Source organism: Cellulosimicrobium cellulans (assembly GCF_016921195.1).
GTDB lineage: Bacteria > Actinomycetota > Actinomycetes > Actinomycetales > Cellulomonadaceae > Cellulosimicrobium > Cellulosimicrobium cellulans_F.
In genome coordinates, this window is record NZ_JAFGYF010000002.1 from 567,904 (window position 1) to 625,425 (window position 57,522).

At 74.1% G+C, this 57,522-nt stretch carries 52 protein-coding genes (2 of these 52 cut by a window edge); 14 read left to right on the top strand and 38 right to left on the bottom strand.

Annotated elements, in window-relative coordinates; translation table 11 throughout:
- On the top strand, positions 1-604 hold the 3' end of the coding sequence (locus JN535_RS07600) for a 3-hydroxyacyl-CoA dehydrogenase NAD-binding domain-containing protein (RefSeq protein WP_205204452.1). 1,559 nt of this gene lie to the left of the window's left edge; only the last 604 of its 2,163 coding nucleotides appear in the window; the start codon falls outside the window, past its left edge; its stop codon occupies positions 602-604.
- 212 nt (positions 605-816) lie between these two features.
- The gene (locus JN535_RS07605; RefSeq protein ID WP_205204454.1) at positions 817-1,389 is read left to right on the top strand and encodes a hypothetical protein; all 573 of its coding nucleotides are present in this window, start codon (positions 817-819) and stop codon (positions 1,387-1,389) included.
- A gap of 1 nt (position 1,390) precedes the next feature.
- Here JN535_RS07605 and JN535_RS07610 read toward each other — a convergent pair whose 3' ends face one another.
- The 7 genes from JN535_RS07610 to pflB all read right to left on the bottom strand — a co-directional run bounded on the left by JN535_RS07610 (position 1,391) and on the right by pflB (position 9,185).
- The gene (locus JN535_RS07610) at positions 1,391-2,146 is read right to left on the bottom strand and encodes a PIG-L deacetylase family protein (RefSeq protein ID WP_205204455.1); all 756 of its coding nucleotides are present in this window, start codon (positions 2,144-2,146) and stop codon (positions 1,391-1,393) included.
- Between the two features lie 59 nt (positions 2,147-2,205).
- A complete protein-coding gene (locus JN535_RS21520) occupies positions 2,206-4,449 on the bottom strand; it encodes a DEAD/DEAH box helicase (RefSeq protein WP_205204457.1) in 2,244 nt (747 codons plus the stop codon).
- Positions 4,446-4,835 (bottom strand): type II toxin-antitoxin system death-on-curing family toxin, encoded by a 390-nt coding sequence (locus JN535_RS07620; RefSeq protein WP_307868372.1) that lies wholly within the window; start codon positions 4,833-4,835, stop codon positions 4,446-4,448. The genes JN535_RS21520 and JN535_RS07620 overlap by 4 nt, the downstream gene beginning before the upstream one ends.
- A gap of 1 nt (position 4,836) precedes the next feature.
- Positions 4,837-5,040, bottom strand: coding sequence for a ribbon-helix-helix protein, CopG family (locus JN535_RS07625; protein ID WP_085388029.1), 204 nt, complete (start codon positions 5,038-5,040; stop codon positions 4,837-4,839).
- Between the two features lie 64 nt (positions 5,041-5,104).
- Complete coding sequence (locus tag JN535_RS07630; protein WP_205204459.1) at positions 5,105-5,725, bottom strand: GrpB family protein; 621 nt, start codon at positions 5,723-5,725, stop codon at positions 5,105-5,107.
- Positions 5,726-5,856: 131 nt separating this feature from the next.
- On the bottom strand, positions 5,857-6,849 hold the full coding sequence (gene pflA, locus JN535_RS07635) for a pyruvate formate-lyase-activating protein (RefSeq protein ID WP_205204461.1): 993 nt from the start codon (positions 6,847-6,849) through the stop codon (positions 5,857-5,859).
- A gap of 20 nt (positions 6,850-6,869) precedes the next feature.
- Positions 6,870-9,185, bottom strand: a complete 2,316-nt coding sequence (gene pflB, locus JN535_RS07640; RefSeq protein WP_205204463.1) for a formate C-acetyltransferase — start codon at positions 9,183-9,185, stop codon at positions 6,870-6,872.
- A 389-nt stretch (positions 9,186-9,574) separates the two neighbouring features.
- Here pflB and JN535_RS07645 point away from each other — a divergent pair, with 389 nt between their 5' ends.
- Positions 9,575-10,672, top strand: coding sequence for a carboxylate-amine ligase (locus JN535_RS07645; RefSeq protein ID WP_307868373.1), 1,098 nt, complete (start codon positions 9,575-9,577; stop codon positions 10,670-10,672).
- A gap of 47 nt (positions 10,673-10,719) precedes the next feature.
- Here the strand turns inward: JN535_RS07645 and JN535_RS07650 are convergent, their stop codons facing one another.
- Together JN535_RS07650 and dxs are read right to left on the bottom strand one after the other, a co-directional pair.
- The gene (locus JN535_RS07650) at positions 10,720-11,373 is read right to left on the bottom strand and encodes an HAD family hydrolase (protein WP_205204467.1); all 654 of its coding nucleotides are present in this window, start codon (positions 11,371-11,373) and stop codon (positions 10,720-10,722) included.
- Between the two features lie 101 nt (positions 11,374-11,474).
- Positions 11,475-13,388, bottom strand: coding sequence for a 1-deoxy-D-xylulose-5-phosphate synthase (gene dxs, locus JN535_RS07655; RefSeq protein WP_205204469.1), 1,914 nt, complete (start codon positions 13,386-13,388; stop codon positions 11,475-11,477).
- Positions 13,389-13,591: 203 nt separating this feature from the next.
- On the opposite strand from dxs, the gene JN535_RS07660 reads away from it, so the two are divergent.
- Entirely contained in the window at positions 13,592-15,043 is a 1,452-nt protein-coding gene (locus JN535_RS07660; RefSeq protein WP_205204471.1) for a GuaB1 family IMP dehydrogenase-related protein, read from the top strand.
- Complete coding sequence (locus JN535_RS07665) at positions 15,037-15,747, top strand: NUDIX hydrolase (protein ID WP_205204753.1); 711 nt, start codon at positions 15,037-15,039, stop codon at positions 15,745-15,747. Before JN535_RS07660 ends, JN535_RS07665 begins: the two co-directional genes overlap by 7 nt.
- Before the next feature lie 18 nt (positions 15,748-15,765).
- On the opposite strand, the gene JN535_RS07670 is transcribed toward JN535_RS07665, so the two are convergent.
- The 5 genes from JN535_RS07670 to JN535_RS07690 form a co-directional block, all read right to left on the bottom strand.
- Positions 15,766-16,227 (bottom strand): DUF1801 domain-containing protein, encoded by a 462-nt coding sequence (locus JN535_RS07670; protein WP_205204473.1) that lies wholly within the window; start codon positions 16,225-16,227, stop codon positions 15,766-15,768.
- Positions 16,228-16,442: 215 nt separating this feature from the next.
- A complete protein-coding gene (locus tag JN535_RS07675; protein WP_205204475.1) occupies positions 16,443-19,262 on the bottom strand; it encodes an aconitate hydratase in 2,820 nt (939 codons plus the stop codon).
- Between the two features lie 237 nt (positions 19,263-19,499).
- Positions 19,500-19,724 carry a hypothetical protein gene (locus JN535_RS07680; RefSeq protein ID WP_240200681.1) on the bottom strand — a complete coding sequence of 75 codons (225 nt, stop codon included), beginning with the start codon at positions 19,722-19,724 and terminating at the stop codon, positions 19,500-19,502.
- 100 nt (positions 19,725-19,824) lie between these two features.
- Positions 19,825-21,213 carry a class I SAM-dependent RNA methyltransferase gene (locus JN535_RS07685; RefSeq protein ID WP_205204477.1) on the bottom strand — a complete coding sequence of 463 codons (1,389 nt, stop codon included), beginning with the start codon at positions 21,211-21,213 and terminating at the stop codon, positions 19,825-19,827.
- Between the two features lie 105 nt (positions 21,214-21,318).
- A complete protein-coding gene (locus tag JN535_RS07690; RefSeq protein WP_205204479.1) occupies positions 21,319-23,322 on the bottom strand; it encodes an APC family permease in 2,004 nt (667 codons plus the stop codon).
- Between the two features lie 94 nt (positions 23,323-23,416).
- On the opposite strand from JN535_RS07690, the gene JN535_RS07695 reads away from it, so the two are divergent.
- A complete protein-coding gene (locus tag JN535_RS07695; RefSeq protein WP_205204758.1) occupies positions 23,417-24,070 on the top strand; it encodes a potassium channel family protein in 654 nt (217 codons plus the stop codon).
- Positions 24,070-24,798 carry a potassium channel family protein gene (locus tag JN535_RS07700; protein WP_205204481.1) on the top strand — a complete coding sequence of 243 codons (729 nt, stop codon included), beginning with the start codon at positions 24,070-24,072 and terminating at the stop codon, positions 24,796-24,798. Before JN535_RS07695 ends, JN535_RS07700 begins: the two co-directional genes overlap by 1 nt.
- 42 nt (positions 24,799-24,840) lie before the next feature.
- Here JN535_RS07700 and JN535_RS07705 read toward each other — a convergent pair whose 3' ends face one another.
- From JN535_RS07705 to dut, 4 genes are all read right to left on the bottom strand, one after another.
- Entirely contained in the window at positions 24,841-25,770 is a 930-nt protein-coding gene (locus tag JN535_RS07705; RefSeq protein ID WP_205204483.1) for a DUF3159 domain-containing protein, read from the bottom strand.
- Between the two features lie 118 nt (positions 25,771-25,888).
- A complete protein-coding gene (locus JN535_RS07710) occupies positions 25,889-26,263 on the bottom strand; it encodes an OB-fold nucleic acid binding domain-containing protein (RefSeq protein WP_205204484.1) in 375 nt (124 codons plus the stop codon).
- A 1-nt stretch (position 26,264) separates the two neighbouring features.
- A complete protein-coding gene (locus tag JN535_RS07715; RefSeq protein WP_205204486.1) occupies positions 26,265-27,005 on the bottom strand; it encodes a DUF3710 domain-containing protein in 741 nt (246 codons plus the stop codon).
- A gap of 162 nt (positions 27,006-27,167) precedes the next feature.
- On the bottom strand, positions 27,168-27,644 hold the full coding sequence (dut, locus tag JN535_RS07720) for a dUTP diphosphatase (protein ID WP_307868377.1): 477 nt from the start codon (positions 27,642-27,644) through the stop codon (positions 27,168-27,170).
- Positions 27,645-27,720: 76 nt separating this feature from the next.
- Here dut and JN535_RS07725 point away from each other — a divergent pair, with 76 nt between their 5' ends.
- Positions 27,721-28,236: a DUF3093 domain-containing protein gene (locus tag JN535_RS07725; RefSeq protein WP_205204490.1), complete on the top strand. Its 516-nt coding sequence runs from the start codon at positions 27,721-27,723 to the stop codon at positions 28,234-28,236.
- 68 nt (positions 28,237-28,304) lie between these two features.
- Here JN535_RS07725 and JN535_RS07730 read toward each other — a convergent pair whose 3' ends face one another.
- The 3 genes from JN535_RS07730 to JN535_RS07740 form a co-directional block, all read right to left on the bottom strand.
- Entirely contained in the window at positions 28,305-28,604 is a 300-nt protein-coding gene (locus JN535_RS07730; protein WP_047234722.1) for a DUF4193 domain-containing protein, read from the bottom strand.
- 323 nt (positions 28,605-28,927) lie between these two features.
- Entirely contained in the window at positions 28,928-29,779 is an 852-nt protein-coding gene (locus tag JN535_RS07735; RefSeq protein WP_307868378.1) for an inositol monophosphatase family protein, read from the bottom strand.
- A 3-nt stretch (positions 29,780-29,782) separates the two neighbouring features.
- The gene (locus tag JN535_RS07740; RefSeq protein ID WP_307868381.1) at positions 29,783-30,436 is read right to left on the bottom strand and encodes a trimeric intracellular cation channel family protein; all 654 of its coding nucleotides are present in this window, start codon (positions 30,434-30,436) and stop codon (positions 29,783-29,785) included.
- 253 nt (positions 30,437-30,689) lie between these two features.
- Between JN535_RS07740 and sepH the strand changes: the two genes are divergently transcribed.
- Positions 30,690-31,832: a septation protein SepH gene (gene sepH, locus JN535_RS07745; RefSeq protein WP_205204495.1), complete on the top strand. Its 1,143-nt coding sequence runs from the start codon at positions 30,690-30,692 to the stop codon at positions 31,830-31,832.
- Between the two features lie 29 nt (positions 31,833-31,861).
- Here the strand turns inward: sepH and JN535_RS07750 are convergent, their stop codons facing one another.
- From JN535_RS07750 to JN535_RS07765, 4 genes are all read right to left on the bottom strand, one after another.
- Positions 31,862-32,503, bottom strand: coding sequence for a thymidine kinase (locus tag JN535_RS07750; RefSeq protein ID WP_205204496.1), 642 nt, complete (start codon positions 32,501-32,503; stop codon positions 31,862-31,864).
- An 86-nt stretch (positions 32,504-32,589) separates the two neighbouring features.
- Positions 32,590-33,786 (bottom strand): alkaline phosphatase family protein, encoded by a 1,197-nt coding sequence (locus JN535_RS07755; RefSeq protein ID WP_205204498.1) that lies wholly within the window; start codon positions 33,784-33,786, stop codon positions 32,590-32,592.
- Positions 33,783-34,376: a DUF5998 family protein gene (locus JN535_RS07760; RefSeq protein WP_205204500.1), complete on the bottom strand. Its 594-nt coding sequence runs from the start codon at positions 34,374-34,376 to the stop codon at positions 33,783-33,785. Before JN535_RS07760 ends, JN535_RS07755 begins: the two co-directional genes overlap by 4 nt.
- An 83-nt stretch (positions 34,377-34,459) precedes the next feature.
- Positions 34,460-37,279, bottom strand: coding sequence for a bifunctional acetate--CoA ligase family protein/GNAT family N-acetyltransferase (locus JN535_RS07765; RefSeq protein ID WP_205204510.1), 2,820 nt, complete (start codon positions 37,277-37,279; stop codon positions 34,460-34,462).
- Positions 37,280-37,490: 211 nt separating this feature from the next.
- Here JN535_RS07765 and JN535_RS07770 point away from each other — a divergent pair, with 211 nt between their 5' ends.
- Both JN535_RS07770 and JN535_RS07775 read left to right on the top strand, forming a co-directional pair.
- Positions 37,491-39,941 (top strand): DNA gyrase/topoisomerase IV subunit A, encoded by a 2,451-nt coding sequence (locus tag JN535_RS07770; protein WP_205204512.1) that lies wholly within the window; start codon positions 37,491-37,493, stop codon positions 39,939-39,941.
- A 97-nt stretch (positions 39,942-40,038) separates the two neighbouring features.
- Entirely contained in the window at positions 40,039-41,388 is a 1,350-nt protein-coding gene (locus tag JN535_RS07775; RefSeq protein WP_205204514.1) for a PP2C family protein-serine/threonine phosphatase, read from the top strand.
- Positions 41,389-41,520: 132 nt separating this feature from the next.
- On the opposite strand, the gene JN535_RS07780 is transcribed toward JN535_RS07775, so the two are convergent.
- From JN535_RS07780 to JN535_RS07825, 10 genes are all read right to left on the bottom strand, one after another.
- Positions 41,521-42,261: a lysoplasmalogenase gene (locus tag JN535_RS07780; protein WP_205204516.1), complete on the bottom strand. Its 741-nt coding sequence runs from the start codon at positions 42,259-42,261 to the stop codon at positions 41,521-41,523.
- Between the two features lie 267 nt (positions 42,262-42,528).
- Positions 42,529-43,959: a helix-turn-helix domain-containing protein gene (locus JN535_RS21525; protein WP_205204518.1), complete on the bottom strand. Its 1,431-nt coding sequence runs from the start codon at positions 43,957-43,959 to the stop codon at positions 42,529-42,531.
- 206 nt (positions 43,960-44,165) lie between these two features.
- The gene (locus JN535_RS07790; RefSeq protein ID WP_024839505.1) at positions 44,166-44,519 is read right to left on the bottom strand and encodes a metal-sulfur cluster assembly factor; all 354 of its coding nucleotides are present in this window, start codon (positions 44,517-44,519) and stop codon (positions 44,166-44,168) included.
- Positions 44,516-45,052, bottom strand: coding sequence for a Fe-S cluster assembly sulfur transfer protein SufU (gene sufU / locus JN535_RS07795; protein ID WP_205204520.1), 537 nt, complete (start codon positions 45,050-45,052; stop codon positions 44,516-44,518). The genes JN535_RS07790 and sufU overlap by 4 nt, the downstream gene beginning before the upstream one ends.
- Positions 45,053-45,063: 11 nt before the next feature.
- Entirely contained in the window at positions 45,064-46,359 is a 1,296-nt protein-coding gene (locus JN535_RS07800) for a cysteine desulfurase (RefSeq protein WP_205204522.1), read from the bottom strand.
- 29 nt (positions 46,360-46,388) lie between these two features.
- On the bottom strand, positions 46,389-47,171 hold the full coding sequence (gene sufC / locus JN535_RS07805) for a Fe-S cluster assembly ATPase SufC (protein WP_047234341.1): 783 nt from the start codon (positions 47,169-47,171) through the stop codon (positions 46,389-46,391).
- A gap of 95 nt (positions 47,172-47,266) precedes the next feature.
- The gene (locus tag JN535_RS07810) at positions 47,267-47,611 is read right to left on the bottom strand and encodes a non-heme iron oxygenase ferredoxin subunit (RefSeq protein ID WP_047234320.1); all 345 of its coding nucleotides are present in this window, start codon (positions 47,609-47,611) and stop codon (positions 47,267-47,269) included.
- Entirely contained in the window at positions 47,608-48,861 is a 1,254-nt protein-coding gene (gene sufD / locus JN535_RS07815; protein ID WP_205204524.1) for a Fe-S cluster assembly protein SufD, read from the bottom strand. The genes JN535_RS07810 and sufD overlap by 4 nt, the downstream gene beginning before the upstream one ends.
- A 1-nt stretch (position 48,862) precedes the next feature.
- Complete coding sequence (gene sufB, locus JN535_RS07820) at positions 48,863-50,323, bottom strand: Fe-S cluster assembly protein SufB (protein ID WP_240200682.1); 1,461 nt, start codon at positions 50,321-50,323, stop codon at positions 48,863-48,865.
- A 99-nt stretch (positions 50,324-50,422) separates the two neighbouring features.
- Complete coding sequence (locus JN535_RS07825) at positions 50,423-51,448, bottom strand: helix-turn-helix transcriptional regulator (RefSeq protein WP_275892187.1); 1,026 nt, start codon at positions 51,446-51,448, stop codon at positions 50,423-50,425.
- A gap of 22 nt (positions 51,449-51,470) precedes the next feature.
- Here JN535_RS07825 and JN535_RS07830 point away from each other — a divergent pair, with 22 nt between their 5' ends.
- The 3 genes from JN535_RS07830 (at position 51,471) to JN535_RS07840 (ending at position 54,272) form a co-directional block, all read left to right on the top strand.
- The gene (locus JN535_RS07830) at positions 51,471-52,433 is read left to right on the top strand and encodes an ABC transporter ATP-binding protein (RefSeq protein WP_205204528.1); all 963 of its coding nucleotides are present in this window, start codon (positions 51,471-51,473) and stop codon (positions 52,431-52,433) included.
- The gene (locus JN535_RS07835; RefSeq protein ID WP_205204530.1) at positions 52,430-53,242 is read left to right on the top strand and encodes an ABC transporter permease; all 813 of its coding nucleotides are present in this window, start codon (positions 52,430-52,432) and stop codon (positions 53,240-53,242) included. The genes JN535_RS07830 and JN535_RS07835 overlap by 4 nt, the downstream gene beginning before the upstream one ends.
- A 64-nt stretch (positions 53,243-53,306) precedes the next feature.
- On the top strand, positions 53,307-54,272 hold the full coding sequence (locus tag JN535_RS07840) for a COX15/CtaA family protein (RefSeq protein WP_205204533.1): 966 nt from the start codon (positions 53,307-53,309) through the stop codon (positions 54,270-54,272).
- Between the two features lie 44 nt (positions 54,273-54,316).
- Here JN535_RS07840 and JN535_RS07845 read toward each other — a convergent pair whose 3' ends face one another.
- From JN535_RS07845 to JN535_RS07855, 3 genes are all read right to left on the bottom strand, one after another.
- The gene (locus JN535_RS07845; RefSeq protein WP_240200683.1) at positions 54,317-55,288 is read right to left on the bottom strand and encodes a patatin-like phospholipase family protein; all 972 of its coding nucleotides are present in this window, start codon (positions 55,286-55,288) and stop codon (positions 54,317-54,319) included.
- Positions 55,289-55,558: 270 nt separating this feature from the next.
- Positions 55,559-56,215, bottom strand: a complete 657-nt coding sequence (locus JN535_RS07850) for an NUDIX hydrolase (RefSeq protein ID WP_307868387.1) — start codon at positions 56,213-56,215, stop codon at positions 55,559-55,561.
- Positions 56,216-57,522, bottom strand: partial view of a CTP synthase gene (locus JN535_RS07855; RefSeq protein WP_205204542.1) — the 3' portion only. Its footprint extends 379 nt past the window's final position; only the last 1,307 of its 1,686 coding nucleotides appear in the window; the start codon falls outside the window, past its right edge; its stop codon occupies positions 56,216-56,218.

Here is a 57,522-nt window from a genome sequence, read left to right on the forward strand (position 1 = left end):
CGCCGACCGTCCCGGCTTCGTCGTCAACCGCCTGCTCATCCTGCTCATGGGCAAGATCGTCGAGGCGGTCGAGAACGGCACGTCCGTCGAGGTCGCGGACCGCGCGGTCGCACCGCTCGGCCTGCCGATGCCGCCGTTCGCGCTGTTCGACCTCGTCGGCCCGGCCGTCGGCCTGCACGTCCTCACGTCGCTCCGCGAGGACCTGGGCGACCGGTTCCCCGAGTCACCCGGGCTCCAGCGCATCGTCGACGAGCAGATCCCCGTGGTGCTCGACGCGCCCAAGGGCCTGCCCAAGCCCGTCGACCCGGCGATCCAGCGCGTGTTCGGCACCGGCGAGGCCGGCGGCCCGGGTGCGCTCGACGAGGCGGGCGTCCTCGACTCGGTCCTCACCGCGCTCACGCAGGAGATCGGGCTCATGCTCGACGAGGGCGTGGTCGCGAGCCCGTCGCAGATCGACCTGTGCATGATCCTCGGCGCCGGGTGGGGCTTCCACCTGGGCGGCATCACGCCGTACCTCGACCGCACGGGGTACAGCGAGAAGGTCCTGGGCCGCCGGTTCCTGCCCGACGGCGCAGCAAACGTCCCGGCAGCACCACACACCTGATCACCACCCTCCGCCGAGCATGCGGTTGTCGCCCGTCCCGAGTGCGGGACGGGCGACAACCGCATGCTCGGCGGTCGACAAGGTCATCCTCGGTCGGCGACCTGGGATGGAGCCTTTCCTCTGGTCGCCCGTCCGTGGTCGTACGACGACCGCGCGGAGGTTCCGCTCGCGGCCCGATCCGCCGCCGTCGCGCGCTCCGTAGCGTCGTGGGCATGACGAACCGCACCCCCGCCCAGCCCGCCACCGACCTCCCCCTGACCACGACCCCGCGCGGCACGACCGAGCGCCGAATGCTCGGCGCCCTCACGCTCGCCGCCGGTGCCGCCCTCCTCCTGTCCGCGTGCGGGAGCATCGGCGAGGCGGTCGCCGAGAACCGCGCCGGCCACACGACGACGTACGAGTTCGCGACCGGGAAGGCAGGCAAGGCCGACGCGGTGCTTCCTGACTGGGTCCCCGACTCCGCCACCGACGTGCGCGAGGTGGTCCGCACGACGGGCGACGAGCGGATCCTCACGATGACGGCCGATCTCGGCGCGCTGCCCGAGAGCTGCACCCCCGTCTCGGCGCAGCACCCCCTGGAGCCGCGGCCCGAGCGCGGCGAGCTGACCGCCGCCGACTACCGGACGGCGGCGACGCTCGAGGCGTCGTGGTGGGAGGAGGGCACCGAGCAGTCCGCGACCGCGATGTGCGGGACGTGGTGGGTCGGCTCGCGCGACGGCGCGCTGTTCGGGTTCACGCCCGAGCTGAAGATCGTCGAGATCGAGGACCAGCCCGACCGAGGCTGAGTCAGTCCTCCCAGCCCATGCGCAGGACCTCGAACGCGACCGCGTGCGTGACGCCCATGCGCTCGCCCGTGGGCGCGCTCATGGACGCGAGGAACGCGGCCGGGTCGAAGTCCGCCCAGCCGAGGCCGTCGAGATAGGCCGCGTGCGCGCGCAGCGACGCGACCCCCGCGTCGAACGTCGCGCTCACGTCCACGCCGTGCGCGGCGTCGGGCGAGGCCGCGACCCAGACCTGGCGCACGCCGCCCCAGGGCTCGATCCCGTCCGACTCGACCTGCTCGCGGAACACCCACCGGTTCCCCGCGTCGCGCACGGCGTCGACGACGGCGCGCCCGGTCGCGATGTGGTCCGCCTGGTTGAGCATCCCGCCCGGGAACGTCTCGCGGTAGTTCCCCGTGATCACGACGTCGGGCCGGTGGCGCCGGATCGCTCCGGCGATCGCCCTCCGGAGCGGCAGCCCGTACTCGAGCACGCCGTCCGGCAGCCCGAGGAACTCGACCTCCTCGACACCGACGATCCGCGCGGACTCGATCTCCTCGGCCTCGCGCACGCGGCGCGCCTCGTCGGGGTCCATGCCGTCGATGCCGGCCTCGCCGCTCGTCACCATGCAGTAGACGACCCGCTTGCCCTGACCCGTCCACCGCGCGACCGCCGCCGCGGCACCGAACTCCATGTCGTCGGGATGGGCGACGACGGCCAGCGCCGTGGACCAGTCCTCGGGCAGCGGGGTGAGCGGGGGCAGGGCGTCCGTCGCGGTCATGACGCCACGCTATGCCGTGCCGCACCGGCGGGCGCGTCGACCGGGTGCACGGCACCGCGTCAGCGCTCGACCGGTTCGTCCTCCACGACGGCGCCGACGAAGGGCGCGTCCTCGACGGACGTGACGGCCGGGTCGACGAACAGCCGGGCGCGCTCGGCGTCGACCACGGCGCGCGCGAGCGAGGCCTCGGAGACGTCGACCGCGCCCGCGACCTCCTCGGCGAGCGCGCTGCGGCGTGCATAGGCGTCGAACAGCCGGGCCTTCGTCCCGAGGAGGCGCACGAGGTGCTCGTCGACGCTGTCGACGGTGAGCAAGCGGTGCACCTGGACGGTCTCGACCTGCCCCATGCGGTGGGCGCGCGCGACGGCCTGCGCCTCGGTCGTGGGCTTGGTCTGCGGCTCGCACAGGACCACCACGGACGCCGCCTGGAGGTTGAGACCCACTCCCCCGACGTCGATCTGGCTGACGAGCACGCGCGGGTCCTCGGCCGCGGTGAAGTCGTCGACGATCGTCTGGCGCGTAGGGGCGGGTACGGAGCCGGTGAGGGGCGGGAGGGCGAGGTCGCCGAGCGCGCGCACGACCACGTCCACGACGTCCCGGAAGTACGAGAACACCACGACCTTGCGCCCGTTGTCGGACGCCTCGCGCGCGATCTCGACGAGCCGGCGCAGCTTCGCCGAGTCCTCGGGGTGCTCGACGGCGAACGCGGCCCGCCGCATCGCCATGAACGACCCTGCCGCGACGGCCTCCCGGTACGCGGCGCCGTCGACCGCGCCGAGCCGCTCCCACTCGTCGACCTGCACGAGCTCGGGCAGCTCCTCGAGCACGTCCTCGGCGTTGCGGCGCAGGTAGGCGGGCGCGACGGCGTGGCGGAACGCGTCGGGGCCGGCGGCGCCGTGCGCGGCGTCGAGCCGTGCCGCGAGCTCGGGCTGGAGGTAGCCCAGCAGGGTGCGGAACTCCTCGACCCGGTTCTCCATGGGGGTGCCGGTGAGCAGGAGCACGTGCTCGGTCGTCCGCGCGAGGGCCGCGACGGCCACGGACCGCTTGGCGAGCGGGTTCTTCACGTAGTGCGCCTCGTCCACGACGAGCACCGCCGGCGCCGCCGCCGCGAACGCCTCGGTCCCCGCGCGCCGCAGGCCCGCGAAGGTCACGACCGCGACGCCGCCCCCGGCGCGCCACGCCGCGGCCGCCTCCTCCCGGTCCTCGCCGTGGACGGCGTGCACCGGGAGGCTCGCGTGCGCGCGCAGCTCGCGCACCCAGTTCTCCAGCACGCTCGCCGGGCACACGACCAGCGCGTGCGTCGCGCCGTGCGCGAGGAGGTGCGCGACGACCGCGATCGCCTGGACGGTCTTGCCGAGCCCCATCTCGTCGCCCAGGACGACGCGCCGCTGCGCGAGCGCGAAGCGCGCCCCGAACGCCTGGTAGCCGCGCAGCGAGACCCCCAGCAGCGACTCGTCGAGAGCCTGCGTCTGCACGCGGTCCACGAGCTCGGTGGGCAGGTGCCCGGCCGCGGCGGCGACGTCGCGGCCCGTCGGGGCGACGCCGTCGAGCAGCGCGTAGTACGCCGCGGACCGGCGGCGGAAGTCCTCCCAGACGTCGTAGGGGCGCGCGGGCTCGGCCAGGAGCTCGACGACGCGACGCGCCTCCTCGGCGAGTCCCGTCGCTCGCGCCCGCTCGGCGACCGCGGCGAGCACGGTGACCGCTGCGGACGCCCGACGCCGCCGCTCGCCCCAGGCGAGCAGGCGGCGCGGTCCGCTCGCGGCGACCAGCGCGTCGGCGCGCACGTGCTCGTGCTCCGCGAGCGCGGCCCGCACCTGGTCGCCGTAGCGCGCGACGGCGGCGTCGGCCTGGTCGAGCGTGTGCAGCGCCTGGACGAGCGCGGTCGCGACCGGGTCCGTCGGCGTGAGGTCGATCCGGAAGCGCAGGCTCTCGCGCACGGCGCGCGCCACCTGCTCGGCGGCGGCGAGCAGGTGCGTCGCCGTCTGCGGGCCGATCTCGGGGAGCTTCTCCAGCCCGCCGCGACCGAGCCGCGCGACCTCGCCGACCGTCCGCACGCCCGCGTCCGCGAGCGCCCCGAGCCGCAGGCGCTCACGCGTGACGTCGCGCAGCGACGCGACGTCGACGGTGTCGAGGCGCGCCAGGACCTTCGCCTCGCGGCTGTCGCCGAACGCGGCGCGCACCTGCTCGCGCGCCGTCCAGGGCGCGGCGGAGAGCGCCGCGAGCAGCACGGCCAGGGCGTCCGCGTCCGCGACGACCGCCCGAGCGGTGGCGACGTCGGGCAGCGCCGCGCGCGGCGCGGTCACGCGTGCCAGCGAGCGAGGCACTCGGCGACGTACGTCACGTCGTGCGTCGAGCCGTCGGCGATCGACATCGTCAGCTCGTACACGTCGTCGTGAGGAGCACGCAGCGCGACACCGTTCATGCCGTAGAACACGACGACGGCGACGAGACCGAGCCGCTTGTTGCCGTCGACGAGCGCGTGGTTCTGGACGACGGAGAGCATCAGCGCGGCCGCCTTCAGGTCGAGCGACGGGTACGCCTCCTCACCGAACATCGAGGCGCGAGGACGATGCACGGCCGAGTCGAGCGCACCCCAGTCGCGGACGACCGGTTCCGCCCGGAGCAGCGCGCGCGCCGCCGCGAGCAGGTCCCCCACCTCGAGGTACTCGACCTCTCGCGACTCGACCACCTCAGGCGAGCTTGTCGAGCACGGGTCCGTACTCGCGGATCGCGTCGGCGATCAGTCGATCACGGAGGGCGTCGCGCTCTGCGCCGTACCGTCGTACGGCCTCACGGACGATCTCGTTCTGCGAGCGCCCCTCGCGCTCCGCAGCCGCCTCGAGGACGCGCTTCTCGTCCTCGGTGAACCGCACGACCATCTGGTTGCCGCTCATCCCGCACCTCCCGACGTGGTATCACCACAGTATCGCCCCCGGCCGCAGGTACGCTCCGGCACCCTCACGACGACGTGCCGACCTCCGCCGACCAGCGCTCCATCCGGGACTGCGCCGCGTCGAGGAACGCCGTCTTGTCGCGCGTGTAGTCGTCGTAGTCGTCGGCGTCCGCGTGGCGCTCGGCGAGGCTGCGCTTCGTCGCCTCGTACGCCGCGGCCTCGGCGGGGACGGCGCGCAGCCAGTCGCGGAACGCGACGACGTACGCCGCGAACGGGGAGTCGAGACGCCGGACGTGCAGGATCACGGGCGGCTCGTCGTCGTCACCCGGGCGGGTGAGCAGGCGCTTGGCGTAGAGCTCGGGGGCGGGGTCGGCGCCCGGACGCGGGACGTCCCGGTACACGCCGGGCGAGTCGGGGCGCGCCCCGCGCTCGATCGAGAACCCGAGCGGCCCGAGCGCGGCGGCGAGCTCCGCCTCGGAGGGCAGCGGCGCGACGCGCACCTGGAGGTCGATGATCGGCTTCGCCGCGAGCCCGGGGACGGCCGTCGACCCGATGTGCTCGACGACGACCGGACCCGTGCCGTCGAGGCTCGCGAGGTCGGCGAGCGCGGCGGCGACGCGTTCCGTCCAGCGCCTCCCGGCGTCGGTCCATCGGGGGTCGTGGGCGTCGACGGTCGCTGCAGGCACCCGCGCACCCTACGGCCCGACCCCGCCCCGGGGAGCGCGTACCCGCCGAGACGTGAGAAGCGGCCCGGGAGCACGGCGGTCGGGGGCCACTTCTCACGTCTCGGCGAGCGGGCGCTCGTCGGCGGGTCGGGTCAGTACGTCGTCAGGCCGTGGGCGCGGAACTGGTCGCGCACGCGCTCGGTGAGCTCGGCCGAGGGCGCGGGCGTGTCGTCGAGCTCGTAGGTGCGCCCGAGCGCGTCCCACTTGTCGCGGCCCATCTGGTGGAAGGGCAGCACCTCGACGCGCGTCACCGTGCCGGGCCGGATCGCGTTGAGCGACGCCGCGTACGCGGCGACCTTCTCGACGTTGTCCGGGTCGTCGGTGAGGCCCGGGACGAGCACGAAGCGCACCCAGACCACGGGCGCGTGGCCGGTGAGCCCGCGCTCGGCGATCCGCCGCCCGAACCGCAGGGTCGGCTCGAGGTCGCGGCTCGTCACCTTCTTGTAGGTGTCCGGGTCGCCGGACTTCACGTCGAGCAGCACGAGGTCGGTGTCGTCGAGCATCGCGTCGGTCGCGTTCGCGCCGAGGAAGCCGGACGTGTCGAGCGCGGTGTGCACGCCCATCGCCTTCGCGCCGCGCAGGACGCGCGCCGCGAACGCGGGCTGCATGAGCACCTCGCCGCCCGAGAGCGTGACCCCTCCGTGCGTGGCCCGGAAGACGGGCAGGTAGCGCCGGACGCGCCCGAGGAGCTCGTCCGCCGTGACGGGCCTGCCGTCCTTCATCGCGAACGTGTCGGGGTTGTGGCAGTACAGGCACCGCAGCGGGCACCCGTTGAGGAACACCGTGAGGCGGGTCCCCGGCCCGTCCACGGCGGTGACGAGCTCCCAGGAGTGGACCGAGCCGAGCTCGCCCGCGCGCATCGCCGCGAGCTTGTCGGCCCGGTCCACGTCCGCGACCGTCAGCCCGTCCAGGCCCGCGCCGGCCCGGCGCGCGTGGCCCACGGGCGTGACCGACGCCGCGGGCTCGGCCGCGGAGGCCGGGGTGCCCGGGACGTCGAGGCGCGTGGCGTCGTCGGGCAGGGTGCCCCCGGCGACGCCGCACCCGCGCGACGGGCGAACGGCGGGGCCGGGAAGGGTGACGGTCATGGCCGGCTCCTCGGCGCTCGTCAGAGCGCGCCGTGGAAGGTGCGCGAGAGCACGTCCAGCTGCTGCTCACGCGTGAGGCGGACGAAGTTCACCGCGTACCCGGACACGCGGATCGTCAGCTGGGGGTAGTTCTCCGGGTGGTCCATGGCGTCCAGGAGCGTCTCGCGGTTCAGCACGTTGACGTTCATGTGGTAGCCCTCGGACCCGATGTAGGCGTCCAGGAGGCCGGCGAGGTTGGTGACCTGCTCCTCCGTGGTGCGACCGAGGCCGCTCGGCACGACGGTGTTGGTCAGCGAGATGCCGTCCTGCGCCTCGTCGTACGGCAGCTTGGCCACCGACAGCGCCGAGGCGAGCATGCCGTGCGTGTCGCGCCCGTTCATCGGGTTGGCGCCCGGGGCGAACGGCTCGCCGGCGCGGCGGCCGTCGGGCGTGTTCCCCGTCGCCTTCCCGTACACGACGTTCGACGTGATCGTCAGCACCGACTGCGTCGGCACGGCGTCACGGTATGTCGGGTGCGAGCGCACCTTCGCCATGAACCGCTCGACGAGGTCGACGGCGATGGCGTCGGCCCGGTCGTCGTCGTTGCCGTACGTGGGGTACTCGCCCTCGGTCACGTAGTCGACGACGAGACCGCGCTCGTCGCGGACGACGGAGACCTTCGCGTGCTTGATCGCCGAGAGCGAGTCCGCCGCGACGGACAGGCCCGCGATGCCGCACGCCATCGTCCGCAGCACGTCCTTGTCGTGCAGCGCCATCTCGATGCGCTCGTACGCGTACTTGTCGTGCGACCAGTGGATGCAGTTGAGCGCCTCGACGTACGTCTCGGCGAGCCAGTCCATCGTCGCGTCGAACTTCGCCATGACGTCGTCGAAGTCGAGCACGTCGCCCTCGACGGGCGCCGCCACGGGCGACACCTGCTTGCCCGAGATCTCGTCGCGCCCGCCGTTGATCGCGTAGAGCAGCGTCTTGGCGAGGTTCACGCGGGCGCCGAAGAACTGCATCTGCTTGCCGACCCGCATCGGGGACACGCAGCACGCGATCGCCGCGTCGTCGCCCCAGTGCCGGCGGATGAGCTCGTCCGACTCGTACTGGACGGCCGACGTGTCGATCGAGACCTGCGCGCAGTAGTCCTTGAAGCCCTGCGGCAGCTCCGGGCTCCAGAAGACCGTCATGTTCGGCTCCGGGGCCGGGCCGAGGTTGTAGAGCGTCTGGAGGAACCGGAACGAGTTCTTCGTGACGAGCGGGCGCCCGTCCTCGCCCATGCCGCCGATGGTCTCGGTGACCCACGTCGGGTCGCCGGAGAACAGGGCGTCGTACTCGGGTGTGCGCAGGAACCGCACGATGCGCAGCTTGATGACGAAGTCGTCGATGATCTCCTGCGCCTCGGACTCCGTGATGCGGCCGGCCTCGAGGTCGCGGTCGATGAACACGTCGAGGAACGTCGACGTGCGACCGAGCGACATGGCGGCGCCGTTCTGCTCCTTCACCGCGGCGAGGTAGGCGAAGTACAGCCACTGCACGGCCTCCCGGGCGGTGGTCGCCGGACCCGAGATGTCGTAGCCGTACCCGGCCGCCATCTCCTTGAGCTCGCCCAGCGCGCGGATCTGCTCCGCGTGCTCCTCGCGCTCGCGCACGACCTGCTCGCTGAACGGCTGCGTGTCGAGGCCGAGCTTGTCGAGCTTCTTCGCGGCGATCAGGGCGTCGACGCCGTAGAGCGCGACGCGGCGGTAGTCGCCGATGATCCGGCCGCGGCCGTAGGCGTCGGGCAGCCCGGTGATGATGTGCGAGCTGCGCGCGGCGCGCACGTTCGGAGGGTAGACGTCGAACACGCCCTGGTTGTGCGTCTTGCGGTACTCGGTGAAGACCTTCTTCAGGGTCTCGTCGACCTCGTAGCCGTAGGTCTGGAGCGCGCCCTCGACCATGCGCCAGCCGCCGTTCGGCATGATCGCCCGCTTGAGGGGCGCGTCGGTCTGGAGGCCGACGATCACCTCGTGCGCCTTGTCGATGTAGCCGGGCGCGTGCGCCGTGATCCCCGCGGGCGTGTGGGGGTCGACGTCGTAGATCCCCATCTCCCGCTCCTCGGGGAACATGGCGGAGAGCGTCTGCCAGATGCCCGTCGTGCGCTCCGTGGGGCCGGCGAGGAACGACGCGTCGCCCGTGTAGGGACGGTAGTTGCGCTGGATGAAGTCGCGCACGTCGACCGTGTCGCGCCACGGGCCGTCGGAGAAGCCCTCCCAGGCGGGGACGTGCGCGGTGTCGTGCTGCGGGTCGACGGTTCCCGCCTCGGCCGCGCGGCCGCCGCTCGTCGTGCCGGGTGCCTCGGAAACGCTGGTCATCTGGACCTCCCTCGTGCCTGACGCGCGGGTCCGCGCGCCGGCCGGACCCGCCGGTCCCGCGGGGCCCCGGGTGGAGGCCCTCGGTCGAGGTTCCGACGGGCTCCTTCGCCACCTCCAGGCTAGGTTCGCGACGCTCCTCCCGGAGGGGTTTCGGGGCCCCTGGGGACCTAGGTCCCGACCCGGGCGAGGCCCGGCGCGATCAGCCAAGAACCGCGGTATTCTGCGGTTCTCGAGGGTGGGCACCGGTCCGGCGCCAGCTTCTTGTGATGACCTTCACAAGCCCTCCCCGCCCTCGGCCACCACGTGTCCGGGGCCGTCGTGACGCACGACACGGACGCACGTCACACGCTCGCCCGACGAGGCGACGGCTTCCGTGTGAGACTGCCCGGGTGAAGCGCACCGTAGGGGTCGAGGAAGAGTTCCTGCTCGTCGGCGACGACGGGCACCCGGTCGCCCGGGCCGCGGAGGCCCTGGAGGCGTCGGGCACCGACGAGAAGGGCGGCGGGACCGGCTCGCTCGAGTCGGAGTTCATGGAGGAGCAGCTCGAGACCGCGACGCACCCGCGTCGCGAGCTCGACGACCTCGCGACGGAGATCCGCGAGGGCCGTCGGCGCGCCCAGGAGGCCGCGGACCGCGTCGGCGCCCGGGTCGCCGCGCTCTCCACCTCACCGCTGCCCTTCGAGGGCACGACCGTCTCCCGCCTGCGCTACCTGGAGGCCCGCGCCGCGTTCGGGCTCACGGCGCGCGAGCAGCTCACGAGCGGGTGCCACGTGCACGTCGCCGTCGCGGACGACACCGAGGGCGTCGCCGTCCTCGACCGCATCGGGCCCTGGCTGTCCACGCTCCTCGCCCTGAGCACCAACTCCCCGTTCTGGCAGGGCCAGGACAGCGGATACGCGAGCTTCCGGTCCCAGGTCTGGTCCCGCTGGCCGACCTCGGGCCCGACGCGCGCGTTCGGTACGCCCGAGGCCTACCGGGAGGCGGTCGACGGGCTCGTCGCGACCGGGACGATCCTCGACGAGAACATGGTCTACTTCGACGCCCGGCTGTCGTCGCGCTACCCGACGGTCGAGATCCGCGTCGCCGACGTGTGCCTCGACCCCGACACGGCGACGCTCCTCGCGGCCCTCAGCCGCGGCCTCGTCGAGACGGCGGCACGCGCCGCCGCGGACGGCACCGCTCCCCCGGAGCTGCGCCCCGAGATCCTTCGGACCGCGTCGTGGCGCGCCGGGCGCTCGGGCCTCGAGGAGGACCTCGTCTCGCCTCTCACGTGGCGCCCCGCCCCGGCGCACGACGTCGTCGGCCAGCTCGTCGCGCACGTGCGCGACGCGCTCGTCGACGCGGGCGACCTCGACACCGTGACCGAGCTGCTCGGCCGGCTCTGGTCCGGCGGCAACGGTGCCCAGCGCCAACGGGCGTGGCACGCGGCGTCCGGCGGGGACCTGCGCGCCGTCGTCGAGGAGGCCGTGAAGGTCACGCACTCCTGAGCGACCGCGAGGCGGCCGGTTGCGCTGCGTGGTGCGCCGGCCGGGCGTCAGACGGTGACCGCCGTGCAGGCCGCGAGCGCCCCGAGGGTCGTGGTCGCCACGACGTCGGGCGCGGCGCCGCCCTTCCAGGCCCGGCCGTGCGACACCCACGCGGTCCGCACGCCCGCCGCCTGCCCCGCCGCGACGTCGAGGTGGGCCGCGTCGCCGACCATCCACACCCCGGCGCGCTCGACGTCCTGCGCTCCGACGCGGTCGAGCGCGATCTCGAGCAGGCGTGGGTCGGGCTTGGCGACGCCCTCCTCGTCGGAGACGACGATCGCGTCGACGTGGGGCTCGACCGCGCAGCGGGCGATCTTGCCGCGTTGCTGCGCGGACGTGCCGTTCGTGACGACGACGACCCGGTCGCCGCGGTCGCGCAGGGCGTCGAGGGCGTCGAGCACGCCGGCGTAGGCGCGCACGTGCTCGAGGATGCCGCGGCGGAAGCGGGCCACCACGGCGTCCAGGTCCGCCTCGCCGCCCAGCCGGTCGAGGATGACGCGCGCCACGGCGCGCTTGGGCGCGTGGCCGCCCTGGTCGGCAGCGACGATCGCCGCGAGGTCGGAGGCGTCGCGACCCGCGTGCGCGACTGCCTCGGCCGCCCAGGCGGCGAAGGCGTCGTCGCGCCCGACGAGCGTGTTGTCGAGGTCCAGGAGCCAGATCACGCGCCGGACCCTAGCGCGCCGCGCCGGTGCGCCGCCCCCGCGTCCGCGCCGCGACCACGGCGCCCCGAGGCCGCCGTCGGGCCGATCGCGATCCGCGGCGCTCAGCCGCGCGCGAGGGCCGCGAGCGCGTCCAGCACGTCGCGCGCGACGTCGGCCGCGGTGAGCCGGTACGCCGACGCCACCTGGTCGCGGGTCGCGTGGTCGAGGAACTGCGCAGGCAGCCCGAGCGCGTGCACCGGGGTGCGCACGCCGGCCTCGAGCGAGCGCTGCGCGAGGAGCGCGCCCACGCCGCCGTCCGCGACGCCGTCCTCCACGCTCACGACGAGGTCGTGCTCGCCCGCGAGCTTGACGAGCGCGCTCGGCATCGGCAGGACCCACGTCGGCGAGGCGACGGTCACGTCGACGCCGTGCGCCGTGAGGGACTCCGCCGCGTCGAGCGCGACGCGCGCCATGGACCCGGGCCCGACGAGCAGGACCCGAGCGCGGGGAGCCGCACCCTGCGGAGCGGTCTTCGGCGCCTCGCCCGGCGCGGCGAGCAGGTCCACGCCGTCCACGGTGTCGACGGCGGGGAGCGGGTCCCCGAGCGCTCCCTTGGGATAGCGCACGACCGTGGGCGCGTCGTCGACGTCCACGGCTTCGCGCAGCGCCGTCCGCAGCGTGTCCTCGTCGCGCGGCGCGGCGAGCCGCAGGCCGGGCACGATGCGCAGCATCGCCATGTCCCACATGCCGTTGTGGCTCGCGCCGTCGTCGCCCGTGATGCCCGCGCGGTCGAGGACGAACGTCACCCCCGCCTTGTGCAGCGCGACGTCCATGAGGACCTGGTCGAACGCGCGGTTGAGGAACGTCGCGTACACGGCGACGACGGGGTGCAGCCCTGCGAACGCCATGCCCGCGGCGGACGTGGCGGCGTGCTGCTCGGCGATGCCGACGTCGAACGTGCGCTCCGGGAACGCCTGCGCGAACGGCTTGAGGCCCACGGGCTCGAGCATGGCCGCGGTGATCGCGACGACGTCGGACCGGCGGCGGCCGATCTGGACGATCTCGTCCGCGAAGACGCTCGTCCAGCCGAAGCGCGACGGCGCGACGGGCAGGCCGGTCTCGGGGTGGATCTTGCCGACGGCGTGGAAGCGGTCGGCGACGTCCTGCTCGGCGGGCGTGTAGCCGCGCCCCTTCTCGGTGATCGCGTGCACGATCACGGGCGCCCCGTACGCCTTGGCCCGGCGCAGCGCGTGCTCCATGGCCTCGACGTCATGGCCGTCGACGGGACCGACGTACTTGATGCCGAGGTCCTCGAACATGCCCTGCGGCGCGACGACGTCCTTGAGGCCCTTCTTCAGGCCGTGCAGCCACTCGTACGCGAACCTGCCGGGCGCGCCGGACCGGTTGAGCGTGCGCTTGCCCCACTGCAGGAAGCTCTCGTAGCCGTGCGTCGTGCGCAGCGTGGACAGGTGGTGCGCGAGCCCGCCGATCGTGGGCGAGTAGGAGCGCCCGTTGTCGTTGACGACGACCACGAGCCGCCGGTCCTGGCTCTCCGCGATGTTGTTGAGCGCCTCCCAGGCCATGCCGCCGGTGAGCGCGCCGTCGCCGATCACCGCGACGACGTGTCGGTCGGTGAGGCCGCGCACGACGTTCGCCTTGGCGATGCCGTCGCCCCACGAGAGCGCGGTGGACGCGTGCGAGTTCTCGACGACGTCGTGCTCCGACTCGGCGCGCGACGGGTACCCGGACAGCCCGCCCTGCTTGCGCAGCGCCGAGAAGTCCTGGCGCCCCGTGAGGAGCTTGTGGACGTAGGACTGGTGGCCCGTGTCGAACACGAACGTGTCCGTGGGCGAGGAGAACACGCGGTGCATCGCGATCGTGAGCTCCACGACCCCGAGGTTGGGACCGAGGTGGCCGCCCGTACGGGAGACGGAGTCGACGAGGAACGCCCGGATCTCCGCGGCGAGCTCGCGAGCCTGCCCCGGGGTCAGCCGTTGCACGTCCTCGGGCGAGGTGATCGTGCCAAGCAGGCTCATGCAGATGCTCCGTTCCGTTCCCGTGCGACCAGCCCGACAACTCTAGGCCGTCCGGGCTGATGACCTGCGCAGCGGTGCGCGGGGCGACGGGACCTTCACGCCATTGACCCACACTCCGGCGCCCCACGCACGGACCGCACCCCAGTGGAAGATCACTTCCGCAGTGCGGACACCGGCGGGTGCCGACCTCGTAGGATGAGGGCATGCGCTTCCTGCCCGGCCAGTCCCCCGCGACCGACCTCACGTACGGCGACGTCTTCCTCGTCCCGTCGCGCTCCGAGGTCGCCTCGCGCTTCGACGTGGACCTCTCCTCCGCCGACGGGACGGGGACGACGATCCCGGTCGTCGTCGCGAACATGACCGCCGTCGCGGGCCGCCGCATGGCCGAGACGGTCGCGCGCCGCGGTGGCGTCGCGATCATCCCGCAGGACGTGCCGACCGACGTCGTCGCGGACGTCGTCGCCGACGTGAAGTCCAAGGACCCGGTCATCGAGACGCCCGTGGTCGTCGGCTCGCACGACACCGTCCACACGGCCCTCACGCTCATCGGCAAGCGCTCGCACGGCGCCGCGGTGGTCGTGGACGGCAGGCGCCCGGTCGGCGTGGTCACGGAGGCCGACTGCGCCGACGTCGACCGCTTCACCCAGGTCCACCAGGTCATGACCACCGACCCTCTGGTCCTCGACGCCTCCGTCCTCGACGGCGGTCGCGCCGGGCTCGAGGCGGCCTACGACCAGCTCCACACGGCGCGGCTCAAGGTCGCGCCCGTGACGCGCGACGGGGCGCTCGTCGGCGTCCTCACGCGCAAGGGCGCGCTGCGCTCGTCCGTCTACGCACCGGCGCTCGACGGCCAAGGACGCCTGCGCGTCGGCGCCGCCGTCGGGATCAACGGCGACGTCGCCGCCAAGGCCAAGGAGCTCCTCGCGGCCGGCGTCGACGTGCTCGTGGTCGACACGGCGCACGGCCACCAGGCGAAGATGCTCCAGGCGCTCGACGCCGTGCGTTCCGTCGGCCCGGACGTCCCCGTGGTCGCGGGCAACGTCGTCACGGCCGACGGCGTGCGCGACCTCGTCGCCGCCGGCGCGGACATCGTCAAGGTCGGCGTGGGACCAGGCGCCATGTGCACCACGCGCATGATGACGGCCGTCGGTCGCCCCCAGTTCTCCGCCGTCCTCGAGTGCGCCGCCGCGGCGCGCGAGCTCGGCAAGCACGTGTGGGCCGACGGCGGCGTGCGCCACCCGCGCGACGTCGCCCTCGCGCTCGCCGCGGGAGCCTCGCAGGTGATGATCGGCTCGTGGTTCGCCGGCACGTACGAGTCGCCCGGCGACCTGCACGACGACGGCACCGGCCGTCTCTACAAGGAGAGCTTCGGCATGGCGTCGGCACGCGCCGTGGCCGCGCGCACCGCGGGCGGCTCGCCGTTCGACCGCGCGCGCAAGGCCCTCTACGAGGAGGGCATCAGCTCGGGCCGCATGTTCCTCGACCCGCAGCGCCCGGGCGTCGAGGACCTGCTCGACCAGATCACGTCGGGGCTGCGCAGCTCCGCGACCTACGCCGGCGCGTCGAGCCTCGCGGAGTTCGCCGACCGCGCGCTCGTGGGCATCCAGTCGGCCGCGGGCTACGAGGAGGGCCGCCCGCTCCCGGTGAGCTGGTGACCACCGCCCCAAAGGGCTCGCGCCCGTCCGCGCGCGACCAGCTCGCCGCGCTCGCGCGTGACGGCGGCGCGTGGCCCGAGCCGTGGCGCCACGCCGTCGGCGCCCTGCGCGACGACGCCCGCGGCGCCGCCGTGCTCCTGCTGTTCGGCGCGCTCGACCGCGTCCCGGCGGAGCACGCCGCGGCGTCGGTGCCGCGGGACCTCGACGTGCTCCTGCTCGCGCGCGCCGCGACGCTCGGCCACCACCCCGGCCAGGTCGCCTTCCCCGGAGGTCGGCTCGAGCCCGACGACGACGGCCCGGTCGGCGCGGCGCTGCGCGAGGCCGAGGAGGAGACGGGGCTCGAGCCCGACGGCGTCGACGTGCTCGGCACGCTCGGCGAGCTGCCCGTGCCGGTGAGCAACCACCTCGTGACGCCGGTCCTCGCGTGGTGGTCGCGCCCCACGCCGGTCCGCGCGGTCGACGCGGCGGAGTCCGCGCACGTGTTCCGCGTCCCGGTCGCCGACCTCCTCGACCCCGAGCGGCGTCGCACGGTGACCGTCCGCCGCGAGCGCCGGGTGCACAAGAGCCCCGGGTTCCTCGTCGAGGCGGACGGGCGCGAGCACCTCGTCTGGGGGTTCACGGGCGGCATCCTCGACGCCCTCTTCGACCGGCTCGGCTGGACGGAGCCCTGGGACCGCAAGCGCACGCTCGATGCCCCGCTCTGACCCGGCGGCGCGCTCGCGTCAGGAGGGCTCGTGCGCCGACGGGCCGGAGAGCCGGCGGCCGAACCCGGGGTCGTCCGTGAGGGTCGCGTACGAGCGGCGCACGACCTCCTCCAGGACGCCGAGGTCGACGGCGTCGAGGTCCTTCACGTAGACGCAGCCCTTGCCCACGGTGTGCGGACCGAGGCGCTCCAGGAGCGCGGCGTGGGCGTCGACGCCGTCCATGAGGTACACGGTCGTCGCGGCCTTGCGCGGCGAGAATCCCGCCGCCGCCATGTCACCCTCGCGTCCGCTGGCGTAGCGGTAGTGGTACGTGCCGAACCCGACGATCGACGGACCCCACATCCGCGGCGGCTCCCCCGTGACCCGACCCATGAGCTCGACGAGCCGGAGCGCGTCGCGGCGCCGCACGGGATGGTCCACGGACCCGAGGAACTCCTCGACGTCGGCGCCGGTGGGCTGGGTCGTGCTCTCGCTCGCCATGCCTCAGTCTCTCGCGGTGGCGGCGCCGCGTGCGAGATCGGCACTCGCCTGCGCGTTCGGCGGCCGCGACCGCCGATCTCGGCACGAGATGCCGATCTCGTCGCACGCCGTCCGCCGGGTACCCGGAGACGACGACGGGGCGCCCACCTCGAGAGGTGAGCGCCCCGCCGGGCGTGCGTGCGTCGTCGGGCAGTGCCCGGCGCGCTACCGGTGGCTCACGCCACCAGGGAGCGCAGCACGTACTGCAGGATGCCGCCGTTGCGGTAGTAGTCCGCCTCACCGGGCGTGTCGATGCGCACGACGGCGTCGAACTCGACGCTCGTCCCGTCGGCCTTGGTCGCGGTGACCTTGACGGTCGCCGGCGTGGTGCCCTCGTTGAGCGCCGTCACGCCGGCGATGTCGAACGTCTCGGTGCCGTCGAGGCCGAGCGACTCGGCGTTCTCGCCCGCCGGGAACTGCAGCGGGAGGACGCCCATGCCGATGAGGTTCGAGCGGTGGATGCGCTCGAAGCTTTCCGTGATGACCGCCTTGACGCCCAGGAGCGCGGTGCCCTTGGCCGCCCAGTCGCGCGACGAGCCGGAGCCGTACTCCTTGCCGCCGAGGATGACGAGCGGAGTCCCCTGCGCGGCGTAGTCCTGCGCGGCGTCGTAGATCGTGTCCTGCGCGTTCTTGACGAAGTTGAACGTGTACCCGCCCTCGACGCCGTCGAGGAGCTGGTTGCGCAGGCGGATGTTCGCGAACGTGCCGCGGATCATGACCTCGTGGTTCCCGCGGCGCGAGCCGTAGGAGTTGAAGTCGCGACGTGAGACGCCGTTCTCCGCGAGGTACTTGCCGGCGGGCGAGTCCACCTTGATGGCGCCCGCGGGGCTGATGTGGTCCGTGGTCACCGAGTCGCCGAGCTTCGCGAGGACGCGCGCCCCGGAGATGTCCGTGACCGGCGCCGGCTCCATGCCCATGCCCTCGAAGTACGGGGGCTTGCGCACGTAGGTCGACTCGGCGTCCCAGGCGAACGTGTCGCCCTCGGGCGTCTCGAGCGCACGCCAGCGGTCGTCACCGGTGAAGACGTCCGCGTAGTCCTTGGTGAACATGTCGCGGTCGATCGACGCGTCGATCGTCGCCTGGACGTCCTCCGGGGACGGCCAGATGTCCTTGAGGAAGACCGGCTCGCCGTGCGGGTCCGTGCCCAGGGGCTCCGCGTCGAAGTCGAAGTCCATCGTGCCCGCGAGCGCGTACGCGATGACCAGCGGGGGCGACGCGAGGTAGTTCATCTTCACGTCGGGGTTGATGCGCCCCTCGAAGTTGCGGTTCCCGGACAGCACCGAGACGACCGACAGGTCGTGCTCGTTGACCGTCGCGGAGATCTCGTCCGCGAGCGGGCCCGAGTTGCCGATGCACGTCGCGCAGCCGTAGCCGACCAGGTGGAAGCCGAGCTTCTCCAGGTACGGCCAGAGGCCCGCCTTCTCGTAGTAGTTCGTCACGACCTGCGACCCGGGGGCCATCGAGGTCTTGACCCACGGCTTCGACGCGAGCCCGCGGTCCACCGCGTTCTTCGCGAGCAGCGCCGCCGCGAGCATGACCGACGGGTTCGACGTGTTGGTGCACGACGTGATCGAGGCGATGACGACGTGGCCGTGGTCGAGCTCGGTCGTCGTGCCGTCCTCGAGCGTGACCGGGACGACCTTGTGCGGACGCTTCGCGCTGTCGGCGTGCCCCGGCGCGACCGGGTGGTCCGACTCGTTGTCGTGCGCGGCGGCGGCGATCGGGTCGGACGCGGGGAAGGTCTCCTCGACGGACTCGTCGAGGCCCGTGAACGGCGCGGCCTCGCCGGCGTCGACGTAGTCGAGGATCGCGGAGGCGAACGACTCCTTCGCCTCGCCGAGCTCGATGCGGTCCTGCGGGCGCTTGGGCCCGGCGATCGACGGGACGACCGTCGAGAGGTCGAGCTCGAGGTACTCCGAGAACACCGGCTCGACGTAGCTGTCGGACTCGGGGTCGAGCCACAGGCCCTGCTCCTTGGCGTACGCCTCGACGAGCGCGAGCTGCTCGTCGCTGCGGCCCGTGAGGCGCAGGTAGTCGATCGTCACGCCGTCGATCGGGAAGATCGCGGCGGTCGAGCCGAACTCGGGGCTCATGTTGCCGATCGTGGCGCGGTTCGCGAGCGGCACCTGGGCCACGCCCGCGCCGTAGAACTCGACGAACTTCCCGACGACGCCGTGCTGACGCAGCATCTGGGTGATGGTGAGCACGACGTCGGTCGCGGTGACGCCCGCGGGGATCGAGCCGTTGAGCTTGAAGCCGACGACGCGCGGGATGAGCATCGAGACGGGCTGGCCGAGCATGGCCGCCTCGGCCTCGATGCCGCCGACGCCCCAGCCGAGCACGCCGAGGCCGTTGACCATCGTCGTGTGCGAGTCGGTGCCGACGCACGTGTCCGGGTAGGCGCGCAGCACGCCGCCGACCTCGCGGGTCATGACCGTGCGAGCGAGGTACTCGATGTTGACCTGGTGCACGATGCCGGTGCCCGGGGGGACGACCTTGAAGTCGTCGAAGGCCGTCTGGCCCCAGCGCAGGAACTGGTAGCGCTCGTGGTTGCGCTGGTACTCGAACTCGACGTTGCGCTCGAACGCGTCCGAGCGGCCCGCGACGTCGATCTGCACCGAGTGGTCGATGACCATCTCGGCGGGGGCGAGCGGGTTGATGCGCGACGGGTCGCCGCCGAGCTCGGCGACGGCCTCGCGCATGGTGGCGAGGTCGACGACGCAGGGCACGCCCGTGAAGTCCTGCATGATCACGCGCGCGGGCGTGAACTGGATCTCGGTGTCCGGCTGCGCGTCCGGGTCCCAGGACGCGAGCGCGCGGACGTGGTCCGCGGTGATGTTGGCGCCGTCCTCCGTACGCAGGAGGTTCTCGGCGAGGATCTTCAGGCTGTACGGGAGGCGCTCGACACCCTCGACGGCGGACAGGCGGAAGATCTCGTACGAGTTCTCACCGACCTCCAGCGTTCCCTTCGACCCGAACGTGTCGACGCTGCTCACTCGTAGCTCCTTCGTGGCGAGACGGTGGCACGGATGCCATGGTTCAGGGGGCTTCGCCCAGCCTACGCCGGGCCGGCGCGCCGCTCAGGCCGGGTCCGGAGGACCGCCCTGGCGGTGGTCGGCGGCTCGTCCACGACCCGCTGCGACCTGCACCGTGACCAGCATACCCCATATATCTTGACGTCAAGATATATGGCCGCCGGCCCGCGCGAGCGCGTCGTGCCCACGGTTCCCGGCTCAGAGGTCGCAGTCGCAGAGCAGGTTGAGCTCGACGACCTGCTCGCCCTCGTCGGGCCGCGCCCAGGCCTCCGCCTCCGCGCGCGACGCGAAGCTCCGCCCCGCGAGCCGCCCGTTCGCCATCAGCACGCCCACGCCCACGACGTCCCGGACGTCGTCCGAGGCATGGGCGGTCGGCGCTTCCGTCGCAGCAGCCACCGTCGTCGACCCGCTCGTGCTCGTCACGCCCCTCACCGTCCCGCTCGTCCGATCGTCTCTCCATCCTCCTCCCCGGTCCCGGATCGGCGCACCCGGGTTCGCACGGGGCCGCCCGGCACCGGCGACGTCAGCGCGCGAGGACGGCGACGGCCTCGAAGTGGTGGGTGTGGGGAAAGAGGTCGAACGCGCGCAGGGACGCGAGCCCGTAGCCGTGGCCTGCGAGGTAGGAGACGTCGCGCGCGAGCGCGGCGGGGTCGCACGCGACGTACACGACGCGGGACGGGTTCCGCCCCGCCACCGCGTCCACGACGGCCCGGCCCGCGCCGACGCGTGGGGGGTCGAGCACGACGACGTCGGCGCCGGCCCGGTCCTCGGCGAGCACCTGCTCGACCGGCCCGTGGTGCAGCTCGACCTGGGCGAGCCCGTGCGCGTTGCGCCGCGCGTCCCGCACCGCCCGCTCGTCCCCCTCGACGGCGACCACGGATCCCCTGCCGCCGACCGCCTCGGCGAGAGGGGACGTGAACAGCCCCGCGCCGGAGTAGAGGTCGAGCACGCGCGCTCCGTCGACGTCACCCACACCGTCGAGCACCGCGCGCGCCAACGTGGCCGGCGCTTCGCGGTGCACCTGCCAGAATCCGCCCGCCGCGACGCGGTACTCGTGCTGCTGGTCACCGAGGACGACGCGCTCGGTCACGCTGCGGCGTGCGTTGGGACGCTGGTCGGGCGAGCCCGACCGCCACGGCTCGCCGTCCACGAGGAGGACCGGCGCCGAGCCGACGGGAGCGACGAGCTCGATCCGCGTTCCCGGACGCCAAGTGCGCGTGAAGACCTTCTCGCGCGCCGCGAGCTCCGCGACGTCCTCGGTGGCCAGCGGCATGCTGTCGAGCGCGACGACGTCGTGGGACCGGAAACGGTGCATGCCTGCACGGCCCGTGCCGTCGGCGACGAGGTCCACGCGCGTCCGATAGCGGAGCCCGCCGCGCTCGTCGTCGCCCGGTAGACCCTCGACCTCTACCTGAAGGTTAGCCTCGTCGAGGTCCACCTTCCCGAGCCGGTGCAGCTGCTCGGCGAGCACGTCCCGCTTCCAGCGGCGCTGCGCGTCGAACGCCACGTGCGCGAGCTCGCCGCCGCCGACACCGCCGGGGCCCGCCTCCGGCCACACCGAGGGGACACGGTCCGGCGACGCCTCGAGGATCTCGACCGCGTCCGCGCGCCAGAACTTCGCCGCGTCACCGCCCTCCGTGACGCGGGCGCGCACACGCTCGCCGGGCAGGGCGTGCCGGACGAAGACCACGCGGCCGTCGTGCCGCGCCACGCAGTGGCCGCCGTGCGCCACCGGGCCGACCTCGAGCTCGACCTCGACCTCAGGTCGAGGGTCGACACGCGGGCTCTGCCGGGTCGCCCGCTCGCCGCGGCGCCGCGCGGGGCGCCGCTGACCGCGCCCCGCGCGGCGGTCGGCGGAGGGGTCGGACGGTCGGTCGGAGGGCACGGCAGGACCACGCGAGGAGGACGGCATGCCCCCAGTATCCCGGACGTCCCGCGGCCCACCCACCGGGAGCAGGACGCGGGCCCGGTCCCGGCGTCGGAACCGGACCCGCGGCACGTGGCGGCCGAGCGCGGGTCAGTACCCGGTGAAGCGCTGGCGGAACCCCTCGCCCTCGAGCCCGGTCTGCCCTTCGGTGGAGGAGAGCTGCCACGGGACCGACGCGACGACGACGCCCGGCGTGAAGAGCAGGCGGCCCTTGAGCCGCAGCGCGCTCTGGTTGTGCAGCAGCTGCTCCCACCAGTGGCCCACGACGTACTCGGGGATGTAGACGACGACGAGGTCGCGCGGGGACTCCCGGCGGACCGAGCGGACGTAGGACAGCACCGGGCGCGTGATCTCGCGGAAGGGCGAGTCCAGCACGCGCAGCGGCACCGGGAGGTCGAGCGCCTCCCACTGCCGCATGAGGTCCTCGACGTCCTCGGCGTCCACGCCGACGGTGACCGCCTCCAGGACGGACGGGCGCGAGGCCCGCGCGTACGCGAGCGCCCGCATCGTCGGGCGGTGGATCTTGGAGACGAGGACGATCGCGTGGACGCGGCTCGGCAGGGCGCGCGCGGCCGCCGCGTCGTCGCCGAGCGCGAGCTCGTCCCGCACCGTGTCGTAGTGCTTGCGGATCGACTTCATGAGCACGAACACGAGCGCCATCGCGAGGATCGCGATCCACGCGCCGTGCGTGAACTTCGTGATGAGCACGATGACGAGCACGGTCCCCGTCATCGCGAGGCCCACCGTGTTCACCACGCGCGAGCGCCGCATGCGCGACCGCTCGCGCGGCTGGCGCTCCGTACGCAACGCCCGCGTCCAGTGCCGCACCATTCCGAGCTGGGAGAGCGTGAACGACACGAACACGCCGACGATGTAGAGCTGGATGAGGCGCGTGACCTGCGCGTCGAACGCCCAGATGAGCACGATCGCGGCGACGGCCAGCGTGATGATGCCGTTGGAGAACGCGAGCCGGTCGCCGCGCGTGTGCAGCTGGCGCGGCAGGTAGCCGTCCTTCGCGAGGATCGAGCCGAGGACGGGGAAGCCGTTGAACGCGGTGTTCGCCGCGAGCACGAGGATGAGGCCCGTCACGGCGGACACCACGTAGAAGAGCACGGGAGCCCCGCTGAACACCGTCTCGGCGAGCTGCCCGATCACCGGGTGCTGCACGTAGTCCGCGGGCAGCGGCTGCCCGTTCAGAGAGAGCTGCGTGTGCGGGTCCTCCGCGTAGTGCACGCCCGTCGCGCGCGCGAGGAAGAGGATCGAGAGCATCATCACGGCCGAGATGCCGCCCAGGAGGGCGAGCGTCGTGGCGGCGTTGCGCGACTTGGGCTTGCGGAACGCGGGCACGCCGTTGCTGATCGCCTCCACACCGGTGAGCGCCGCACACCCGGACGCGAACGCGCGTGCCACGAGGAACGCCCCTGCGATGCCGATGAGACCCTGGTCGAACCCGCTCTCCGCCGTGAGCTCGAACTCCGCGCTCTCGGCCGCGCCGAGGTTCCCGGTGACGTACTGGAAGAACCCGACGACCGCCGTCGTGCCGATGGCGAGCATGAAGAGGTACACCGGGATGGCGAAGAACGTCCCGGACTCCTTGACCCCGCGCAGGTTGACGAGCGTGAGCACGACGACCAGGCCGATCGCGAAGGCGGCCTCGTGGTCGCGCAGCGCGGGGATCGCGCTGGCCGCGTACTGCGCCCCCGAGGAGATCGAGACGGCGACCGTGAGCACGTAGTCGACCATGAGCGCCGACGCGACGCCCACGCCCGCGGTCGGGCCGAGGTTGACGGTGGCGACCTCGTAGTCGCCACCGCCCGACGGGTAGGCGCGCACGTTCTGCCGGTACGACGCGACGACCGTCAGCAGCACGACCACGACCGCGAGGCCCACCCAGGGCGAGATCATCGTCGCGCTGAGGCCCGCGATCGCGAGCGTCAGGAGGATCTCGTCCGGGGCGTACGCGACGGACGACAGCGCGTCGGACGCGAACACGGGCAGCGCCACGCGCTTGGGGAGCAGCGTGTGCCCCAGGTGCTCGCTGCGGACAGGCCGCCCGAGCAGCAGCCGCTTCGCGGCATCAGCGATCTCCGACACGAGGCCTCATGCTATGCCCGACGGCGTCCGGTCGCGCTGGTGCGCGCCCGGCGGCCCGGCGAGCGGTAGCGTTCGGTGCGTGCACTTCGTCATCATGGGCTGCGGCCGCGTCGGCGCGACGCTCGCCCAGTCGCTCGAGTCGAGCGGCCACTCGGTCGCCGTCGTCGACCAGAACCCCGACGCGTTCCGGCGCCTCCCGGCCGAGTTCACCGGGAAGAAGGTGACCGGGGTCGGCTTCGACCGCGACACGCTCGTGCAGGCCGGCATCGAGGACGCCTACGCGTTCGCCGCGGTCTCCGACGGCGACAACTCGAACATCCTCTCCGCGCGCGTCGTGCGGGAGACGTTCGGCGTCGAGAAGGTCGTGGCGCGCATCTACGACCCGCAGCGCGCGGAGATCTACCAGCGCCTCGGGATCCCGACGGTCGCGACCGTGCGCTGGACCGCGGACCAGGTGCTGCGCCGCATGCTCCCGTTCGGCGCGACCGACGAGTACCGCGACCCGTCCGGCCGCGTGCGCCTCGCGCAGGTCGACTTCCACCCCGACTGGGTCGGGCGCACCGTCCGCGCCATCGAGGACGCGACAGGGGCGCGCGTCGCGTTCGTCAGCCGCTTCGGCGACGGGGTCCTCGTCACCGACCGCACCGTCCTGCAGGAGAACGACGTGCTGCACGTGCTCATGGACGACGAGCAGGCCGCCGTCGTCGAACGCAAGCTCACCCACGCACCGAAGGTCGAGGCCGAGTGATGCGCGTCGTCATCGCCGGGGCGGGCTCCGTCGGCCGCTCGATCGCCCGCGAGCTCCTCAGCCACGACCACGAGGTCATGCTCATCGACAAGCAGCCGGCAGCCATGCGGGTCGCCCAGGTGGCGGAGGCGGACTGGCTGCTCGCCGACGCGTGCGAGCTGTCGTCGCTCGCCGAGGCCAAGGTCGACGAGTGCGACGTCATCGTCGCCGCGACGGGCGACGACAAGGCGAACCTCGTCGTGTCGCTGCTCGCCAAGACCGAGTTCGGCGTGCCGCGCACGGTCGCGCGCGTGAACAACCCGAAGAACGAATGGATGTTCGACGAGTCGTGGGGCGTGGACGTCGCCGTGTCCACGCCGCGCATCATGACGGCGATGGTCGAGGAGGCCGTCGCCGTCGGCGACCTCGTCCGCATCTTCACGTTCCACCAGTCCGGTGCCGACATCCTCGAGGTCACCCTGCCGCCGAGCTCGCCGCTCGTCGGCCACCGCGTCGGCGAGGTGAGCTGGCCCCCGGACACCGTGCTCGCGGCCATCGTCCGCGGCACACGACCGATCGCGCCGAGCCAGGACGACACGCTCGAGGTCGGGGACGAGCTCCTGCTCGTCACGGGCAACGAGGCGGACGAGGGCGCGCTCGGGCGGCTGCTGGCGGGCGAGCCGGAGGCGGAACCGACCGTGCCGGACGCGCCGGTCGAGGCGCCCGAGGCGACCGACGGCGTCCTCTGAGACCGCCCGTCCCCCGGGGTCCTCGCGCGGAGGCCCTCGTGCCTAGGCCGTCGGCTGCGGGGACACGGTGGCGTGCGGCCGGCGCACGAGGATCCACGTGAGCCACAGGACGAGCGCCCACAGCGGGATGCCCATGACGAGGCGCGCGGTGCCGAGCCAGCCGACGTCACCGTCGAGGTAGAGCGGTACCTGGACCGCGAGCCGGGCGGCGAACAGGCCGATCCACAGCCACGTCGCGGCGGTGTACCGGCGCATCAGCGCACGGTCCGACCGCCAGGAGCGGGCCCAGCGGGCGAACGCGCCGGGCTCGGCGGCGTCCGCGTCGACGGGTGCGCCGGCGGGCGTCGGGGCCGCCGCGGGCTGCTCGGCCGAGGCGTCGACCGCGCTCGGGGACGGGTCCGCCGTCGTCCCGGCCGGCCCGGACGCCGCCCCCGTGCCGAACCCGCTGCGGAAACCCTCGACCACGAGGCCGACGAGCGGCCAGCGGGCGAGGACGGAGACGAGGAGCGCGACGAGGTAGGCGGCGTTGGTCCACAGGCCCCACGCGAAGTAGTCCTGCGCCTCGCCCGACCGCCACGCCCAGATCACGCCGATGCCGACGCCCAGGAGTCCGCCGAACGCCTGGGTCACGGGAGTGCGCTGGACCAGTCGCGCCGCGACGGCGACGAGCGCTGCCGCGACCGAGGTCACGAGCGCCCACCGGAGGTTGGTCGTGGCGACGTAGACGACGACGAAGACGAGGCCCGGGGCGACGGACTCGACGAGCCCACGCACCCCACCGATCGCGTCGGCCACGGAGAAGTCCTGCCCGGCGAGCGCGCGGACACCCCGGGCGCGGCCGTCCTCGGGCGCCGCGACGTCGTCGACGACCGTCTCCGCGACGTCGGCCTCGTGCGCGAGACCGTCCCGGGCGTGCCCAGGGTCCGGACGCCCCTCCGCGGGGCCGCCGCTCGCGTCGCTGCTGCTCGTCATCTCGTGGCGTCCTCGGTGGCTCGGGGGTCGGTCGGCTACGGTCCGGGCGCGTGGCCCGGGTCGGCCTCTGCACGTCCGCTGGATCGTACGGCACCGCCGCGCGTCGGCGGGAGCGAGGTCACTCCCCCGGCTTGGCGAGGAGCTCGTAGCGCGGGTTGAAGATGGTGCGGCGCCCGTCGACGTCGCACACGAGCCCCTCGACGAGGGCGCGTCGGCCGGGCTCGATCCCTGCGATGCGGCGGCGGCCCAGCCACACGAGGTCCACGACGCCCGACCCGTCGAACAGCTCGACCTCGACCGTCGGGACGCCCTCGCGCGGACGCAGCACCACGGACCGCAGCACGCCGGAGATCTTGGCGCGGCGGCGGTTCGGCAGCTCGGAGACCGCCCGACAGCCCTTCTGCCGTGCCGCCTCGGAGCGCTCCTCGTCGGCGGCGAGCTCCTCCTGGGAGGCGAGGGCGGTGCGCCAGGCGTCGCGCAGGGTGGGGGTCATGTCAGCGGATCTCCGTGATCTCCGGCCCACGGGTCAGCGGGTCGAACGACGGCGTCTCCGGCGCCCCGGCGGGCGCCGTTGCCGCGGCGGCCGGGCCCTTGCCCGGCAGGTGCAGGGCGAGGAGGTCGCGCGGCGGGCGCGGGCTCTGGTCCCGCACGACGACGATGTTGGCGAACACGGACTCGAGCAGCCGGGCCTCGGCCGGGTCGACCGCCGCCTTGCCGGTGAGCACGCCGCGGAGGAACCAGCGCGGCCCGTCGACGCCCACGAAGCGCGCGGGCCGCACGCCGGGACGCCCGTCCGGCGTCTGCGCGGGGATGCGGGCGAGCAGCTCGCGTCCGAACGGGCCGGGGATGTCGTCGACCGTGCCGCCCTGCTTGGTCACCGACGCGGCGATCTCCCCGCGGATCTCGTCCCAGATGCCGTCCGTGCGCGGTGCGGCGAACGCCTGCACCTGGAGCCCGGACCCGGCGACGGCGCACGCCACGCCGGTGATGCGCTGGGTCTTCTTGTCGACCTCCATGCGCAGCTCCATCCCCGGCACGCCGGGCAGCCACACCGCGCCCAGGTCGAGGCGCGGCCCGCGCTCGGGCACCTGGGAGGAGTCGTACGGGCCGCGGGCCGGCTTCTCCTCGCTCGCCGCCTCGGCGGGCGCGCCGTCGTCGACCGGCGCGGACGCCGTGCGCGACGGCTCGGGCGACTCGGTCGGCTCGGACGACCTGGAGCGACGGAACAGACCCACGGAGGAACTCCTTCACCTGCCCGGCCCTCGGCCGGGACTCCTCACGGGGCGCTCGCCCCGCACTGCTTCCACACTAGCCCGCGCAGCGACGGTCCGGGTGCGACGTTCGCTGCGGGACGACGGGCGCGCGGCGGTCCGCGCCGGGCGCTCGTCGACGCCTCGTCAGGGCGCTGCCGTCCATCCGCCGCTCGACCCGAAGCCGCCCTCGCCCCGGTGCGAACCGGGCAGCCGCTCGGCCCGCACGAACCGCGCGCGCTCCACCTTCTGCACGACGAGCTGCGCGACCCGGTCGCCGCGGCGCAGGACGACGGTCTCCCGGGCGTCCGTGTTGAGCAGCGTCACCCTGATCTCGCCGCGGTACCCGGCGTCCACGGTGCCCGGCGCGTTGACGACCGTGAGGCCGTGCTTCGCGGCGAGGCCCGAACGCGGGTGCACGAACGCCGCGTAGCCGTCGGGCAGAGCGATCGAGACGCCCGTGGGAACCACGGCGCGCTGTCCCGGCGCCAGCTCGACGTCGACGGTCGTGACGAGGTCGGCGCCGGCGTCGCCCGGGTGGGCGTAGGACGGCAGGGGCACGTCGTCGAGGAGCGTGATGAGGACGTCGACGTCCCCGGTCTCGGGCTGGTGGTGGTTCGGCACCCGGCAGAGCCTAGTGGTCACGGGCAGGCCCGGCGAGCACGTCGGGCGACGCCCCGACTGCTGGGATGATGGACCCATGACGGACCCCGCCGACCGCAGCAGGCCCTCCTCGACCCCGGGAACCGCCGGGGCACCCGGCGCCGTGGGCGCGACGCCCTACCGCGAGCGACTCGTCCCAGGCGTCGGCGGCTGGGCCGCGGCCCTCGGGTTCGCCCTGGTCCTCGGGATCGCGCTGTGGCCCGCGAGCCAGGCGATCGCGCTGGGCGTGGGCGCGCTCGCGATGGTCGCGGGCGTCGCCGGGCTGTGGTGGACCTCCCCCGTCGTCGCGGTGGCGGACGGCGAGCTCCGCGCCGGTCGCGCGCACGTCCCCGTCTCGCTGCTCGGCCGGGTCACGACCCTCGACGCGGACGCGATGCGCGTCCAGCTCGGCCGACGCCTCGACGCCCGCGCCTACGTGTGCCTGCGTGCGTGGGCCCGTACCGGCGTGCACGTCGTGCTCGACGACCCGCAGGACCCGACGCCGTACTGGCTGGTCTCCACGCGGCACCCGCAGGGTCTCGCCGACGCGATCCGGGCCGCACGCACCGTCTGACGGACCCCACCGACGACGAAGGCCGCCGCCCCGGGGGAAGGGGCGACGGCCGTCGTGGGTCGTGCAGGTCAGGCGGCGCACTCGGAGCAGATCTGCTGCCCGTTCTTCTCGTACGCGAGCTGGCTGCGGTGGTGCACGAGGAAGCAGCTCGAGCACGTGAACTCGTCGGCCTGACGAGGCAGGACCCGGACGGAGAGCTCCTCGCCGGACAGGTCGGCACCGGGCAGCTCGAAACCCTCCGCCGCCTCGGTCTCGTCCTCGTCAACGACGCCCGAGCTCTTGTCGGAGCGACGAGCCTGGAGCTCCTGGAGCGAGTCCTCGCTGAGCTCCTCTTCACTCTTGCGGGGGGCGTCGTAGTCTGTTGCCATCTGTGGGGTCACTCTCCGGAGTATTCGTCGATCGCGACAGTGCCCGTCCGGGACCACCGGCGACGGCCGATCGTGCCGGGCGGCACAGGTGCGGGGCGCGGGGGCACCCCGTGACGTGTCGTGCCCCGAGGTCGTCGTGGCACGTGCACGCTGGTCAATGCACGGCGCACCGGAATTGTTCCCGGCGGGCCACCGGATTCTGCACCATTTCCCGGAGGGATGCACCCTGTGACGCCCCGCCCGCCCGGTGTCGTTCGTCACGGGCGGACACGGGGCACCCCGGCGCGGCGGAGCGGGAACGCTCCCAGCCCGCCGTGGGGCGCTCAGGCGTCCGAGTCGGCGTCCACGCCCTCGAGGATCCGGACGAGCCGGGCGACCGCCTCGGGCGGACCCGCGACGGTCATCTCACGGTCCGCCGCGCGCCCGCGCAGACCTGTCACACGCGCACCGGCCTCGTGCGCGACGAGGGCTCCCGCGGCCATGTCCCACGGGTTGAGGCCGCGCTCGTAGTACAGGTCGAGCTCGCCCGACGCGACGAGGCACAGGTCGATCGCCGCCGAGCCGAGCCGGCGGATGTCACGGACCTGAGGCAGGACCTCCACGAGGACCCGCGCCTGCGCCCGGCGGCGGTCGGCGTCGTACCCGAACCCCGTGCCCACGAGGCACTGCCCCAGGTCGGTCTCGGCGTTGACGCGCACGGGACGTCCGTCGACGGTCGCGCCCGCCCCCAGGCCCGCGGTCCACGTGCGACCGTCGACGACGGAGTGCACCGCGCCGGCGAGCACGGTCCACTCGAGCGGGTCCGGCGGGCCGACGACCGCGGCGACGGACACCGCGTACGACGCGACCCCGTAGAGGTAGTTGACGGTGCCGTCCACGGGATCGATCACCCACGTGATGCCCGAGGTGCCGGCCGAGGCGCCCTCCTCCTCGCCGAGGATCGCGTCGTCCGGGCGGGCCGCCGCGATCCCGCGGCGCAGGAGCGCCTCGGAGTCGGCGTCCATGCGCGTCACGACGTCCGTGGCCGTCGACTTGGTCGCCGCCACCTCGACGCGGTCCGGGCGACCGGACCGGACGAGGTCGCCGGCCTCGCGGGCGAGACGCTCGGCGAGGTCGCGCAAGTCGGCCACGGTCACGTCGTCGGGCTGTCGGGGGTCGTCGATGAAGAGGCGCACGGCTCACATCCTGCCCGACCCGCGGCGTGCGGTGCGACCCTCCCACGGGCCGGGCGCCGACCAGCCGAGGCGCAGGGACACGAGGCGGAAGCCGAACACGAGCGCGAGGACGGCCGCCTGGGACAGCAGCCCGAGGGCGCCGGCCTCCGCGAGCCCGGCGGTCAGCGCGGCGCCCGCGAGCGCCGGGATCGCGTAGAGCTGCTTGTCCTGGAACAGGAGCGGCGCCTCGTTGGTCAGCAGGTCGCGCAGGATGCCGCCGCCCACGCCCGTGATGACCCCTGCGAAGATCGCGGCGAGCGGTCCCACACCGTAGTCGAGGGCCTTCATCGTGCCGGACAGCACGAAGAGCGCGAGCGCGCCCGCGTCGAGCACGATGATGCTGCGCCGCAGCCGCTCGAGGCGCGGGTGCCAGAAGAACGTCACGACGCCCGCGAGGACGGCGACGGCGACGAGGCGCCAGTCCGAGATCCCGACCGGCGGGATGGCGCCGATGAGGACGTCGCGCAGCAGACCGCCGCCGAGACCCGCGACCCACGCGAGGACCAGGACGCCCACGAGGTCGAACCGCTTGCGCACCGCCGCGAGCCCGCCCGAGAGCGCCGCGAAGAACACACCGCCGAGCTCGAGGGCGTCGCCGGGCACGAGGTCGAGGATCACACCCGGCATCATCCCAGCCGCCCACCCGCGGGGCGCGGACGAGCCGCGCCGAGTCCGCGGCACACCGCGCGTGCTGCGCGGCTCGCGGGTGGGACGATGGCACCCTCGAGGGAGCGGTGACGCGGGTGTCGCGGTCCGCGGAGCCCGGGCGGCCGGGCTCGCGGCCCGGCACCGGGCGGCTGGACGCAGCGACCGGGCAGGCATCCGGAGCGGCACCGCGAGCGCCACCGGGCGCGGCGACACGGGAGGGTCCATGGACGAGCTGGAGCTGGTGAGACTGCACGAGGACGGGGAGCACCTCGTCCTGCGCGCGACGGGCGGCACGCAGTTCACGCTGCCGATCACCGAGTCGCTGCGCGCGGCCGTGCGACGCGACCGCCCGCACCTGGAGCACCTGCGCGCGGAGGGCGAGCGCAACCTCGCGCCCCGGGAGATCCAGGCCCGGCTGCGCGCCGGGGAGTCCGTCGAGACGGTCGCCGAGGCGGCGGGCCTCGGCGTCGAGCACGTGCGCCGCTTCGCAGGCCCGGTGGTCGCGGAGCAGGAGTACGTCGTCGACCGGGTCCGCGCCTCCCGCCAGGGGCACGACGAGGACGCACCGACCGTCGGCGAGCTCGTCGCCCAGCGGCTCGCGGCGCGCGACGTGCAACCCGACGCCGTCGAGTGGAGCGCGGCCCGCCAGCCCGGGGCGTCGTGGGTCGTGACGGCGACGTTCGAGGTCGGGACGGGCAGCAGGACCGCCCGCTGGGAGTACGACGCGGCGACGCGCGCGCTCCGGGCGCTCGACGACGAGGCTCGCTGGCTCTCGGGGACGGACGCCCCGCGCGACCCGAGCCCCGGGGCTGTCGCGGTGTTCGACGTCGACGCGACGGGGCGCGGCCGAGGGCTCCGCGCCGCTCCCCCGGCCGCTCCGACCCCCGACGACGGGACCGCCGAGCTCCTCGACGACCTGAGCCAGCGCCGGGGCGTGCGCCCGCACAAGGCCTCGGCGGGGCCGGTCGAGGTCGACGGGCAGGAGCCGTTCGAGGGCTTCGGCCCGCAGGCCGGCGCAGGTCCGGACCGGGGCGAGTCGCAGGACGGCTCTCGGGACGACGCGGCCACGTCTGCCGGGGCGACCGTCGTCCACCTCCCGACGATCCGTCCGCTCGACGCGGTGCGCCTGCCGGAGCCGGCGCTCGGGAACGCCCGGGACGACGCGGGCCCGGATCCGGAGGACGGCGCGGGCGAGCGTCCGTCGCGCGACGAGAGTCCGGGCGACGGCGCCACCCCCGCGGACGCGGACGACCCGCCGCGTGCGGCGCGCCCCCAGACCGCGCGCGAGCCCCGCAAGGGGAAGAACCGCTCGCGCGCGAAGGTCCCGAGCTGGGACGAGATCGTGTTCGGGGCGCGCCCGGAGTAGTCGGCCCGGCGCCGCTCGAGCGCGCGGGCTCAGCGCGGCAGGTCGAGCGGCAGCCCGTCGGACGCCGCCTGGCGGCGTGCGAGGGCCGTCGTCATGCGGCGCATGTGGTGGCGGCGGCACAGCACCTCGTAGCCGACCTCGCCCGAGCCCGCCCCGACGTCACCGACGACGACCTGGTCGCCCTCGACGACCATCCTCCCGTCGACCGTCCGCGCGTTGTGCGTCGCGCGCCGGCCGCACCAGCACAGCGACTCGACCTGGAGCACCTCGACGCGGTCGGCGAGCTCGATGAGACGGGCCGAGCCGGGGAAGAGCCGGGTGCGGAAGTCGGCGGTGATGCCGAAGGCGAAGACGTCCATCTCCGTCTCGTCGACGAGCCGCGCGAGCTGCTCGACCTGCGCCGGGGAGTAGAACTGCGCCTCGTCGCAGACGAGGTAGTCGACCGGCTCCGGCTCGGCCGTGACGAGCGACCAGAAGTCGGTGTCGTCCCGCACCTCGCGCGCCACGACCTCGAGCCCGAGCCGGGAGGAGAGCCGGTCGGTCCCCGCCCGGTCGTTGCGGGAGAAGATCAGCCCGCGACGACCGCGCGCGGCGTGGTTGTGGTCGAGCTGGAGGGCGAGGGTGGACTTGCCGCAGTCCATGGTCCCGGAGAAGAAGACGAGCTCGGCCATCGGGGCGTTCCTTCGCGAGGTCGGTCGGAGCGGGGGTCGCGGACGGGCCGGGCCGTCGCCTGGAGCGGCGACGGGCGGCGCAGCGGTCAGGTGGCGGCGACGAGGAGCGGGACGCGCATCTCGCGCTCGGTGAGCGAGCCGTGCACCCCGACGAGCGCGAGCGACGCGGGCGTCTGGGTGCGCGAGTCGACGACGGTCGCCCGGCCCCGCAGCGCGACGATGACGTCGCCGGCGGCGGCGACCGCCTCCGTGCGGGGATCCGGCCCGAGCAGGCCGCGTGCGAGCACCTCCTCGCGCTCCAGGACGAGCGCGTCGTCGCCCAGGACGTCGCGCCAGCGTGCCGCGACGGCGGTCGTCTCCCCCGGGTCGGTGTAGACGTGCACCGCGCGCGGCTCGCCGCCCACGAGCGCGACGCCCCGCGCGAGCACCGGGTCGGTGGCGACGTCGCGGCGCAGCGCCGGGTCGACGTCGACCATGCCGTGGTCCGCGGTGACGAGCACGAGCGTGCCCTGCGGGACCGACCGGACGAGCCGGGCGAGCTCGCGGTCGAGCGCCTCGAGCTCGTCGCCCCACTGCCACGACGTGCTGCCGTGGTGGTGGCCCGCCTTGTCCACCTCGCCCCAGTACAGGTAGACGAGACCCGGCCGGGACAGCGCCCGCACCGCGGCGTCGACGCGCGCCGCGAGGCCCTCGGCCGCCGCGTACGACCCGCCGCGCAGGGCGGCGACCGTCATGCCGGACCCGGCGAACCGTGCCGGGCCGGTCGAGGTCACGGCGACGTCCGCCGCGGCGAGCCGCTCGAGCACCGGGGTCTCGCGCTGGAGCTCCGCCGGGGCCGGCGCACCCTCCCACGACACCATGTTGGCGAGCCCGCCCGTCGCGGGGTTGCGCTGCGTGTACCCGAGCATGCCGGTGCGACCGGGGGCCGTGCCGGTGCCGAACGCGCCGATCGCGGCGGCCGTGGTGCTGGGAAAGGTCGAGGTGAGCGCCCGCGCGTCGGGCAGGAGCGAGCGCAGGAACGGCGCGTGCCCGGCGCGCTCTGCGAGGTTGACGTGGCCCAGACCGTCGACGAGGACGACGCACACGCGCTCGGCGCGCGGCAGGTCGAGCGCCGCGCGCGCCGCCTCGCTCCCGATCCCCGTGGCGGTCGTGAAGCGGACGCCGAGCGCGCCGGCGGCTCCCGGGAGGACGGCGGCGAGGCCACCGAGCCCGAGGTCGGGCGCGCGGAACCCGGCCGGGAGCGCCGGGGTGGTGGGGGCCTCGTCCGTGCGTGCCTCGCTCACCGGGCGCTGTGCCTCGCGGTGGCGCGCGAGAGCGCGCGCGCGAAGTCGACCGCGGCGCGCACGGCGTCGCGCCCCTCCGCCTCGGCGCTCACGCGGACGACGACGTCGTCCGGCGTGATCTGCCCCGTGAGCCCGTGGTCGGCGTCGCAGCTCGGGTCCGCGCACCCCGCGGGCTCGAGGTCGACGCGCGAGACCGCGCCCCAGCCGAGGGCGAGCGTCACCTCGAGCGGTGCCGCGCCCGCGCGGTGCTCGTGGGGCTCGGCCACGACGTGCGTGAGCGAGACGGACCGTACCTCGGCGAGCGGCACCGACTCCGTCGTGGCCGCGGCGGACGCGGACGGGTTCTCGCTGTCGGCGGGGTGGTCGTCGACGTGCGCCGTGACGAGCCGCGTGGGGGTCAGCACCAGCACCGTGAGGTGGCGTCGTACCTCGGACGCGTCGAACGTCGTCTCCGGGAGGACGAGGTGCGAGACGATCTCCTCCCCCGCGACCGCGAGGTCGAGGACGTCCGCGACGAGCTCCGGGTAGTAGCCGGCGCGGTGGAGCTGGGTCGTCAGATGGGTCCAGGCGTTCGAGGTTGCAGAGGGCACCCGCGCATTCTCCCATCCGCCGCCCGGCCGCGGCCAGCCGCGGTCGCGGCCCGGGGACGGACGGACGGACGGACGGACGGACGTCAGCCTGGCAGGGCGCGGCGCAGCGCGTCGGCCCGCTGGGCGTCGGCGAGCGTGACGCGCGCGCTGAGGACCGCGGCCCCGTGCTCGGACACGACGACGGGGTACAGCTCGAGGCTGCGGACCTCGGGCAGGTCGTCCGCGAGCACGGACACGCGCGCCAGGACGTCCTCCAGCGCCGCCGTCGCCACGACGTGCGTGCCCATGTACCCGAAGAGCCGCGGCGCGGCCCGCACCGAGCGCACCATGGCCGCGACGTCGACGTCGGTCAGCGGCGGCACCCCGTACGCGACGTCACCAAGGAGGTCGACCGCGTCGCCCGCGAGCCCGAACGAGACGACCGGGCCGAAGAGCTGGTCCTCGGTCGAGCGGACCACGCACGCGACACCCGCGTCCGCCATCGCCTGCACCTCGAAGGGCTCGTCGGCGGCCCCCGGGAGCACCGCCGCGAGCGCCTCCCGCATCTGCGCGACGTCCGTCCGCAGCTCGGTCTCGTCCGCGATGTCGAGCCGCACGCCACCGAGGTCGGCGCGGTGCCGCAGGCCGGCCGCCGTGCTCTTGAGCGCGACGGGCCAGCCGATCTCCCGGGCGGCCTCGACCGCCTCGTCGGCCGTGCGGACGCGGCGGGCCGGCCACACGCGCACGCCGTAGCACGCGAGCAGGTCGGCCGTGGCCGCGGGGTCGAGGTCGACGGCGTCCCGGTCCGCGAGCGCCTGCTCGACGAGCGCTCGGGCGCGGGCCGGGTCGACGCCTGCGGGGCGCACGGGCGTCCCGTGGTCGGCCTCGCGCCAGCGCGCGTAGCGGACGACGGCGCCCAGCGCGGCCACCGCGTCCTCGGGCGTCGAGTAGGCGGGGACGCGCAGGGGGGCCTCGGCCGCGCCGCCCTCGCAGGCCTCGGGGGCCGGGACCGACAGCTCGTCGGTCAGGCCGTGGAGCCCGAGCATGCTCGCGACGGTCGTGCGGCCGGTCCGCGCGGCTGCGAGCGCCACGGCACGACTGACGTCCTCGCGGCGAGCGTGCACCACGGGGACCTGGACGACGACGACGACGTCGCACGCGTCGGGCGCGTAGAGCGCCTCGACCGTGGCGGCCACCTCGTCCGACGACGCGTCCTCGGGCAGGAAGTCCGACCGCGCGACGACGAGCCCCGCCGACGACGACGCCTCCGCGACGAGCGCGGCGAGCGACGCCGAGCTGGCGAGGATGCCGACGCGGCGCCCGCGCGGGAGCGGCTGGTGCGCGAGGAGCTGGGCGATGTCGATCATGTGGTGCGTGTTCTCGGCCCGGATCACGCCCGACTGGCGCAGCATCTCCTCGAGCGTGCGGCGCGGCGCGCGCGTCGAGCGCACGGCGTGGCCCGGCGGCACGACCTGCCCCGAGCGCCCCGCCGTGACGACCACGACGGGTTTGACCGACGCGAGCCGGCGCGCGATCCGCGAGAACTTGCGCGGGTTGCCGATCGACTCGAGGTACAGGCAGACCACCTGCGTCGCGGCGTCGTCCTGCCAGTACTGCATGAGGTCGTTGCCGGACACGTCGGCCCGGTGCCCCGCGGACAGGAACGACGACACGCCCAGCCCGCGCCGCGCCGTCGTCGCGAGCAGCGTGACGGCCATGGGCGCCGACTGGCTGAACAGGCCGACGACGCCGGGCCGCGGCAGGTCCTCGGCGAGCGTCGCCGCGAGCGCCGGCCGCCCACGCTCCTCGCCCGTGCGCAGCAGGCCGTAGCTCGCGGGCCCGACGACGCGCAGCCCTGCGATGTGCGCGACGCGCAGGAGCTCGCGCTGCAGCGCGAGCCCCTCGGGTCCGGTCTCCGCGAACCCGGCGGACAGCACGACGACGCCGCGCACCTCGAGGCGCGCGAGCTGGCGGACCGTCTCGATCGCGTCCGGCGGCGGGAGGGCGACGACCGCGAGGTCGACCGGGCCGGGGACGTCGGCGAGGGTCGCGTGCGCGAGGGGTGCCGCCGGCCCGCCGTCGGGCACGTCCGCACCGACGCCCACGACGTGGACCGTCACGTCCGGGCTGCGTACGAGAGCGGCGAGGGCGCGGTGCGCGAGGACGCGGTCGAGGGGTGCGCCGTCGTCGTCGGGTCCGTCGCCGGGCGGCACGCCGGGTCCCACGAGCACGACGCTCGTGGCGCCGAACAGGCCCTGCATGCTCCGAGCCTCCGCGCGGTGCTCGCGGTCCGCCATGACGGCCCGCGACCGTTCCGTGGGGTCGAGGTCGACGCTCACCTGGACGAACCCGTCGTCCATCTGCTGGCGCACGTCGTACCCGGCCTCGCGGAAGACGGCGAGCATCTTGCCGTTCTGGGGCAGGACCTCGGCCGTGAAGCGGCGCACGCCACGCTCGCGCGCCGCCGCGGCGACGTGCTCGAGCAGCACGGAACCCAACCCCCTGCCCTGGGCCGAGTCGGCGATGTTGAAGGCGACCTCGGCCTCTGCCGCGCCGGTGCGGTCGAAGCGCGCGACGCCGATGATGTCCTCGCCGACGTCACCGGCCGTCGATCCCGCCCCCGGCTCGGCGGTACCGGCGGGCGCGCCGTCGCGCGGGCGGACCGCGACCAGCGCGACGCGGTCGACGTGGTCCACGCGCGTGAACCGCTCCAGGTCGCGCTCCGACAGCCGCTCCATGGGGGCGAAGAAGCGCAGGTACGTCGAACGCTCGGACTGCCCGACGTGGAAGCGCTGGAGCGCCTCGGCGTCCTCGGGGCGGATCGGGCGCACGTGGGTCGTCGTCCCGTCGCGCAGGACGACGTCCGCCTCCCACTCCACCGGGTACCGGTCCGGGCCCCGCCCGGCTGCGCCGCCGTCTCTCACGCCCCCAGGCTATGCGGCGCCGGGCGCGGTGCGCCTGCGCCACCCCGGCCCGACCCGGGAGGACAATGGTCCTCCGAGAGACCTCGTGTGGCGCGGCGTGTCGGACGGTTGGCGTACCCTCGCGTGCGGCACACAGCACGACGACGCCGGACCAGCACCGGCACCGACCCGCGCCCTCGCGGCGCACCGAACGGCAGGAGCCCGCAGGCCCATGGCGCGCAAGTCCTCGACCCCCTCGCTCGACCCGGCCGAGGTGAACGAGAAGATCGTCGACGTCGACGTCCAGGCGGAGATGGAGACGTCGTTCCTCGAGTACGCGTACTCCGTCATCTACTCGCGCGCCCTGCCCGACGCGCGCGACGGCCTCAAGCCCGTCCAGCGCCGCATCCTCTACATGATGGCCGACATGGGGCTGCGCCCCGACCGCGCGCACGTGAAGTCCGCGCGCGTCGTCGGCGAGGTCATGGGCAAGCTCCACCCGCACGGCGACGCCGCGATCTACGACGCGCTCGTGCGCCTCGCGCAGGACTTCTCGCTGCGCCTGCCGCTCGTCGACGGGCACGGGAACTTCGGCACGCTCGACGACGGCCCGGCAGCCTCCCGGTACACCGAGGCGCGCCTGGCCCCGCCGTCGCTCGCGATGACGGCCGGCCTCGACGAGGACGTCGTCGACTTCGTGCCAAACTACGACAACAAGCTCCAGCAGCCCGACGTGCTGCCGGCGGCGATCCCGAACCTGCTCGTCAACGGGGCGTCCGGCATCGCGGTCGGCATGGCCACGAACATGGCGCCGCACAACCTCGTCGAGGTCGTCGCCGCGGCGCGCCACCTCGTCGCGCACCCGGAGGCCGACCTCGAGGCGCTCATGCGGTTCGTCCCCGGCCCCGACCTGCCCACGGGCGGCAAGATCGTCGGGCTCGACGGCGTGCGCGAGGCCTACCGCACGGGCCGTGGCACGTTCCGCACGCGCGCGACGGCGCGCGTCGAGAACCTCACGCCGCGCCGCAAGGGCATCGTCATCACCGAGCTGCCCTACCTCGTCGGCCCGGAGAAGGTGATCGAGAAGATCGCCGAGGGCGTCAAGACCAAGAAGATCCAGGGCATCACGGCCGCGACGGACCTCACGGACCGCGAGCACGGGCTGCGGATCGTCGTCGAGGTGAAGACGGGCTTCAACCCCGAGGCGGTGCTCGAGCAGCTCTACAAGTTCACGCCGCTCGAGGACTCGTTCGGCATGAACAACGTCGCTCTCGTCGACGGGCAGCCCCGCACGCTGGGCCTGCGCGAGATGCTGTCCGTCTGGGTCGACCACCGCATCGACGTGGTGCGTCGTCGCTCGGCCTACCGGCTGCGCAAGCGGTCCGAGCGGCTGCACCTCGTGGACGGCCTGCTCATCGCCATCGTCGACATCGACGAGGTCATCCAGGTGATCCGGTCCTCCGACGACACCGCGACGGCCCGCGGGCGCCTCCAGACCGTGTTCGACCTCTCGGAGCCGCAGGCGGAGTACATCCTCGAGCTCCAGCTGCGCCGCCTCACCAAGTTCTCCCGCATCGAGCTCGAGAAGGAGCAGGAGACGCTGCGCCGCGAGATCGAGGAGCTCCAGGAGATCCTCGGCAGCGACGCCAAGCTTCGGGCCGTGGTCTCGGGCGAGATGGCGGACGTCGCCAAGACGTACGGGACGCCGCGCCGCACGATCCTCCTGGAGTCCGCCGGCGCCGCGCCGACCACGACCGCGGCGGTGCCGCTCGAGGTCGCGGACACGCCGTGCTGGGCGCTGTTCTCCGCGACGGGCCTGCTCGCGCGCACGAGCGACGAGACCGAGCCCGCGCGCACCGGGCCCCGAGCGGCCCACGACGTGCTGCGCGCCGCCGTGCGCACGACGGCGCGCGGCGAGGTCGGCCTCGTGACGAGCCGCGGACGCATGGTCCGGGTGTCCGTGCTCGACCTGCCCGCGCTGCCGCCCACCGACAACGCGCCGAGCCTGTCGGGCGGCGTGCCGCTGAGCGAGGTCGTCGGGCTCGAGCCGGGCGAGGAGGCCGTGACGATCGCGTCGCTCGACGCCGACGCTCCCCCGCTCGCGCTCGGCACGGCGCAGGGCGTCGTCAAGCGCGTCACCCCGGGCGACGTGCCGAACAACCGCGACGACTGGGAGATCATCGGCCTCAAGGACGGTGACACGGTCGTCGGGGCGGCGCCCGCGACCGACGCCGACGAGCTCGTCTTCGTCAGCACCGACGCGTCGCTCCTGCACTTCGACGCGTCGGCCGTGCGGCCGCAGGGACGCCCGGCCGGAGGCATGGCCGGCATCCGGCTCGCCGACGGGCACCGCGTCGCGTTCTTCGGCGTCGTCCCGGCCGACGTGCGCGACCTCGGCGTCGTCGTCACGGTCGCCGGGTCGTCGTCCGCGCTGCCCGGCACCCAGACCGGGGCCGGCAAGGTCACGCCGTACGAGCTCTACCCCGGCAAGGGCCGTGGCACCGGCGGTGTCCGGGCGCAGCGGTTCCTCAAGGGCGAGGACGCGCTCATCCTCGCGTGGGTGGGGCAGGGCCCGGCGCGCGCCACCGGCTCCGGCGGGCAGGCCGTCGACCTCCCCCCGGTCGACCAGCGCCGCGACGGTTCGGGCACGCCGCTCGCGTCCCCGGTCACGGCCGTCGGGTAGCCGCGCACGCCCGCTGCCGGGCAGAGCCCGGCGCCCCGCGCGGCAGGTCGAGGTCGCCCGCCCTTGCGAGTGCCCGGGATGGGGGCAGGCTCGTGGTGTGGCAGGAGACCAGGGGGGCGCCGTCCGGACGCCTCGCGACGCGGGCGGGGCCGCCGGCCCCGTGGACTACCACGCCGTCTTCTCCGTGCTCACGGCGCCCAAGGCGGTGCTCTCGCCCGACCTGACGGTGCTCGACGCGAACGAGTCGCTGCTCCGCACCATCGACGCGCCGGCGAGCGCCGTCGTCGGTCGGCACTATCTCGACGTGTTCCCCGCCCACGGCCCGGACGGCGGCTCCGTGGAGCGGGTCGTCCGGTCGCTCGAGCGCGTCGTGCGCACGGGCCGGCTCGAGATGATCGGCCCGCACCGGTACGACCTGCGTCGCCACGACGGCGGGTGGACCGAGCGCTGGTGGATCACCACCAACCTCCCCGTCCTGGACGCTGGCGGGCGCGTGTCGGCCGTGGTGCACCGCGCCGAGGACGTGACGAGCGTCGTGCTCGCGCGCGGACTCGCGGCGCCGGAGACCAGCCGGGGCGAGGTGACGCAGTGCCCCGACGAGATGTCGCTCGTGGACCGGGCGCTGCTCCTCGGCTCGTCGGTCGACCGCTACGCGGAGGTCATCACGCGCGAGCGGCGCGCCGCGCTCGCGCTCCAGGACTCGGTGCTCACGCCGCCTCCCGACATCCCCGGCCTGACGATCGACGTGCGCTACCGACCCGCGGTCCCGGAGGTGCACCTCGGCGGCGACTGGTACGACGCGTTCGCGCACCCCGACGGCGACACGACCGTCGTGGTCGGCGACGTCACGGGTCACGACGTCGCCGCCGCCGCACACATGGGCCACCTGCGCGGCGTCCTGCGCTCCGTCGCCTTCGCGACCGACGCCGGCCCCGCCGCCGCTCTCGACGCCGCCGAGCAGACCGCCGAGGGGCTCGGACTCCAGGCCCTGGCGACGGTCGCCGTCGCACGGATCGGGGCACCCGGGCCGGGCGGTCGACGAGGGCTCTGCTGGGCGAGCGCCGGGCACGTGCCACCCGTCGTGCGGCGTGCCGACGGCACCGCCCACCTGCTCGAGGCGCGTCCCGCACCGATGCTCGGGATCGGGCTCGGCGGCGGCCGGACGGAGCACGAGGCGTCCCTCGACCCGGGCGACGCCCTCCTGCTCTACACCGACGGCCTCGTCGAGCGCCGGGACCGCTCGTTGCGCGAGGTGCTGGACGAGCTCCCGGCCCGGGTCGAGGCGCTCGGAGACGTACCACCGCACGAGCTGCTGGACGCGCTCCTGGAGGACCTCGTGCCCCACGGCGCCCAGGACGACGTCGCCCTGGTCCTCGTCCACGTCGACGGCGTCGCGGACGTCCACCCGGACCCCGGCGAGGCACCGCCTGCCGATCCCGGGGTCTGACCGCCCCGGAGCGGTGCCGGCGCCGTCGAGACACGTCCTGCCGAACCACTGGCGGGAGCGGGCCTCCCGGCCGACTGCCGAGCCGGCGTCGGAAGGTCGGGGGCGACGGCGACGGAGGAGGCGAGCGGTCCGTCAGAAGGCGCAGCTCGTCGCGGAGCTGCCTCCTCCCCGAGCTGCTGAGCACGACGTCGCCGCCTCGACCGAGGCCACCGCCGCACGCTCTCGGCGCAACACGCCGAGCACGAGGAGCACCTGCCCGACGACGTAGGTGAGCATGACCCAGAAGCCGTGGGCGGGCAGGGCGTACCAGGGCGCGAACGCGTCGAGCGCGATGAGCGCGTCGGACGCGAGGAAGACCGCGCCGCCGACGCCGGCACGACGGTCGACGCCCGTCGCGGTCACGGCCATCGCCACGAGGCACGCGCCGTAGACGACGACCGGGACGAGCAGCGACCCCGCACCGGGCGCGCACGCGACGACGAGAGCGACGAAGGCCAGCAGGTACGGGGCGAGCGCGACCGGGCGGCGCAGCGCGGAGCCCGCGCGGTACGGCCAGAACGCGAGCGTGTACGTCACCTGGGCGCACAGGAAGAACCCGACCATGACGAGGAACGCGGTGTCGCCGTCGGCGAGGTCGGGCGCGGTGTCGCCGAGCCAGGAGAAGCCGAGCGCCACGAGCGTGAGGCGGACGAGCCGTGAGCGTCGGCCCGGACTCGTGCCGACGCCGCGACGCCGCGTGGCGAGCCACAGGCAGCCCGCCAGGAGCGGCATGAGGAACCACTGCGACGTGTCGGCGAGCGTCTCGGCGCCGGCGAGCTGGGCGGCGAGGTGGACGAGGGTGAGCAGGGCGAGCACGCCCCACGCGACGATCATGGGCGACGAGGCTCCTTCGGGTCGTTCACCGGCGTCCTTGCCGGCGCTGGCCGATCCTACGCCCGCGACGGCGGCACCCGGGGCATGTCGGCGTGGGGCAGTCGCGCCGTCCTGCCCGAGAGGCCGTGCGGGCCGACGAGGCCGCTCGGCGCGACGTCGGCGCCGGAGACGGCACGACGCCGCGCCCCGGACGGGGAGCGGCGTCGGCCGGTGGAGCCGGAGGGGGGCCCAGAGTCGACCCCGAGGCGTCGTGCGCGACGACGGACGTCAGGCGTTGGCGAGCTCGCGGTCGTCCTCCGACGCGGGCTTCTGGTCCTCGTAGCGGCGCACGACGCGGCTCACGGTCGATCGCGACGCCGAGACCTTCTGGGCGATCTCCCGCTGGTTCATCCCCTGGCGGGCGAGCTCGACGATGCGACGGTCGCGCTCGACCGTCGGGTCGTCGTCGACCGTGGGCTCCTGGGTGGAGGAGGTCGGCACGGCGTCACCGGAGCTGGGGAGGTTGAACACCTCGACGCGTCGGGTGTGACCGGTCACGGCAGGGGGCTCCACGACCGGTGTCGCACCGGTCTCCTCCGGGACCGGCCGGTCCCAGGGAAGCGGGCGGGTGCGGTCGAACAGCTCCTTCACCCGCGCCTCGAGGTCGGGAAGCGACTCGAAGGCGGTCTGGGGCGTGTAGGGCTGCGCGTCGGCGAGCTCGTTCCCCGGCACGTCGTCCTGCTCGACGGCGGGGGCCTCGGCCGGCGCGGCAGCGGCCGCGGGGCGCTCCCGGTCCGTCGCGTGCTCCTGCGGCTCGATCGACGCTGCTGCCTCGACCGCGCGCTCCTCGCCGTCGCGCGCCCGCTCCAGCGCGAGCGTCTCCCGGCGGTGCGTCTCCACGAGCGTCTCGGCGGGCGCGGCGGTCCGGGCGACGACGACCTCGGGAGCCTCGGGACGCGCCGCGGACGCGGAGGTCTCGTCCGACCCGCGGGCGGTGCCACGCTTGACGGAGCTCGCCCCGATGAGGTCGAGGCGGTTGCCGTGGCGCTCCGCGGCCTCCAGCCGGTCGACCCAGACCTGCATGCGGCGCTCGAAGTCCTCGACCGTCAGGAGCTTCAGCGCGGCGTCGCGGGCGGCACGCTGCCGCTCGTGCGCGGCGCGGACCTTGCGCAGGTCCGCCGGCGAGCCCGCGCTGTCGGCGCGCGCGTCGCGCCACTGCTCCAGTGCGGAGACGTACCCGTGGACGCGCAGCTCACGACGACGCTCCTCGAGCGTGTGACCCGTCACCATGTGCCGCTCCCCCACGAGGGCGAGGTGCCACATGAGCGCGGCCACCAGCGGCGGCACGAACCGGAACACCACCATGTAGGGGGTGCTCGCCGTCGGGACGGCGACCTCGTGGAGCGCCGCGAACAGACCCGACGTGCCCGAGAGCACCCACGTGAGCGTGAGCAGGACGCCGTACGGGCGGCCCTCGAGCGCCGCGTTGCGCGCCATGAGCGCCACGGCGACGAGGCTGATCTCGAGGAAGCCCGCGAGCCCGTACGCCTCGAGCGGCGACATGTGCGCCACCTCGAGACCGAACAGGACCATGCCGCTGTACGCCAGCGCGGTGGCGATCGTCGCGGCGATGACCACCGCGACCATCGGGAGGTGTCGGCCGCGATAGCGCACCTGCCGCGGGGAACCGCCCGCGCCGGTCTGGTCCTGCTGTGTCACGTGATCCTCCGAAAAGTGGTGTGGGCGCACATATCCCAACACTCAGGACACTCCTCGTCAACGCACCGGAAGGATCGCAATCGGATCGTGAGCAGCGGCGGTCCGGGGCGGCACGCCCGCGGGCCGGTCTGCGGGTCCGACGGCCGGAGACAGCACGACGCCGCGCCCCGAGGGACGCGGCGTCGTCAGTCGGACGGGAGGGCTCGTCAGACGTTGAACCCCAGCGCGCGGAGCTGCTCCTTGCCGTCGGTGGTGATCTTCTCCGGGCCCCACGGCGGCATCCAGACCCAGTTGACGCGGAAGCCGTCGACCAGGCCCTCGAGCGCCTGCGCGGACTGGTCCTCGATGACGTCGGTCAGCGGGCACGCCGCGGACGTGAGCGTCATGTCGATGACGGCGTGGTTGTTCTGGTCGATCTGGATGCCGTAGACGAGGCCGAGGTCGACGACGTTGATGCCGAGCTCGGGGTCGATGACGTCGCGCAGCGCCTCCTCGACGTCGGCGACGTTCGGCGGGCTGGGCGTGGCGCCCTCGGCGGGCGCGCCGGTCTCGGTGGTCATCGGTTCTCCTCCGTCGTTCCCCGCGCGGCGAGCGCCGCGTCGGAAGCTGCTGCGGTTGATGCGTCGCCCACGGCGCCCAGGGCGCCCGAGGTGACGAGCGAGTCGCGCAGCGCGGCCCAGCCGAGCAGGGCGCACTTGATCCGCGCAGGGTAGCGCGACACGCCCGTGAACACGGTGGCGTCGCCGAGCTCGTCCTCCGCGGCCTCGTCGAGGCCCTTGCCGCGCGAGCCCATGAGCTCGCGGAAGACCTCGCCGAGGTGCTCGGCCTCGGCCACGGGCCGGCCCGACACGAGGTCGGTGAGCACGGACAGGGACGCCTGCGAGATGCTGCAACCCTGCCCCTCCCAGCTCACGCGGCCGATCGTGTCGCCGGCGAGCTCGACGCGCAGCGTCACCTCGTCGCCGCACGTGGGGTTCACCTGGTGCGACTGGCCGCTCGCCGCGCCGTCCGCCACCTCGACCAGGCCCCGGCCGTGCGGGGTCTTCGCGTGGTCGAGGATGACCTGCTGGTACATCTGCTCGATCGAGCTCATCGGGTCCTCTCTCAGTCCACCGAGAAGAACGCGCGCACCCCGGCCAATGCTTCCCGGAACGCGTCGACGTCCTCGCGCGTGGTGTACACCGACGCGGACGCGCGCGCGGTCGCGGCGATCCCGAACCGGCGGTGCAGGGGCTGGGCGCAGTGGTGACCCACGCGCACGGCGATGCCGGCGTCGTCGAGCACCTGGCCGACGTCGTGCGCGTGCACGCCGTCCACGACGAACGACACGACGGCGAGCCGGTCCGCGGGCTCGCGCGGGCCGATGATCCGCACGCCCGGGATCTCCCCGATGCGCAGCAGGTCGGCGGCGAGCTCGCGCTCGTGCGCCGCGACGCCGTCCATGCCCAGCTCGTGCAGGTACTTGGCGGCCGCGCCGAACCCGACGACCTGTGCCACGGGCTGCGTGCCCGCCTCGAACCGCTGGGGCGGCGCCATGTACGACGACTCGGTCATCGTGACGACCTCGATCATCGACCCGCCGGTCGTCACGGGCGGCAGCGCCTCGAGCAGCTCGCGCCGGCCGTACAGCACGCCCACGCCCGTGGGGCCGAGCATCTTGTGGGCCGAGAACGCGGCGAAGTCGACGCCGAGCGCGGGCAGGTCGACCGGCAGGTGCGGCACGGACTGGCACGCGTCGAGCACGGTGAGCGCGCCGACCTCGCGCGCCCGGGCCACGATCGGCTCGACAGGGGTGATCGCGCCCGTCACGTTCGACACGTGCGCGAACGCCACGATCCGCGTGCGCTCCGTGATGACCGTCGCGGCATCCTCCACGCGCACGCGCCCGTCGTCGTCCACCTCGAACCAGCGCAGGACGGCGCCCGTGCGGGCTGCGAGCTCCTGCCACGGCACGATGTTCGCGTGGTGCTCCGCCTCGGTGACGACGATCTCGTCGCCCGGCGCGAGCGCGAAGCGGCGGGCCGCCTCTCCTCCGCGGCCGAGCGTCGCGTTCGAGATCCCGTACGCGACGAGGTTGATCGCAGCCGTCGCCCCGGACGTCCAGACGATCTCGCCCGGGCGCGCGCCGACGAACGCCGCGACGTCGGCACGGGCGTCCTCGAACGCCTCGGTCGCCTCCTCGGCGAGCTGGTGCGCGCCGCGGTGCACGGCCGCGTTGCGCTCCTCGTAGAAGTCGACCTCGGTGTCGAGGACGACCTGCGGCTTCTGCGACGTCGCCGCGGAGTCGAGGTAGACGAGCGGACGACCACCGCGCACGGTGCGCTCGAGCAGCGGGAAGTCCGCCCGCACGGCGGCGAGCTCGGTCGCCGTCAGGGGGGAGCTGTGCGCGGTGGTCGTCATGGTCGTCTCCTCGGAGGTGGTGCTACCGCTCAGGCCGAGGCGGCCGAGGCGGACTCGACGGCGCCGGAGAGGTAGCGGTCGTAGCCCTCCTCCTCCAGGCGGTCGGCCAGCTCCGGGCCGCCCTCCTCGGCGACCTTGCCGTCGACGAAGACGTGGACGAAGTCCGGCTTGATGTAGCGCAGGATGCGCGTGTAGTGCGTGATGAGCAGGATGCCCGCGTCCGTCGCGCCGTGGACGCGGTTGACGCCCTCGGACACGATGCGCAGCGCGTCGACGTCGAGGCCCGAGTCGGTCTCGTCGAGGACGGCGAACTTCGGCTTGAGGAGCTCCATCTGGAGGATCTCGTGGCGCTTCTTCTCGCCACCGGAGAAGCCCTCGTTGACCGAGCGCTCGGCGAAGGAGTCGTCCATGCGCAGGCGCTCCATGGCGCCCTTGACGTCCTTGACCCAGTGGCGCAGCGCGGGGGCCTCGCCGTCGATCGCGGTCTTCGCGGTGCGCAGGAAGTTCGACACGGAGACGCCGGGGACCTCGACCGGGTACTGCATGGCGAGGAACAGGCCCGCGCGGGCGCGCTCGTCGACGCTCATCGCGAGGACGTCCTCGCCGTCGAGCGTCACGGTGCCGCCGGTGACCTGGTACTTGGGGTGGCCGGCGATCGAGTAGGCGAGCGTCGACTTGCCCGAGCCGTTCGGGCCCATGATGGCGTGGACCTCGCCGCTGGCGATCGTCAGGTCGACGCCGCGCAGGATCGGCTTCGGGCCTTCCTTGGTCTCGACGCTGACGTGCAGGTCGCGGATCTCGAGAGTGGACATCTGGTTCTTCTCCAAGAGGTTCTGGTGAGCCGTGGGGCGCGCGCCCGGCGCGCCGTGGTGGTGCTCGTGGATCGGCTGGCGGATCGGAGGACGGGTCAGGTGGGAGCCACGACGCGGTCGACGTCGACGAGCACCTGCTCGCCGTCGACCGTCACCGGGTACACGGGCACGGGCCGCATCGCGGGCAGCGCCGTCGGCATGCCGGTCCGCACGTCGAACTGCGAGCCGTGCAGCCAGCACTCGACGAAGCAGCCCTCGACCTCGCCGTCCGACAGGGACACCGCCCCGTGGGAGCAGATGTCCGAGATCGCGTGCCAGTCGCCGTCGCCGTCACGGATGACGGCGACCTCGACGACCCGCCCGTCCTCGGCCGGGAGCTCGACGCGGAGCGCCTCCTCCGGGCCGAGGTCGGACGTCGTGCAGGCGGGCTGTGCGGTCACGCCGTCGCCTCGGCGGGCTCGGCGCTCCCGTCGATGATCGACATGGACTTGCTCAGCTCGCGCTCGATCGCCTCGAGCAGGCGCTCCTCGACCGACGCGACGCCGATCTCCTGGATGAGCTCCGCGAAGAAGCCGCGGACGACGAGACGGCGCGCCTCGACCTCCGGGATGCCGCGGGCCTGCAGGTAGAAGAGCTGCTCGTCGTCGAACCGGCCGGTCGCGGAAGCGTGCCCCGCGCCCTCGATCTCGCCCGTCTCGATCTCGAGGTTCGGCACCGAGTCCGCGCGCGCGCCGTCCGTGAGGACGAGGTTGCGGTTGAGCTCGTACGTGTCGGTGCCCTCGGCCTCGGCCTGGATGAGCACGTCCCCGACCCACACCGCGTGCGCGCCCTCGCCCTGCAGCGCGCCCTTGTACGTGACGCGCGACTTGCAGCGCGGCACGGCGTGGTCGACGAACAGGCGGTGCTCCTGGTGCTGGTCCGCGTCCGCGAAGTAGAGGCCGACCATCTCGACGTCGCCGCCCTCGGCCGTGAACTCGGCGTCGGGCGTGATGCGCACGACGTCGCCGCCCAGCGTCACGACCACGTGCTTGAGCCGCGCGTCACGCCCGATGCGGGAGCGGTGCGACGAGGCGTGCACGGCGCCGTCGGCCCAGTCCTGGACCGACACGACCGTGAGGTGCGCGCCGTCCTCGACGACGATCTCGACCGTCTCGTTGAGCGTCGCGGTCCCGACGTGGTCCAGCACGACGACGGCCTCGGAGTGCCGCTCGGCGCGCACGAGGACGTGGCTCGCCGTCGGCGTGGAGCCGTGGCCCTCGACGCGCACGGACGTCACGTCCGACGCGACGGCCTCCTTGGGCACCGTGACGACCGTCGACTGCTCGAACGCGTTCCACGCCGTGACGGCGGTGCGGTCGCCGGGCTTGCCGGCGGTGCCGAGCCGCTCGTCGTCGCGACCGACGATCGCGACCTCGACCTCGGGGGCCTCGACGACCGTCACGCGCACGTCGCCGCCGCCGCTCTGCCCGACGAGCGTGGCGTCGAACAGCGGCGCGAGGCGCGCGACCGGCGAGAAGCGCCACTCCTCCTCGCGCCCGGAGGGCACGGGGATGTCGGCGAGGTCGAAGGACGTCAGCCGCTCGGCGCGCGAGCCCTGGGGCACGACGCCGTGCGAGTGCGCCCCGTCGGCCTGCGCGCGCGAGTGGTCGGTCGTCAGGCCGGCCTCTTCGGGAATGGTGGTGGTGGTCATATCAGCCGACGGACCCTTCCATCTGCAGCTCGATGAGGCGGTTGAGCTCGAGCGCGTACTCCATGGGCAGCTCGCGCGCGATGGGCTCGACGAACCCGCGCACGATCATGGCCATCGCCTCGGTCTCCTCCATGCCTCGGGACATGAGGTAGAACAGCTGGTCCTCGCTCACCCGCGAGACCGTCGCCTCGTGCCCCATGGACACGTCGTCCTCGCGGACGTCGACGTACGGGTAGGTGTCGGACCGGGAGATCTGGTCGACGAGCAGCGCGTCGCACAGCACGGTCGAGGCCGAGTGCGAGGCGCCCTCGAGCACCTGGACCAGGCCGCGGTAGGACGTGCGGCCGCCGCCGCGCGCGACCGACTTCGACACGATGGACGACGACGTGTGCGGCGCCGCGTGGACCATCTTGGCCCCGGCGTCCTGGTGCTGGCCCTCGCCCGCGAACGCGATCGAGAGCGTCTCGCCGCGCGCGTGCTCGCCGAGCAGGTAGATGGCCGGGTACTTCATGGTGACCTTGGAGCCGATGTTGCCGTCGACCCACTCCATCGTCGCGCCCTCGGCCGCGGTCGCCCGCTTGGTCACGAGGTTGTAGACGTTGTTCGACCAGTTCTGGATCGTCGTGTAGCGCACGCGGGCGTTCTTCTTGACGATGATCTCGACGACCGCGGAGTGCAGCGAGTCGGACGAGTAGATCGGCGCGGTGCAGCCCTCGACGTAGTGCACGTACGAGCCCTCGTCCGCGATGATCAGCGTCCGCTCGAACTGGCCCATGTTCTCCGTGTTGATGCGGAAGTAGGCCTGCAGCGGGATCTCCACGTGCACGCCCGGCGGCACGTAGACGAACGACCCGCCCGACCACACGGCCGAGTTGAGCGCCGCGAACTTGTTGTCGCCCGACGGGATGACGGTGCCGAAGTACTCCTGGAAGAGCTCCGGGTGCTCGCGCAGCGCGGTGTCGGTGTCGAGGAAGATGACGCCCTGGCGCTCGAGCTCCTCGTTGATCTGGTGGTAGACCACCTCGGACTCGTACTGGGCGGCGACGCCCGCGACGAGGCGCTGCTTCTCCGCCTCGGGGATGCCGAGCTTGTCGTACGTCTCCTTGATGTCCTCGGGCAGGTCCTCCCACGAGGCGGCCTGCTTCTCCGTGGAGCGCACGAAGTACTTGATGTTGTCGAAGTCGATGCCCGTGAGGTCGGAGCCCCAGCTCGGCATGGGCTTCTTGTCGAAGAGGCGCAGGGCCTTGAGCCGCGTCTTGAGCATCCACTCGGGCTCGTTCTTCAGCGCCGAGATGTTGCGTACGACGTCCTCGCTGAGGCCGCGCTGCGCGGTCTGGCCCGCCTCGTCGGAGTCGTGCCAGCCGTACTCGTACGCGCCGATCGAGGCGATGATCTCGTCGTCGGTCTGCTTCTCACCGGTCGGCTGGGCCGTGCCGGCGGCGTCCTGGGTGGGAGCGCTCATGGTCGTCCTTCCACTGTCCGTCTGTGCGGGCGGGGGCAGTCGGTACAAGTTCTTGCGGGGGTGTCGTGCGTGCCTCGGGGCGGCGGTGCGCCCCTCGGGTCAGGTCTCGCCCGACGTCGGGCGACCGCGCGCCCGGACGTCGTGGTCGCGGCCGTCGTGAGCATGGCCGTCGTGAGCGTGGCCGTCGTGGGCCCGGAGCGGGCGGGTGGCCCGCGGCGCGGGGACCGGGAGGCCCACCGGGACGTTGGTCGTGCACGCGTGCGCCCCCGTCGCCAGGGTCGCGAGGCGCTGGACGTGCGAGCCGAGCAGCTTGGCGAAGACCTGCGCCTCCGCCTCGCACAGCTGCGGGAACTCCTCGGCGACGTGCTGCACCGGGCAGTGCCCCTGGCACAGCTGCACCGCCGAGGTGCCGGGGACGGGACGCACGCTCGCCGCGTACCCGTCGTCCGCGAGCGCCGCGGCGAGCTGGGCCGCCCGGCCCTCGACGTCGTCCGCGTCGAGCCGGCCGGCGTAGCGGTCGGCGAGCTCGGCGAGGCGGTCCTGGGCGAAGCGCTCGACGGCGTCCGGCCCGGCGACGTCGCGCAGGTACCTCAGCGCCTGGGTCGCGAGGTCGGCGTAGGTGCCGCTGAGCGCGCCCTGCCCGGCCGACGTGGTGACGTACCGGCGAGCGGGCCGCCCACGCATCCCGGTGGGGTGCCCGGCGTCGTGCACGGCGACGAGGTCGTCCTCCTCGAGGAGGGCGAGGTGACGGCGGACGGCCGCGGGCGTGAGGCCGAGCGTGGCGGCGAGGTCGGCAGCGCTCACGGGGCCCGCGCTCGCGACGAGCTCGAGCACGCGCTCACGCGTGCGGCGGTCGGCGTCGGCGGGCGTCGCGGGCGCGGCGGGGCGCAGCGCGTCCGGGCGGACGGATCCTGCGGCCATGCTCACCTCCCGTGGCGTCTCGCGGGCTCGCGTGCGGCAACGGCCGCCACGGAGCACAGGTCTGGAGAACCGATATAGACAACATGGTTGTTCCCTAATTGCTCCAGCGCAAGCAAGGCGACCCTCAGACCAGCCCCGTTCCGCCGCGATGTGGCGTACACGACACCGGTGCGTCGGGGCCGGGGCGAGGGCCGTGCGCGGCAGGCCGGCCCCCTAGAATCGGCGGGTGCCCGCCCCCGCCGTGCTCGTGCACGACCTCGTCAAGCGCTACGACGGTCGTGCCGTCGTCGACGGCGTGTCCCTCGCCGCCGAGCGCGGCGCGATCACCGCGGTGCTCGGCCCCAACGGCGCCGGCAAGACCACGACGGTCGAGTGCTGCGAGGGCCTGCGCTCCCCCGACGCCGGGCGCGTCGAGGTGCTCGGGCTCGACCCGCTGACCGACGCGCGCGACCTGCGTCCGCGCGTCGGCGTCATGCTCCAGGACGGCGGGCTGCCGACGGGCGTGCGTGCCCTGGAGATGCTCCGGCACGTCGCGTCGATGTACGCGCGGCCGCGCGACGTCGGCGAGCTCACCGAGCGACTGGGGCTCGAGAGCTTCGCGCGCACGACCGTCCGACGGCTGTCCGGCGGGCAGCGCCAGCGCCTCGCGCTCGCCGCGGCGATCGTCGGGCGGCCGGAGGTCGTCTTCCTCGACGAGCCGAGCGCGGGCATGGACCCGCAGAGCCGGCACGCGGTCTGGGAGCTCGTGCGCGAGCTGCGCGCGGAGGGTGTGGGGATCGTCCTCACGACCCACCTCATGGACGAGGCCGAGGACCTGGCCGACCACGTGTACGTCGTCGACCACGGGAAGGTCATCGCCGCGGGCGCCACGCGGGACCTGCTCGAGACCGGGGCGGACGGCGAGGCGGACCGCACGGTCCGCTTCGAGGCGACGCCGGCGCTGGACCTCGGCGGGCTGAGGGACGCGCTCGCCCGGGCCGGCGTGCCCGACGGCGCCGCGCCCGGCGCGTGGGTCGCCGCCGAGCCGCAGCCCGGCTCGTACACCCTCACCGGCCCTGCTGATCCCGCGACGCTCGTGACGCTGACGACGTGGCTCGCCGCGCGCGGCGTCCTCGCCTCGCGCGTCACGGTGGGCCGCCGCACGCTCGAGGACGTGTTCCTCGACCTCACGGGACGGCACCTGCGATGAACGCGAACGCCACGACGCCGACCACGCCGCAGGCCCAGGGCCACGTCGAGGCCCGGGCCGCCGAGCTCGCCGCGCCCGCGTGGCGCCGCGTCGTGGCCCAGACGGCGTTCGAGACGCGCATGATCCTGCGCAACGGCGAGCAGCTCCTCGTGACGATCATCCTGCCCGTGATGCTCCTGCTCGGGCTGGTGCTCACCTCGTTCGTCGACCTCGACACGGGCGGCGCCACGCGCGTCGACTTCGTGGCGCCGGGCGTCCTCGCGCTCGCCGTGATGTCGACCGCGTTCACGTCCCAGGCCATCGCGACCGCGTTCGACCGGCGCAACGGCGTGCTGCGCCTCATGTCGACCACGCCGCTGGGCCGCGGTGGCCTCCTCGCGGGGAAGGTGCTCGGCGTCCTGGCGGTCGAGGTCGTGCAGGTCGTCGTCATCACCGCGGTCGCGCTCGGGCTCGGCTGGCAGCCCGACCCCGCGGGGATCCCCGCGGCCCTGCTCGCCGTGCTGCTCGGCACCGCGGCGTTCACGTCGCTCGCGATGCTGCTCGCCGGGACGCTGCGCGCCGAGGGCGTGCTCGCGGTGGCGAACCTCGTGCTCGTGCTGCTCACCGTCGGCGGAGGCGTCCTCGTCCCGGCCGACCAGCTCCCCGGTCCGCTCGAGCACGTCGCGCTGCTGCTGCCGTCGGGCGCGCTGGGTGAGGCGATGCGCGGCGCGCTGCTCGACGGCGCGGTGCCGCCGTTCTCCGTCGTCGTGCTGCTGGGCTGGACCGCCGCGCTCGGCTGGGGCGCGGGCAGGCTCTTCCGCTGGACCTGAGCCCGGGCGCATCTCACACCTGCGGGATTCCGGGGCCGCGCGGTCGTCCCGATACCGTGGGACCGTGAGCACCCCGCCCCCCGCGCTCGATCCCGCTCCCGCCGACAGCCCGACAGGCGCCGCCGCAGGCGACGGCGCCGCCCGCCCGGACCGGCTCGCGCCGCTGCGCCGCTGGACCCGACCGGTGCTCGTCGCGAACCTCGTGGCGCAGATCGGCATCATCGTCACGGGCGGTGCGGTCCGGCTCACGGGCTCGGGGCTCGGGTGCTCGACCTGGCCGCAGTGCGAGCCCGGGCAGTTCGCGGCGAAGTTCCACCCCGAGACGACGTACCACCAGTTCATCGAGTACGGGAACCGCACGCTCACCGGGGTGCTGAGCGTCATCGCGATCGCGGCCCTCGTGCTCGTGTGGACGGACCGGTCGCGCGTCCTGTCCTACCGACTCCTCGGTGCCGTCCCCCTGCTCGGCGTCGCCGCGCAGGCGGTCATCGGCGGCGTCATCGTCCTGCTCCACCTGCACCCGGGGTGGGTGTCGCTGCACTTCGTCGTCTCGGCCGCGCTCGTCTCCGTCTCGCTGCTCCTCCTGCACCGGTCCGCGGAGGGCGACGGGCCGCCCGTCCCCACGGTCGCGCCGCGTTCGCGCGCGCTCGCGTGGACCCTGTACGGACTCACTGCGGTCGTCGTGGTCCTCGGGGTGATCGTCACGGGCGCCGGCCCGCACAGCGGCGACGAGGAGGTCGGCTACCGCTTCGCCGTCGACCCCGCGTTCATGAGCAAGATCCACGCGTGGGCCGTGTGGGTGTTCGTGGCCGTCCTCGTCGCCTACCTCGTGAGCGTCCGCCGCGGGCCGCAGCAGGTGCGCCGCGCGGCCTGGATCCTGCTCGCGATCACGCTGGCCCAGGGACTGGTCGGGTACGTCCAGTACTTCACGGGTCTGCCCGCGCTCCTCGTCGGTCTGCACATGCTCGGCTCGGCGCTCCTCGTCGCCGGCTCCACGCGCGTCGTCCTGACGACCCGCACCCGCGCCTGAGCGAGCGGTGGCCGGGGCCTGAGCTGCCCCGGCCCACCGCTGCGTCAGCGCCAGAGCGCGGCGACGCGCTCCGCGAGCGCGGTGCCCCGTTCGTACCCGGCCTCGGCCGCCGCCGGGCGCAGCGACAGGTCCATGGCCTGCGGGCCGAACAGGTGGTCCGCCGCGGGCCCCGGCACGATCACCTCGACCTCGCTCCCCCGCGTCCGCAGCTCGTCGACCTGAGCCGAGAGCTGCAGTCCCCATTCCTGGGGCGCCCGCGTCCTTCCCCCGAACGGCGACAGCACCAGCACACGCCGGTGCCCCGCCGCGAGGTCCGCGTTCTCGTTGCGGCGGTATCCGCCGTCGAGGTACTGCCGCTCCCCGACCCGGTAGGCGAACCCGCTCGCGCAGCTCGCCGCGACGGCGTCGACCAGGTCGACCCCGCTCTGCCGGTCGAAGACGGTCGGTTCACCGGTCCGCGCGTCGACGGCGGTCAGGAGGACGGTGCTCCGAGGCCAGGACCGTCTCGGCAGGCGCGCGGCGACGGTGGCCCGCCACCGGGACTGCACGGCCTCGTCCGACGACCCGGGCAGCGCGAGTGCCGCCTCCCCGAGCCGGCGGCGCATGTCGGAGGCGTCCCGGGCACCGGCGACGACCGCGGCCGTCCGCGCCATCTGCTCCGCCGCCTGCTGCGTGCGGTCCCTGCCCTGGCCCGTGCTGATCGGACCCGCCTGGGGACGTGACGGTGCGACCAGAGCGGCGGCGTACAGCTCGGCGGGCGTCGCGCCGGCGAGCTGCGCCGCCGCCGTCGACCCGGCCGACGTCCCGACGGTCAGGTCTGCCGTGGTCACGTCCAGCCCGGCGTCGGACAACCCGGCGACGACGCCGATGAGCCACGCGTTGCCGGTGGACCCACCGCCCCCGAGCACGAGGGCGCGCTCGCCCGAGGTTGGGACCGGATCGGACGGCAGGAGGTCAGGTACCGGGAAGTCGCCGGCTGAGGTACCCGGTGCAGAAGAAGATGTGGTGGTGCGCATGGGAGTCGCCTCTCGCGATGAGGTGGCGAGCGCTCCCGGTGACGACTACGGCCGTCGCGCGATCGTGGGCAGCGAGGGAGCGCCCGGTACGGACACAGCGTTCACGGGACTCACCTCCTCGGCTCGGTGCACGATCGGTGCCGACGCTAGCATGCCCGCACGCCGTGACGTCGGTCGGGGCGGTTCCGGGCTCGCGGAGCGCCAACGGTGTTCACCCGAGCGGCAGGCCCCAGGACGCTACCCGAACCGGAGCACCGGCCGCGCGGGGCGTCAGCCGCCGCGGCGCTCCGGCCACGGCGCGTCGGCCGGGCGCAACGACGCCCACCCGTCCGCGCGCGACGCGGCGGCGGCCAGGATCCCGACGACCGCGGACGGGTTGTGCAGCTCGCCCGCGAGGACGCCGCGCAGCGCCTCGTCGAGCGGCACCCACCGCAGCTCCATGTCGAGCTCCTCGGCCTCTCGCGTGAACCGCTCGTCCTCGGGCACGGGCGAGAGGCCGCGCGCGAGGAAGACGCGCAGCGCCTCGTTCGAGCCTCCGGGCGTCGTGAAGTAGTCGACGAGGACGTCCCAGCGCGCGGCCCGGAGGTCGGCCTCCTCGGCGAGCTCGCGGGCCGCGGCGACCTGCCCGTCCTCCCCGACGACGTCGAGCAGCCCCGCCGGGACCTCCCACAGCTCGCGTCGCACGGGGTGGCGGTACTGGCGCAGCAGGAGCACGCGCTCGTCGTCGTCCAGCGCGACGATGGCGACGGCCCCGGGGTGGTCCAGGTACTCCCGCGTGACGCGCCCGTCGTCGAGCTCGACGACGTCGGACCGGAGGTCGAAGACGCGACCGTGGTGCACGACCGACGTCTCGGCGACCGGACGCGGCGCGAGCGCGTCGACCGTGGGGAGCTCCGCGGGCGACGGCACGCCCGCCTCGCTGCCCACTCAGTCGGCCTGGTTCTCGAGCGCGGCGCCGACGAGGCCCGTGAACAGCGGGTGCGAGCGCGTGGGGCGCGACTTGAACTCGGGGTGCGCCTGCGTGCTCACGTAGTACGGGTGGACGTCCGCGGGGAGCTCGACGAACTCGACGAGCGACGAGTCGCGCGAGGTCCCGCTGATGACGAGCCCAGCCTCCTCGAGCTGCTTGCGGTAGGAGTTGTTCACCTCGTAGCGATGGCGGTGACGCTCCGAGACGCGCTCGGCGCCGTAGGTCTTCGCGACGACCGAGCCCGGGGCGAGCGCGGCCTCGTACGACCCGAGACGCATGGTCCCGCCGAGGTCGCCGTCGCCGCCCACGATCGCGAGCTGCTCCTCCATGGTCGCGATGACCGGGTGCGACGTGCCGGGGTCGAACTCGGTCGAGGACGCGTCCTCGATGCCGAGCACGTTGCGCGCGTACTCGATGACCATCGACTGCAGCCCGAGGCAGATCCCGAGCGTCGGCACCTTGTTCTCGCGCGCCCAGCGCAGCGCGCCGAGCTTGCCCTCGATGCCGCGCACGCCGAACCCGCCCGGCACGAGGACCGCGTCGACGCCGTGCAGCGCGTCGTCGGCGCCCGCCGGCGTCTGGCACTCGTCGGAGGCGACCCAGCGGATCGTGACCTTCGCGTCGTTCGCGAACCCGCCGGCGCGCAGGGCCTCCGTAACGGAGAGGTAGGCGTCCGGGAGGTCGATGTACTTGCCGACGAGCGCGACCTCGACGCGGTGGGCGGGCTGGTGCACGCGCTCGAGGAGCTGGCTCCAGCCGTCCCAGTCGACGTCGTGGAACGGCAGGCCGAGGCGGCGCACGACGTACGCGTCGAGGCCCTCGGAGTGCAGCACGCGCGGGATGTCGTAGATGCTCGGCGCGTCGACCGCGTTGACGACGGCCTCGTTGTCGACGTCGCACATGAGCGCGATCTTGCGCTTGACCGGCTCGGGGACCACGCGGTCCGCGCGGAGCACGATCGCGTCGGGCTGGATGCCGATCGAGCGCAGGGCCGCGACCGAGTGCTGCGTCGGCTTGGTCTTGAGCTCGCCCGACGGGCCGATGTACGGCACGAGCGAGACGTGGAGGAAGAAGACGTCGTCGCGGCCGAGCTCGTGGCGCACCTGGCGCGCGGCCTCGAGGAAGGGCTGCGACTCGATGTCGCCGACGGTGCCGCCGATCTCCGTGATGATGACGTCGACGTCCTCACCGGCCTGGGCGCGCATGCGCGTCTTGATCTCGTCGGTGATGTGCGGGATGACCTGGACCGTGTCGCCGAGGTACT

What these genes read in the sequence shown, in the direction of transcription:
- sufU (WP_205204520.1), bottom strand. Translation starts at nt 45,052, where the DNA reads ATGAGCTCGATCGAGCAGATGTACCAGCAGGTCATCCTCGACCACGCG.
- JN535_RS07835 (WP_205204530.1), top strand. Translation starts at nt 52,430, where the DNA reads ATGAACGCGAACGCCACGACGCCGACCACGCCGCAGGCCCAGGGCCAC.
- JN535_RS07790 (WP_024839505.1), bottom strand. Translation starts at nt 44,519, where the DNA reads ATGACCACCGAGACCGGCGCGCCCGCCGAGGGCGCCACGCCCAGCCCG.
- JN535_RS07725 (WP_205204490.1), top strand. Translation starts at nt 27,721, where the DNA reads ATGACGGACCCCGCCGACCGCAGCAGGCCCTCCTCGACCCCGGGAACC.
- sepH (WP_205204495.1), top strand. Translation starts at nt 30,690, where the DNA reads ATGGACGAGCTGGAGCTGGTGAGACTGCACGAGGACGGGGAGCACCTC.
- JN535_RS07730 (WP_047234722.1), bottom strand. Translation starts at nt 28,604, where the DNA reads ATGGCAACAGACTACGACGCCCCCCGCAAGAGTGAAGAGGAGCTCAGC.
- JN535_RS07800 (WP_205204522.1), bottom strand. Translation starts at nt 46,359, where the DNA reads ATGACGACCACCGCGCACAGCTCCCCCCTGACGGCGACCGAGCTCGCC.
- JN535_RS07845 (WP_240200683.1), bottom strand. Translation starts at nt 55,288, where the DNA reads ATGCGCACCACCACATCTTCTTCTGCACCGGGTACCTCAGCCGGCGAC.
- dxs (WP_205204469.1), bottom strand. Translation starts at nt 13,388, where the DNA reads ATGAGCCTGCTTGGCACGATCACCTCGCCCGAGGACGTGCAACGGCTG.
- JN535_RS07625 (WP_085388029.1), bottom strand. Translation starts at nt 5,040, where the DNA reads ATGAGCGGCAACCAGATGGTCGTGCGGTTCACCGAGGACGAGAAGCGC.
- JN535_RS07610 (WP_205204455.1), bottom strand. Translation starts at nt 2,146, where the DNA reads ATGACCGCGACGGACGCCCTGCCCCCGCTCACCCCGCTGCCCGAGGAC.
- JN535_RS07700 (WP_205204481.1), top strand. Translation starts at nt 24,070, where the DNA reads ATGCGCGTCGTCATCGCCGGGGCGGGCTCCGTCGGCCGCTCGATCGCC.
- JN535_RS07685 (WP_205204477.1), bottom strand. Translation starts at nt 21,213, where the DNA reads ATGCCGTCCTCCTCGCGTGGTCCTGCCGTGCCCTCCGACCGACCGTCC.
- JN535_RS07705 (WP_205204483.1), bottom strand. Translation starts at nt 25,770, where the DNA reads ATGACGAGCAGCAGCGACGCGAGCGGCGGCCCCGCGGAGGGGCGTCCG.
- JN535_RS07670 (WP_205204473.1), bottom strand. Translation starts at nt 16,227, where the DNA reads ATGGCGAGCGAGAGCACGACCCAGCCCACCGGCGCCGACGTCGAGGAG.
- JN535_RS07605 (WP_205204454.1), top strand. Translation starts at nt 817, where the DNA reads ATGACGAACCGCACCCCCGCCCAGCCCGCCACCGACCTCCCCCTGACC.
- JN535_RS07770 (WP_205204512.1), top strand. Translation starts at nt 37,491, where the DNA reads ATGGCGCGCAAGTCCTCGACCCCCTCGCTCGACCCGGCCGAGGTGAAC.
- sufD (WP_205204524.1), bottom strand. Translation starts at nt 48,861, where the DNA reads ATGACCACCACCACCATTCCCGAAGAGGCCGGCCTGACGACCGACCAC.
- JN535_RS07710 (WP_205204484.1), bottom strand. Translation starts at nt 26,263, where the DNA reads ATGACCCCCACCCTGCGCGACGCCTGGCGCACCGCCCTCGCCTCCCAG.
- sufC (WP_047234341.1), bottom strand. Translation starts at nt 47,171, where the DNA reads ATGTCCACTCTCGAGATCCGCGACCTGCACGTCAGCGTCGAGACCAAG.
- JN535_RS07780 (WP_205204516.1), bottom strand. Translation starts at nt 42,261, where the DNA reads ATGATCGTCGCGTGGGGCGTGCTCGCCCTGCTCACCCTCGTCCACCTC.
- pflA (WP_205204461.1), bottom strand. Translation starts at nt 6,849, where the DNA reads ATGACCGTCACCCTTCCCGGCCCCGCCGTTCGCCCGTCGCGCGGGTGC.
- JN535_RS07750 (WP_205204496.1), bottom strand. Translation starts at nt 32,503, where the DNA reads ATGGCCGAGCTCGTCTTCTTCTCCGGGACCATGGACTGCGGCAAGTCC.
- JN535_RS07695 (WP_205204758.1), top strand. Translation starts at nt 23,417, where the DNA reads ATGGGCTGCGGCCGCGTCGGCGCGACGCTCGCCCAGTCGCTCGAGTCG.
- sufB (WP_240200682.1), bottom strand. Translation starts at nt 50,323, where the DNA reads ATGAGCGCTCCCACCCAGGACGCCGCCGGCACGGCCCAGCCGACCGGT.
- pflB (WP_205204463.1), bottom strand. Translation starts at nt 9,185, where the DNA reads ATGACCAGCGTTTCCGAGGCACCCGGCACGACGAGCGGCGGCCGCGCG.
- JN535_RS07660 (WP_205204471.1), top strand. Translation starts at nt 13,592, where the DNA reads ATGCGCTTCCTGCCCGGCCAGTCCCCCGCGACCGACCTCACGTACGGC.